Here is a 57671-nt window from a genome sequence, read left to right as displayed (position 1 = left end):
CATGCGCCGACAAAGCCATCCCCATTGTCCAAATATCCGCCATCGGAGCCGAACCCGACGCCGACACCGATTTCATGCGCACCAAGGCGGCAGGTGACGCTGCGCTGCGTGCCTGCGGTGCTCCGTTGTGGATCCTCAAGCCCGGGCTGGTGATCGGGCAGTCGGATTATGGTGGCACCGCGCTGTTGCGGATGCTGGCGGCAGTGCCTTTGGTTCAGCCCATCGCATTTCCCGATACTCCCGTTCAATGCGTCGGGATGCCGGATTTGTGCCGCGCCGTTGTGCAGGGTGTAGCGCAGGACTTGCCGCAGGGGGCCTATGATCTGGTCGAAGATTCACCCTCGACTTTGTCCGACGTGCTTGACGAAACCCGCAAATGGATGGGGTTCCCGGCTGCGGGGGTCACGGTGGCTGTGCCGGGTTTGGTGACCGGCCTGATCTCGGCCTTTGCGGATGGGTTGGGGCATTTGGGTTGGCGCTCGCCCTTGCGCAGCAATGCGATGACGGTGATGGCCGACGGCGTGGTGGGTGACCCTAAACCCTACCGTGCGGTCACCGGCCAATCGCTGGCCAGCTTGCCGCTGATCTACGCCGGTCTGACTTGTTCGCGCGAGCATCGGCTGGCCGCGCGTATGTCGCTGCTGATGCCTCTGGTCGTCACCGTGCTGAGCCTGTTCTGGCTGCTGTCTGGTCTGTTTGGCTTGATCAGCCTGCCAACGGCCGCGGCCACTCTGACCGATGCCGGCTGGAGCATGGCCATGGCTGTTGCAAGTGTCCTGTTCTGGTCCTTTGTCGATATCGCGCTGGGCCTTGCCGTTCTGTGGCGCCCTTGGGCGGCGCGCGCCTGTCTGGCGCAGGTCGCCGTTGCCATGGTTTATCTTTTGTCCGCCAGTTTCACCGTCCCCGGCCTGTGGCTCGACCCACTCGGCTCGCTGATCAAAATCCTGCCTGCGATGACGTTGTCGTTGATCGCCTGGCCCCTGTTGCAGAGCCGCTGATGGACCCGGACCTGATCCTGCGCTGGTTGCACGTCATCGGAGCCTGCGTTCTGCTGGGCACCGGCGCGGGGATCGCGTTTTTCATGCTGATCGCGCACCGATCGGGCGATGCCCGGTTTATCGCGCAGACCGCTGGGATTGTGGTTCTGGCCGACCTGTTGTTCACGACAACAGCCGTTATCGCCCAGCCCATAACCAGAGGTCTGCTGGCCTGGTGGCTGGGCTGGCCCCTGACCGAGGGGTGGATACTGGCCTCGCTGGTGTTATACGCAATGGCCGGGGTGTTCTGGCTGCCGGTCGTGTGGATACAGGTGCGGATGCGGGGGCTGGCACAGACGGCGGCTGATCGCGCAGTTCCCCTGCCACAAGCCTATTACCGCCTGTTCCGCATCTGGTTCGCCTGTGGGTTTCCGGCATTTGCGGCGGTGTTGATTATCCTCTGGCTGATGATCGCACGCCCATCGATTGGGTGGGGTTAGCCCACGGGCCAACGCGCAAATCACCGGGATTTCTGACTGTTGCCCGTCGCGTGCCTCGGATAACCTGCGGTTGAAACCACCCGGAGAGCGCCTTGGAATCCCTGCTTGTTCTTGTCGGATTGATCGTGCTGGCCATTCCGGTGGCCATCATTGTTCTACTTGTCGGCCACACGCGCCTGCGCCGTCGGGTCGAACAACTGGAACAGCAACTGCGCGCGTTGGGCGGAGACGTAACTAAGGCACGCCCGGTTTCCGCCCAGTCAGAGCCGCGTAAACCGACCGAAGAGCCGGATAAGACGCCAAAGCCCGCCCCGTGGTCCAAGCCTCAAACGTCCGAACCTGCCTCAGAGCAGTACCCACCGGCCGCTGTTGTGTTTCGCGAAGACCGCCTTTCGGCGCTTACAGTCTGGTTGCGGGAGAACTGGTTTTATGCGGTGTCTGCCTTGTCGCTGGCACTGGCTGGAATTTTTCTGGTGCAATACGGCGTCGAAAACGGGTTGTTACCTCCGTCCGCCCGCGTAATTGCAGCGTTGCTTTTCGGTGCGGCAATGATCGTTGCGGGGGAGGTGATCCGGCGCAGGTATGGCGATGAGGAAACCTCAGCCACCGCGTATTTGCCTTCGGTCTTCTCCGGCGCTGGTCTGGTCACCTTGTTCGGAGGCATTTTGGCCGCAAGGCAGCTTTATGACCTGATTGGCCCCGAGGCCGCGTTGGCCGCGATGGTTGTGATCGCGGTGCTGGGATTGGTCTTGGGCTGGTTCCATGGCCCCTTGCTGGCTGCCGTCGGTTTGATCGGAGCCTTTTCAGCCCCCTTCGTCGTTGGCGGAACCTCTGAGGACCCAAGCTGGCTGTATGCCTATTTCTTCGTGATCGCCGTGTTGGGTTTGGGGATCGATACGGTGCGGCGCTGGGCGTGGATATCGGTCCTCACGTTGTTCGGCGCGTACACCACTTGCCTGCTGTTGGTGTTGTCCTCACCGTTGACCGAGCCAGCCTATCTGATCTGCGTCACGGCGCTGGCGGTAATTGCCATTGCCATCCCGGTTCGGCGCCTGTGGCCCGATCATGGCGGCGCGATGATCAGCCAGATTATAGGGCGTAAAAAGGGGGATGCGTGGCCTGAATTTCCAACCCGGATTGGCTTTGCCGCAGTTGCCGTGAGTTCAGCGATTTTGTCGGTGCACTGGGCCGATAGCTCGGCAGAGTTTTGGCTGGGGGTTGCATTGCTGGCGGGGCTGACGCTTGGATTGATGCTGTGGGGCAGAAGGGCAGAGGCCTTGCAAGACGCGACTGCGTTGCCCGCGATTGGCCTTGTCTGGTTTGTTCTGGTGCATGGCTGGGACAATAGCGTTGTCCTGCGCCAATTTGCTGATACCTATGCAGAAACTGCCGAGGCGGATTACCCTTGGGTAATCACGATCCTGATCATTCTGGGCGCGGTGATTTCCGTCACCGCAACGTGGCGTTCGATACAGGCCCGCAGATTTGCCGCCGTTTGGGCCGGTGCGGCTGCCGTTTTCGCGCCTGCCTTGGCTATCGCGCTTGAGATCGGCTGGCACCCTGCAAATGTCATCGGAGCCTATCCGTGGGCGCTGCATGGCATCGCCTTGGGCGTTCTGATGGTAGTTTTTGCCGAGCGCTTTGCGCGCGTTGACGGCGACCAACGGATGCGCGCCTCTTTGGCGACGCTTTCGGCGCTGTCCTGTTTGACCTTTGCCTGTGTCATCGTCCTCAGTTCGGCAGCGCTGACCATAGCTCTGGTCGTAATGGTTGTCGTGGCCGCCGCGCTGGATCGCAAATTCACCCTGCCGCCGATGAGTTGGTTCATCTGGGTCGGCGTGTTCACGGTCACGGTGCGGCTGGTCTTGAACCCGGGGTTGGACTGGGCCAGCACAGCGCCAGTGACTGAGATGGCATTGGTCTACAGTGCGGCCACCGTTGGGTTCCTGATTGGGTGGCTGCTGATCCGTCCGTTGGACCGCCCCGTGGCAACGCTGCTGTTGGAGAGCGCGGCTTGGGCGACAGGGGGCATTCTGTTGTCGCTTCTTCTGGAGCGCTGGTTGCAGAGCTTTGGTGAAGGAAACGCCACCAACAGCCATTGGGGGCTGGGTCTGCTCGCGATCATCTGGCTACTGTTGGCCTTTGCACAGGTGCAGCGGTTCGAACTGGGCGGCAAGCTGAACTATGCCCGTTATTTGCTGGCTGCGTTCTTTGCCGGTCATGGCCTCTTTCGGATGGCTCAGGCGTTGGCTGATGCGAACCCGTTGCTCAGTACGGTTGCGCCACCGGTTCTGGGGCCGCCGGTGTTGAACACGCTGGCGGTCGCCTATTTGCTACCTGCTCTGGCCATCGGGTTCTCGGTTTGGCGCATCTACGCGACGCCGCTTTGGCTCAAGCGCGCCAGTTGGGGGCTCAGCGGCCTTTTGGCGGCGGTTTGGCTGGGCCTGATGATCCGTCACGTCTGGCAGGGGGCTGGTGGCATGTATGAAGGCAACGGCGTGACCCAGCCCGAGCTTTACACCTATACCATGGCCCTGCTGGTGATCGGGGCGGCGCTGTTCTACCAATCATTGGCGCGCCGATCCGACCTGATGCGCAAGGCTGGGCTGGCGGTGATCGGGCTGGCTGTGGCCAAGGTGTTCCTGATCGATATCGCCGGGCTTGGCGGGTTGATCCGGGTGTTCTCGCTGCTGGCACTGGGCCTTGCGCTGGCCGGTCTCGCGTGGCTCAACCGCTGGGCCAAGCTGCGCCATTCGCCGCAGGGGGCGGACCCTCTGGACCATTAGGCGTGGGCGTCTTATAAGCGCGGCCATGTATGACCGTTTGGCCATCATTATTCGAATTATATCCCCGGCGCTCTGACCCTCTGAGACGCCGGGCAAAGGTGTTTGAGACTTCGCACCGACCGCTTCGATCCTAGTACGACCAGATCATCCAAAGGACGCCCCCAATGTGCGCCGACACGATCCAGACACCTGATTACAAAGACACGCTGAACCTGCCCAAAACCGAATTCCCCATGCGCGCTGGTCTGCCCAAGCGCGAACCCGCATGGCTGGAACGGTGGGAAACCATCGGCGTCTATGACCGCCTGCGCGAAAAAGAGGGCCGCGCGCCCTTCACGCTGCACGATGGCCCACCCTACGCCAACGGCCACCTGCATATTGGTCACGCGTTAAACAAGACCATCAAGGACATGATCGTGCGCAGCCATCAGATGATGGGCTTCGATGCGCGCTATGTGCCCGGCTGGGACTGCCACGGTCTGCCAATCGAATGGAAGATCGAAGAGCAGTACCGCAAGAAGGGTAAGAATAAGGACGAAGTGAACGTCGTCGATTTCCGTCAGGAATGCCGGAAGTTCGCCGAGGGCTGGATCGACATTCAGCGTGAAGAGTTCAAGCGTCTTGGCATCACTGGTAACTGGGCCGATCCCTATATCACCATGGACTATCACGCCGAAGCCGTGATCGCCGACGAGTTCATGAAGTTCCTGATGAACGGCACGCTCTATCAGGGCTCGAAGCCCGTGATGTGGTCGCCCATCGAAAAGACCGCTTTGGCTGAGGCCGAAGTCGAGTATCACGACAAGGAAAGCTTCACCATCTGGGTGAAGTTCAAGGTCGTGAACGCGGGCGATTTGGATGACGCATTTGTTGTGATCTGGACGACCACCCCGTGGACCATGCCGTCCAACAAGGCGGTCGTTTTTGGCAAGGACATCTCCTACGGTCTGTACGAAGTCACCGGCGCTCCGGAAGAATGCTGGGCTGCGGTGGGCGACAAGTTCCTGCTGGCCGACAATCTGGCCGCCGATGTGCTTGGCCGTGCCCGTCTGAACGACGATCAGTGGACCCGCGTCCGTGACGTGACCACCGATGAACTGGCAGGTGTGCAACTGACCCACCCGCTGGCCGGGGCCGAGGGCGGCAATGGCGAATGGGACGATATCCGCGACTTCCGCGCTGCCGATTTCGTGACCGATACCGAAGGTACCGGTTTCGTCCACTGTGCGCCCTCGCACGGTATGGAAGAATTCGAGCTGTACCGCGATCTGGGTATGCTGGAACAGGTCATCACCTATAACGTGATGGATGATGGCAGCTTCCGCGCCGACCTGCCGTTCTTTGGCGGCGAGTACATCCTGTCCCGCAAGGGCGGCGAGGGTGATGCGAACAAGGCCGTGATCGACAAGCTGGTCGAGGTTGGCGGTCTGCTGGCGCGTGGCAAGATCAAACACAGCTATCCGCATTCGTGGCGCTCGAAAGCTCCGATCATCTATCGCAACACGCCGCAGTGGTTTGCATCCGTTGACCGCAAGCTGAACGATGGCATGGGCGAGATGGGGGATACCATCCGTGAACGCGCCCTGCGCTCGATCGACGAACTGGTGAAGTGGACACCGCAGACAGGCCGCAACCGCCTGTATTCGATGATCGAAGCGCGCCCGGACTGGGTTCTGTCGCGTCAGCGCGCCTGGGGCGTGCCGCTGACCTGCTTCACCAAGAAGGGGGCTCTGCCGACCGACGCCGATTACCTGCTGCACAACGAAGACCTGAACGCCCGCATCAAGGCGGCGTTTGAGAAGGACGGCGCGGATATCTGGTACACTGACGGGTTCAAGGAGCAGGTGTTGGACGGCATCGCCAACCCGGACGAATACGATCAGGTGTTCGACGTGCTGGATGTGTGGTTCGACTCGGGCTCGACCCACGCCTTTGTTCTGCGTGACCGTGAGGACGGCACCGAAGACGGCATCGCTGATGTCTACATGGAAGGCACCGACCAGCACCGCGGTTGGTTCCATTCGTCGATGCTACAAGCCTGTGGCACCAAGGGTCGTGCACCGTATCGCAACGTGGTGACTCACGGCTTTACGCTGGATGCCAAGGGCAACAAGATGTCCAAATCGTTGGGCAATACCATCGTGCCGGAAGAGGTCGTCAAGCAATACGGCGCCGACATTCTGCGCCTCTGGGTGGCTCAAACCGACTATACCGCTGACCAGCGGATCGGGCCGGAGATTCTGAAAGGCACAGCCGACAGCTATCGCCGCTTGCGCAACACCATGCGGTTCATGCTGGGCTCGCTGGCCGATTTCACCGAAGCCGACCGTGTCGCGCCCGAGGAGATGCCGCGCCTGGAACGATGGGTCCTGAGCCGTCTGGCCGATCTGGATAAGCAGGTGCGCAAAGGTTACGCCGCGTTCGATTTCCAGGGTGTGTTCAGTGCGGTCTTCACCTTTGCCACGGTCGATCTGTCGTCTTTCTACTTCGACGTCCGCAAGGATGCGCTGTATTGCGACGGAGACAGCCTGCGCCGCCGCGCGGCCCGCACCGTTCTGGACATCCTGTTCCACCGCCTGACCACATGGTTGGCCCCGGTGCTGGTGTTCACCATGGAAGAGGTCTGGTTGGAACGCTTCCCGGGCGATGACAGCTCGGTCCATCTGGTGGATTTCCCGGAGACGCCCGCCGATTGGCGCAACGAGGTGATGGAAACCTACATGGCTAAGGTGCGCCGCGTACGCCGCGCCGTGACCGCCGCGTTGGAGGTTCAGCGTCAGGACAAGGTGATCGGCTCCAGCCTTGAGGCCGCGCCGATCGTACATGTCGAGGATCAGGAAACACGCGATCTGCTGGCAACCTTCGACGTGGATGACATGTGCATCACGTCCGGTTTGACGGTTACCGGCGATCCAGCCCCGGCCGAGGCGTTCCGCGTGCCGGAAATCGAAGGCGTCGCAGTGGTGTTCGAAAAGGCCGAGGGCGAGAAATGCCAACGGTGTTGGAAAATCCTGCCCGATGTGGGCCGTCACGCCCACGTAGGTGTCTGCGGACGCTGCGACGAGGCGCTGAGCTAAGATCAAACCCCCGGCCCAACCGCCGGGGGTTTTTCGTTGCGCCGGGACGGGCGATCTGAAACGTTGCCCTCATGCCGATGATCGCCGTTGAAACTCAGTTTGGTTGCCTTGGTGTCGAAGAGACCGACGGAGCCATCACGCGCCTTGTGTGGAATGGCCGGAACCAAGGGCCTGAGACGCCGTTGTTGCAGGAAGCCGCCGCGCAGTTGGCGGCCTATGATCAGGGGCGGCTGGAGCGGTTTGATCTGCCCTACCGCGTGCAAGGATCGACGTTTCAACAGCAGGTCTGTGATCTGATGTACGCAATCCCTTTGGGCGAAACCCGCACCTATGGTGATATCGCCAAAGAGCTGGGGCAGCCGCCACAACCCGTGGGGCAAGCCTGCGGAGCAAACCCGATCCCGGTCATCATTCCCTGTCACCGGGTGCTTGCGGCCAACGGTCTTGGCGGTTTTTCCGGGGATGGAGGGGTTGAGACCAAGGTGGCCCTGTTGCGCCACGAACGAGCGGCAGGCCTGCTGATTTGACGGTCGGAATTCTGTTGCAATCCGGCGGTTTGAGGCCCAACTTGTATCAGACAGAGAATTCAAAGGACCGCATTGCATGACCGCCCAAACAGATACGGCCACCCGCAAAAAGGCTATTATTGACAGATTGATGTCACTGGAGGAGCAGGAGCTGGCCACCGCCCAGGCGCATTATGATGCCTTTCTGAAGGATTCCCAGCTGGATGACCGGGAAGGGCACGACAAGGACGACATCGCGGCCTCGCGCGAGAACGCGGATCTTGCAGCGGCCTTTGATGCCCCGGTCCACGCCCATCACGCCAAGATCGACGTGATCGAAAATACTGATTTCAGTGTGACGGATACGGTGCAGCCCGGCGCGGTGGTCAAATTCAACAACCGCCGCTTTGTGGTCTGCGTCTCGACCACGCGGTTTGATGTGGACGGCAAGACCTACATGGGGATCTCAACCCAAAGCCCGATCTACCTGTCGATGGTCGGCCTGCAAGAGGGTGACGTCTTTACCCATAACGGCACCGAGTTCGAGGTTCAGGAAGTCCTGTAATCCGCGCTTTTGCGCTGCGGTATGATCTGCTGCGCAATCCCCGCCGAAACCAGATAAAGGCTGGTGATCACCAGACCCCAATGCGCCCAGCTTTCGGGATGGAAATCGACCCAAGCGGCCCAGCCAGCAAAAAAGGTCCAGGCAAAGGCCATGGGCAATGATACGGTACGCCAGCGCTCGGTTCGGACCGGGTGGATGAACTTCAGCGGCAAGAACATCGCCAGTGACAGCAGCGACACCAGCAGCAGGATGACCCAAAAATTGGGCTCCAGCGCGAAGATCACGATGACGAACATGTTCCAGCAGCCGGGAAAGCCGGAAAAGGAGTTGTCCTTTGTTTTCATGCGCGTATCTGCGAAATACATGGCGCTTGCAAATGTGATGACGATGATCGCAAACCAGCCGGTCCACCCGTCCATCAACCCGGATTTGAACAACGCATAGGCTGGGATGAACACATAGGTCAGGTAGTCGATGATTAGATCCAGCAGCACGCCATCAAATTCAGGCGCGTTCTTCTTGACGTGGTAGTGGCGGGCCAGAGGGCCGTCGATACCGTCCACGATGAACGAGACCACCAGCCACAGATACATCAGGCTCCATTTCTCTTCGACAGCGGCCAGCATGGCCAGCATCGCGAAAACGGCGCCGGTGGCGGTGAACAGATGGACGAAAAGCGCTTTGAATCTAAGGGTCATGCAGGTGTCATGACTGATGCGTTCGCCAGATGCAAACCAAAAGCCGGGTTAAGATGAATGGCTGACGCCACGATGCCAAGACATCACGCTTTGGGGTGGGAGCGGTTGTAGACTTCCATCAACCTTGCCGTATCGACGGCTGTATAGGTTTGGGTGGTCGAGAGCGACGCGTGGCCCAGCAGTTCCTGAATGGCGCGCAGGTCGCCGCCGGCGGACAGAAGATGGGTCGCAAAGCTGTGCCGAAGGGCGTGCGGCGTGGCCGTCGCAGGCAGGCCAAGTTGCATCCGCGCCTTGGCCATCACCCCCTGAATGGCCCGCGGGTTCAGCGGCCCGCCACGTACGCCGCGGAACAGCGCCTTGTCCTTGTCTTGCGGGTGCGGGCATAGCTGAAGGTAGTGATCCACTGCTGCGCGGGCGGCAGGCAGGACCGGCACGATCCGTTCTTTGTTACCTTTGCCGACGATTCGCAGGGTCTCGGGCAGGGGGGCATCGGCGCCGGTCAGTGAGAGCGCCTCAGAGATCCGCAATCCGCAGCCGTAAAGCAGCGTGACCACGGCCACGTCACGGGCCGAGACCCAATCGTTGGTCGATTGCAGTTCGACCGTTTCGATCATGGCGCGGGCGGCGTCTTCGGCCAGTGGGCGGGGCAGCTTCTTGGTGAATTTGGGTGCGCGGGTGGACAGAACGGCGGTGGGTTCGAACCCCTCACGCTCGGCCAGCCAGCGGTAGAAGCTTTTGACCGCTGAGAGTTTGCGCGCAAGTGACCGCGCACCGACACCCGAGGCGCGTTGGTCCGCCATCCACGCACGCATGTCGGACACGGTGATCCGCGCCAGCGCCGCCAGCCCCTGACGTTCGCTGTGGTGCAGGGTCATAAACGACAGGAAATCGGTGACATCCCCGCGATAGGCGGTTTTCGTGTTCTCGGACCGTCCGGCCAGCGCCCCCAAACTGTCCAGCCAATGCTGTAGCGCATCGCGGCAGGCTGGGGAGATCAGGTTCACGACAGCCAGTGGCGCATCGAGCGTTCGAACACGCCAGCGAAGAAGGACAGAAGATCGGTGCCCAGTTGCGGGGTGAAGTGGTTTGCGTCCTTGGCGCCCATGACGATCATGCCGGGCAGGCGGCCTTCACCCAGGTTCAGCCTCAGGCAGGCCTCAGAGCGGAACTGGTTGGCCTTGGCGCCGAAAATCCGGGGATTGGCCTGTGCAATCGGGCGCAGGACAACTTGCCGGGCCGGACCACCACGATCCTGACTGAGATAGGCATCGATGGCCCCTGGCTCGACCACGGTGAGAACACCGCCCAGATTTTCGATGGCCGGGTCTTCCTGACGGACAGTGGTTTCCAGAACCAGTGTGATGTGGTCCACCCGCAGGATATCGGTAATTTCATTGCCGAGCGTGCGTAGGAAATCCTCGAATTCCACGGGTTCCAGCAAGCCAAGAATGGCACGGTGCACCTGATTGGTGCCAGCGAGATTTTCATAGGCCGCTGCGATGACCGAGCGGTGCGTATCCTCGAGCCGGTCCAGCCGGGCCTCAAGCCGTTGCATTGCGATGCCGCGCAGGTCGATGACATTGTCACCGCGCGCCTGTTCGTTGGCGGCCACCAGCGCCTGCATCAGATCCTTGTCATCCAGCACTGCGTCTGGTTCGGCCAGAATCGCGGCGCGGAGATTATCCTTGAGTTTGGTGTTGCTGCTCATGTCCCGTCCGGTCTTTTTTTGTTGGCGGGCTTATAACACGGAATGCGACAATTGCCTTGGGAAAAATGCAGGTAAAAGTGGATTTCATGTGGGGATGTGTCGGAAAGGCTCCAGCCTGCAACATCCTGATCCAAGATCAGGTTTTGCAGTTAGGCCGGGCGCGGCGCCTGACGGCGCCGCGCGGTCGGGTATAAGATCAGAGGATTTTCTGACCGGTCTTGGCCCAGTCGGCCAGGAAGGTCTCAAGGCCTTTGTCGGTCAGCGGGTGGTCGGCCAGTTTCTTGATCACTCCCGGAGGCGCGGTGATTACATCGGCACCGATGCGGGCGCTGTCGGTCACGTGGTTCACGGTGCGGATCGAAGCGGCGAGGATTTCGGTTTCGAACCCGTAGTTGTCGTAGATCTGACGGATATCCGCGATCAGGTCCATGCCGTCGAGGTTGATGTCGTCCAGACGGCCAATAAAGGGTGAGATGAAGGTTGCGCCCGCTTTGGCAGCCAAAAGCGCCTGATTGGCCGAGAAGCACAGGGTTACGTTTACCATTTGGCCTTCGTCACTGAGTGTTTTGCAGGTTTTGAGGCCGGCCCAAGTCAGTGGCACTTTAACCGCGATGTTCGGCGCGATCTTGGCCAGCTTGCGGCCTTCGGCGATCATGTCGTCAGCCTCGGTGGCGACGACCTCGGCTGACACGGGGCCGTCGACCAGATCACAGATCTCTTTGGTCACTTCCAGAATGTCGCGGCCCGATTTCAGGATCAGCGAGGGGTTGGTGGTCACGCCGTCCACCATGCCGAGATCGTTCAGTTCGGCGATGGCGTCGATCTCGGCGGTGTCTACGAAGAATTTCATGAGGGCAGTCCTTTGATGGGTTGGCCTTGGTCGCGGATGCCTTTACCTCAAAGAGACCCATGCTTAAACCCCCCGGCCCAAGGATATGCGGTGAGCACTCAGGAGTATTTCGACCACGGTGAGTTGGTGGCAGTGCTGACCACGCAGCCGCTGGACCGGACGCTGGATTACAAGGCGCCCGAGGGCGGGTGTTTTCTGGGTGCGTTTGTCGAGGTGCCTTTGGGGCCGCGCAAGGTTTTGGGTGTGGTGTGGGGGCCGGGGCAGGGCGGCTTTGACTTGGCCAAGGCACGGTCAGTGATCCGCGTGCTTGAGGTCGCGCCGATGCGTGAGGAGATGCGGGTGTTTTTGGGCCGTGTCGCTGATTACACGCTGACCCCGATGCCTGCGATGTTGCGGTTGGCGACGCGCGCGCCCGGGCTGGGTGATCCGCCGTCGATGCGCAAGATATACCGCCTTGGCGATGGTGAGCCGGATCGGATGACCGATGCGCGGACGCGCGTGCTGGAGGTGCTACGGGATTATGGTGGGCTGGCCTTTACGTTGAAAGAGTTGGCCGAGCAGGCAGGCGTGACCTCGTCGGTTGTGAAGGGGCTGGTGAAACAGGGCGCTGTGCGCGAAGAGGACAGCCCTCGCGATCTGCCCTATCCGCATCTGGACCCTGACCTGCCGGGAAAAGAACTGACCGAGGATCAGGCGGCTGCAGTTGCCAAGTTGCAGGCTGGTCAGCGCACCGGTGATTACGGCACCACATTGCTGAAAGGTGTGACCGGATCGGGCAAGACCGAGGTTTATCTGGAAGCGGTGGCCGAGGCGCTGCGGATGGGGCGGCAGGCGTTGGTGTTATTGCCCGAGATCGCGCTGACAGCCGAATTCCTGACGCGTGTCGAGGCGCGGTTTGGAGCGCGTCCCGCCGAGTGGCATTCCGGTGCAACCATGACGGAACGCCGCCGGGTTTGGCGGATGGTCGGGCAAGGGGATGCGCAGTTGGTCGTGGGCGCGCGGTCAGCGCTGTTCCTTCCGTTCCGCGATCTGGGGCTGGTCGTGGTCGATGAGGAACATGACACCTCCTACAAACAAGAGGACGGCGTGCATTACAGCGCCCGCGACATGGCGGTTCTGCGCTCGGCCATTTGTGGCGCGCGGGTGGTACTTGCCAGCGCGACACCCTCGCTGGAAAGCTGGGCAAATGCCGAGGCGGGCAAGTATGAACGCCTCGACCTGACGTCGCGGTTTGGGGCGGCCGTGCTGCCCGAGATGAAGCCGATCGATATGCGGGCCGAGCAGATGCAGCCGGGAACGTGGATTTCTCCGTCTCTGCGTCAGGCAGTGCGGCAGCGGATCGAACGGGGCGAACAGTCGCTCTTGTTCATCAACCGCCGCGGTTATGCGCCAGTGACTTTGTGCCGGGCCTGTGGTGAACAGATAGCGTGTGACCATTGCGATGCGCGGATGGTTGAACACCGGTTCCTGAAACGCCTGATGTGCCACCAATGCGGTGAGACCAAGCCAATGCCCGAGGCTTGCCCGTCTTGCGGGGTCGAGGGCAAGTTGGCGCCTGTCGGGCCGGGGATCGAACGTCTGGCGGAGGAGGCCGAGGCGACATTCCCCGAGGCGAAGATTGCGATGCTCAGTTCCGATCTGTTTGGTTCGGCGCGGGCACTGAAGGCCAAGATCGAAGAGATAGCCGAGGGTGACGCGGATATTGTCATCGGCACGCAACTGGTGGCCAAAGGGCATAACTTCCCCAAGCTGACTTTGGTGGGGGTGATCGACGCCGATCTCAGCCTGCACGGCGCCGACCTGCGGGCTGCTGAGCGGACGTTTCAATTGATGCGTCAGGTCGCGGGCCGAGCGGGTCGGGCGGACAAGCCGGGGCAAGCGCTGTTACAGACCTTTCAGCCGGAACACCCGGTGATCCTGGCCATTCTGTCGGGCGATGAAGAGGGGTTCTGGAAGGCCGAGGCTGCTGGGCGGCAGGCCGCCGGAGTGCCGCCCTATGGGCGCATGGCCGGGATCGTGCTGTCGGGGCCAGAGGTCGGGCCGGTTTTCGATATCGGCAATGCCATGGCCCGAAACGATGCGCCTTTGCGGGATATCGGTGCGCAGGTCTTCGGTCCCGCCCCGGCACCAATTGCGCGTATCCGGGGACGTCACCGCGTGCGTCTGCTGGTCAAGGCCCCCAAGGGCGCGCCCATTCAGGATGCTATCGCCCGCTGGATCGCTCCTCTGCGCCTGAAAGGGGATATCCGCCTGACCGTCGATATCGATCCGCAGAACTTTTACTGACCCTGCGTCAGCGCAGGGCTAATGTGCACCGCGTCCTTGCCTCTCGCCAAACCGCAAAAATGGGCGTAGAGGGAGTCCCATGCTGAAACCCATGCCGCTTTCCGAGGCGCAGAGCCTGCCTTTCTGGCGTCGTCCCATCACGCTCTTGTTCGTGATGGCGCTGACCATGCCTATCGCCTTCAACGCCTGGAGCGCGCTGCTCAATAACTTCGTCATCGAAGTGGCCAATTTCGACGGGGCGGATATCGGTCTGCTGCACACGGTGCGCGAGATTCCTGGTTTTCTGGCTGTCGGTGTGATCGCAGTGATCATCTTCGTGCGCGAACAGGTTCTGGCGATGATCTCGCTGATGATGCTGGGTGTGGCCACGGCGGTGACGGCGTGGTTCCCCAGTCTGGGCGGGTTGCTGTTCGTGACCTTGTTCAGTTCGATTGGATTTCACTACTACGAAACGGTAAACCAGTCGCTGCAACTTCAATGGCTGCCCAAGGACCGTGCGCCACAGGTGCTGGGCTGGCTGGTAGCAATAGGCTCGGCGTCCACTGCGGTGGTTTATGGGCTAATCGTGCTGACCTGGGATCGGCTGGATCTGTCCTACAATTTCGTGTTCATGGCCGCAGGCGGGGTGACGGCACTGCTGGCGCTGTTCTGTCTGTTTGCATATCCCCAATTCGATGCGCCCACGCCGCAGACCAAAAAGCTGGTCCTGCGCAAACGGTATTGGCTGTATTACGCGCTGCAATTCATGGCCGGTGCCCGGCGGCAGATTTTCGTCGTCTTTGCGGGTTTCATGATGGTCGAGAAGTTCGGCTTTGAAGTGCATGAGCTGACCAGCCTGTATCTGATCAACCTTGTGATCAACATGGCAGCAGCCCCGATGCTGGGCAAAGCCGTGTCGATGTTTGGTGAGCGGCGCACGCTGATCTTCGAATACGCTGGGCTGGCGATAGTCTTCGCAGCATATGGCGGCATCTACTGGTTCGGCTGGGGCGTATTACTGGCGGCGATACTCTACGTGATTGACCACGTGCTGTTTGCTTTGGCGCTGGCGCTGAAAACCTACTTCCAGAAAATCGCTGACCCGGCCGATATCGCGCCAACCGCAGCAGTGGCCTTTACCATCAACCACATCGCGGCCGTGTTTCTACCCGCGCTGTTGGGCTTGCTCTGGGTGGTATCACCCGGCGCGGTCTTTGGTCTGGCCGCCGCAATGGCACTGGTGTCGCTTGCCCTGTCGCTGCTGATCCCGCGCCACCCCGAGCCGGGCAATGAAACCATTCTGTCGAAATACGCCCCGGCCCCTGCGGAATAGGTGCCAACGCTTGACCTTGCCCACTTGTGGCCCTAGGCGCTGTCTCAACTGAGACAGGAGGCCCCCATGCCCACATTTACCGCGCTGACGACTTTGACCGGCAAGAAGGCCGCCGAAGGTCTGGGCGAAGCTATGGAGCGCCTTGACCCGGAACCCACCGGCGTCGGCGTGTTCGAGGTCGAGGACGGCTCGGGCCTGTGGGAGGTTGGCGGCTATTTCACCGAAGCGCCCGACGAAACCGCTCTGGCGGTTCTGTCGGTCGCGTTCGAGGCCAAGCCGTTTGTCGTCTCGGAATTGCCGGAAACCGATTGGGTGGCCCATGTGCGCCGTGAACTGGCCCCGGTCGAGGCCGGGCGGTTCTTTGTTTATGGCAGCCACGACGCAGACAAGCTGCCTGAGGGGCGTATCCCGCTGCTGATTGAGGCCGCGATGGCCTTTGGCACTGGTCACCACGGTACAACGCTGGGCTGCCTCAAGGCACTGGATCATCTGTTGGATGACGGGTTTGCAGCGACCAAAGTGGCCGATATCGGTTGCGGTACCGCCGTGCTTGCAATGGCCGCCGCGCGGATTTGGGATGGTGATATCATCGCCAGCGACATCGATCAGGTTGCGGTGGACGTAGCCGAGGCCAATTTGAAGGCTAACGGCATGTCCGGACAGGTGGTTTGCGTCGAGGCCGCCGGGTTCGACCACCCGGACTTGCAGTCGCACGCTCCTTATGACCTGGTTTTTGCCAATATCCTAAAAGGTCCGCTGGTGGCTTTGTCTCCTGAAATCGCCGCGAATCTGCGGGATGGTGGGTATGCGATCCTGTCGGGAATCCTCAATGAACAAGCCGACGATGTGGTCTCGGTTTATTCTCAGAATGAATTCAATTTGGTCAAAAGAGACGAAATTGGTGAGTGGACGACGCTAATCTTAAGCAAACAGGGCGCAAATTAGGCCATTTGCAGGAGTTTCGTGGATTCCCGCCTCTTTTTTGTCGCAATCTGTGGCTACCGTCATGACGTGGTTACGGGGGGCGGTTTTTTTGGAGGCTGCCATGACGGGAAAACAACTGGAATTCGATCAGCGCGTTCATCGCCTGAACAAAAAGCACGCCAAGCTGAGCCGGGGTTATCGCGCCACGATGCGCAAGGATGGCCTTGTGGTTATGAAACCGCAACGGGTCAAATCCGCAGTACCGTTAAAGGCGCTTATGGGGTGTTTCCTGGGCCTGTTCGCGTTCAAGGTCTTTCTGCTGACAAGCCTCGGTGCGTCGGCCTATCAGTACCGCGTCGATAGTTTGGCCGAAGGCACCTCTGTTGAAAAGGCGGGGGCATGGGTGATGCAGGTCGACCCTGTCTCTAAGTTTCTTGCGGCGCAAGTTAGCAGCTATCTCCGCTGAACCAGTCAATATGAACGAGAAACGCCGCACATTGTGAAATGCGCGGCGTTCTGTTGTGCCCAAAGGGCGCGTGAGTGGTGGGTGTCTCTTAGAGACGACCTTCTGCCACGAGGTCAATATCACCGCGGCACATACCGATATCGTCCAGTTCGCGATCCGTCAGACCGTTCAGCACGTTGCGTGTTACGCGAGCGTCGTTCCATTCAACAACGGCGTTAACAACCGATGCGAAAGTTACGCCGATACGGCCGACGAGGCCGAACGAGCCAGTGGTGGTGCGGGTGGTGTCCAGTGCAGCCATATCCTGTTTCCTTCTGGTTAGTGTTTAATTTTTAATCATCTGATGTACGCGCCATCTAGTCCTGTCGATCTGGCCGTGCAAGTGCGGAAATTGCATGTGTCCTATGCGTTTTTTGCAAGGGTTCTAAATCCTTAAAAACCGTTAATTTATAGACCATTAGGTGTTCATATAACGTGTCGAATTCAGACTTTCTGCAGTCGCAAACAGGCCGTTTTGTCGCCCTTGGGACAGGCGTGTCGTTTTCAGGCGCGGGGTCAATTCGCTTGGAAAATGTTCACGCTTCGTGCTAATCCGAAAGAAAGACCACAAAAACCCGAGCAGGCTGAGGCAAAAAATGCGAATTCTGGGCATTGATCCGGGGCTCAGGACCCTGGGATGGGGCGTCATCGAATCGCATGGCAGCCGCCTGAGCCATGTTGCGAATGGTTTGTGCAAATCCGATGGCGATGATTTGGGCGAACGGTTGTTGTCGCTGCACAACCAGATCGTTGAGGTCATTGCCGAACATCAGCCCGACCAAGCTGCCATCGAGCAGACCTTCGTCAACAAGGACGGGGCCGGGACGTTGAAGCTGGGTCAGGCCCGCGGCGTGGCGTTGCTGACCTTGGCGCAGGCCGGGTTGCCGGTGGGGGAATATGCGCCCAACCGGGTCAAGAAAACTGTCGTGGGTGTCGGTCATGCCGAGAAAGAGCAAGTTCTGCACATGGTGAAACTGCAATTGCCGGGCTGTCAGCCCAAGGGCGCGGACGCGGCGGATGCTCTGGCGATTGCCATCTGTCACTCGTATTACGGCGCAGCGCCACAGGCGCGGATGAAAGAGGTGCAGGCATGATCGGAAAACTGACAGGGCGGCTGGATTATCGCGCGGCGGATCACGTGCTGATCGACGTGCGCGGGGTTGGGTACATCGTTTATTGCTCGGAACGGACCATGGCGGTGTTGCCGGGTGTGGGTGAGGCGGTTTCGATCTACACCGATATGGTTGTGCGCGAAGACCTGATGCAGCTTTATGGTTTCCTGTCGCTGGTCGAGAAGGAATGGCACCGCCTTCTGTGCTCGGTTCAGGGGGTTGGTGCCAAGGTCTCGCTGGCCATTCTGTCTGCGCTGGGACCGGATGGGGTCAGCCGGGCAATTGCTCTGGGTGACTGGGGTGCGGTCAAGGCGGCCAAGGGCGTGGGGCCGAAAACGGCGCAACGGATCGTGCTGGACCTCAAGGACAAGGCGCCGGGTGTGATGGCGATGGGTGGAACCGTGACCGAGGCGATGGACGGACCCGCCTTGGAGGTCGTCGAGTCGTCCGAACCCGCACCGACGCCAAAGCGGGCGGCGCAACCGGCCTCGGGGTCGGCTGCGGCGTCGGCAGGCGCATTGTCGGCCCTGTCCAATCTGGGGTATGGACCATCCGACGCCGCCTCTGCCGTGGCCGAAGCAGCGGCGAGCCTGCCAGATGCGGGTGAGGCCGATCTGATCCGCGCGGCGCTGAAACTGCTTGCACCGAAAGGGTGACTGAATGGTAGATGCCGATCCCGCCCTGCGCCCGGACCCGCTGCCCGAGGACAATGACCGCGCCCTGCGTCCGCAGGGGTTGGACGAATTCATAGGTCAGGCCGAGGCACGCGCCAACCTGCGTATATTTATCCAATCCGCCCGACAGCGGGGCGAGGCGATGGACCATACGCTGTTCCATGGCCCTCCGGGGTTGGGTAAGACCACGCTGGCTCAGATCATGGCGCGCGAGTTGGGGGTGAATTTTCGCATGACCTCGGGGCCGGTGCTGGCCAAGGCAGGGGACCTGGCGGCGATCCTGACCAATCTGGAATCGCGGGATGTTCTGTTCATCGACGAAATTCACCGTCTGAATCCGGCGGTCGAAGAGGTTCTGTATCCGGCGATGGAGGATTTCGAGCTGGATCTGGTGATCGGCGAAGGCCCCGCCGCACGCACGGTTCGGATCGAGTTGCAGCCCTTTACGCTGGTTGGTGCGACCACGCGAATGGGCCTGCTGACCACGCCTCTGCGCGACCGGTTCGGTATTCCGACGCGCCTGCAGTTCTACACGGTCGATGAGTTGCACGAGATCGTCACCCGCAACGCCCGCAAGCTGGGAGCGCCCGCTGACGATGAGGGTGCACGTGAGATCGCCCGCCGGTCTCGTGGAACCCCACGGATTGCAGGGCGGCTGCTGCGGCGTGTGGTGGATTTTGCCATCGTCGAAGGCGATGGTCGGATCACTCGTGAACTGGCAGACGGGGCGTTGACTCGGTTGGGCGTCGACAATCTGGGTCTGGATGGTGCGGACCGGCGATATCTGAAGCTGATCGCCGAGAACTATGCAGGTGGTCCGGTGGGGATTGAGACCTTGTCCGCGGCCCTGTCGGAAAGCCGGGATTCGCTGGAAGAGGTGATTGAGCCCTATCTGTTGCAACAGGGTTTGATTCAGCGCACGCCGCGCGGTCGGATGCTGGCGCAAAAGGCATGGACGCATCTCGGAATGGCTGCCCCTAGGGGGCAAAGCGATCTGTTTGGTTGAAGCCGGGCGTCAGAGATTTTATGCCTTTGGCGAGAGTTTTTTCGAAAAGATGAAGGATTGGGCGTGACCCCCGAAGACATCCAGGCTTTGTTCACCCGCGAAAGTGGTGAATTTCTGTTTGCCCGCTGGGGGCGACCTATCGTGCCCATCGTCTTTGGCGTTGAGGATGAAACTCTGGCCACCGTCAAGGGCGCGTTCGAGGCGGTGGTGGCGCTGGCCGGGCACAAGATGGCCGAGACCGATCTCGAACTTGGCGCCAATAGCATGGTCTTTTTCTTCCGCGAATGGCAGGAGCTGCTGGAGGTTCCCGATTTGGACCGGTTGATCCCTGATCTTGCGCCTTTGGTGGAGCGGTTGGTTGCTGCGGATGCCAACCAGTACCGGGTCTTCCGGTTCGAGGAAGATGGCACGATTCGTGCGGCCTTTGTCTTTCTGCGGATGGACAAAGAGATGTCCAAGGTTCCTGCTGAGACACTGGCGCTGAGCCAGGTGGTGCAGACGGTTTTGCTGTGGTCGGATACTGCGTTTCGGTCTCAGTCCCCTCTGGCCGTGGCCGGAGGCACAACCGTCCTGCGCCCTGATATCGCCGAACTTATCCGGGCCTCCTATGATCCGGTCCTGCCGGGAGCGGCACAGGACGCATCTCATGCGTTGCGGCTGTTTGCGCGGATGAAACAGGTTCAGTAGGCCTTAGGCAGGTGGTTTGTTCGCCTGATGAAACGCCTCGACCAAGGCGTTCCCTGTTTCGAAGTAAGCGTCTACCCCGACCATATCGGTGATTCCGTAGCGATCGAGTTCCTTCCGGACATTGGGTTCGACGAGCAAAAAGACCAGTTTGATGTTTCTGGGCTTTAGCAGGTCGTGGATGCTGCGCAGCGTGTAACCTGCAGTAAAGTCGATATCATCAATGGCAGAGGCTTCGATACAAAACCAGCGCAGCGGTGGGTCGGATTGGTCCACGATCATTGCGACCTCATCCGACAGGCGTTGCGTGTTGGCGTAATACAGGCTGTGAGAGAACCGATAGATTACCAGTCCGGGTTCGAACTGGTTCGGCGTTTTAATGGGTTGAGTGTGCCAGCCACCATCAGTGCTTTTGACGATCACCGCGTTTTTAGGGCGATAGCCCCGACGCGTGTGGTCGATCAGCGACAAGACCATTGCAAAGAGAATCCCTTGTTCGACGCCAACCAGAACGACCACGGCGGCGGTGGCGATTGCGATCCAGAATTCGGATCGGGCCTGCCGGTATATGGCGGCGAGCCCTTTGAGGTCGATCAGCTTGACGCCAATCAGGAACACCACGGCCGACAGCGCGGCGTTCGGCAAAAACGCGAGAGGGCCGGTCAGAAACAGAATCACCACAAGGACAATCGCAACCGTGGTAAGTTGTGCGATCTGGCTGCGCCCCCCGGCGCTGGCCACCATCTCGGTCTTGGTGGGGCTGCCGTTGACCACGAAAGTTCCGGTGAAGGCCGCGCCCAGATTGGCCAGCCCCAGCCCGACAAGATCTGTATTCTCGCTGAACTTGTCTTCATATCGCGCAGCGTAAGCGCGCGAGGTAGCAGCACTTTGGGCAAGGATCACAACAAAGATGGACAACGCGGTGGGGAGCAGTTGTTTGAACAGAGACCAACTCCAATCCACATCCGGGATCGACAGGGCAGGCAGGCCGCTGGGAACCGTGCCAAGAACGCCAATTCCGGATCCGCTGAACTGAAAGGCCCAACTGCACAGAATGACACCCAATATTGCGAACAGGGGGCCGGGAAGTTTGGGTGACAGGCGTTTGCTCCCGATGACAACCGCCAGCACTGCTATGGATACGGCAACGGTTGGCCAGTGTGTTTGACCGAAATGCTGGGCGACGTCCCTAAGCTTGGCGATGGTGCCGTGGCCTGCGCCGTCGATGCCCAGCATTCCCGGTATTTCTCCGGTGGCCACTTGAATGCCCACGCCCGTCAAAAAGCCGACCAACACCGTGCGCGACAGGAAATCCGCTAGAAACCCAAGACCGACAAGCCGCGCGGCAATCAACAGAGCCGCCGCCATCAGCGCCAACAGTGAAGCCAGTGCCAGATACTCGGACGACCCGGAGACTGCCATGCCTGCTAGCGCCGATGCCGTGATTGCCGCTGTAGCCGAGTCCGCCCCCACCACAAGGTGCCTCGATGATCCGAACAAGGCGAACAAGGCCATCGGGATCAGTATCGTGTAAAGCCCCGTTACCACTGGGGTGCCGGCGATTTTAGTGTAGCCCATGACCTCGGGGATCGCGAGGCAGGCGAAGGTCAACCCGGCCAGAACTTCGGTTGGAAGCATAGCGCGATTGATTGGCAGGACGCCCTGCAGGATGGGAAGCGAAAGTTTGCCCTTTTTTCTCTGATTTCCGGCCATTCAATCACCTGTTACGTTCGCATCCCAATTTGGGCAGGTTAGTCGGCAATCTTTGGGATTTCGATACCGAGTACCGTGTGGCGTGAAAATTGTAGTCCCGCAGGGATTGCAGGACCGTTGACGCGCGTGCATCTGTTGAGGGTGCGGCTCGTCCCGAGCCAGACGATTAAAGATGATTGAATGATCGGATTCGTGACCATGGCCGAAAGCACCTCAGCTGAGCACACGCATATCTACCGGGTTCGGGTTTATTATGAAGATACCGACATGGGCGGCGTGGTCTATCACGCGAATTATCTGAAATATATCGAACGGGCCCGGTCGGATTACGTACGCCGTTTGGGTAATGACCAGAATGCCATGCGCGATGATGGGGTTGTCTGGGTCATTCGGCGGATCGAGGCGGATTATCTGGCAACCGCCAAGTTCGAGGACGAACTGACCATCGAAACCCGCTTTCTGTCCCGTTCGGGCGTGCGGCTGACCATGGGGCAGTTGATAAAGCGGGGCGAGACCGAGGTTTTTCGCGCCACAGTCACCGCTGTTTGCATGAATGCGCAGGGCAAACCGGTGCGGCTTCCGGCAGAGATTCGCGCATTATTGTAACAAATTGCGGCGTTGGGGTGGTTCTGTTGGCTTTTCAGGACCATCTGGGTTAGCGTTTGGCAAAACAAAGCCAAACCAACGGCTATCAGGCAAAAAAGAGCAGGTTCATGGAAGCTGAAACGCTGGCGCTGGCGCAGGAGATCGACTTCTCCCTGTGGGGGCTTTATGCCCGCGCAACCTTTATCGTCAAACTGGTGATGCTTATGCTGGTTGGCGCATCGATCTGGTCCTGGGCGATTATCATTCAAAAGCTCATTAACTACCGCGCTGCCCGTCGTGAGGCGCAGGTGTTTGACGAAAGCTTCTGGTCGGGAAATCCTCTTGATGAGTTGTTCGAACAGATCGGTACTCAGCCAGACGGTAGTTCCGAGAAAATATTTGCGTCAGGCATGATTGAATGGCGGCGGTCTCATCGCACCGATGGCGGGCTGATTGCAGGGGCCACGGCGCGGATCGACCGCTCGATGGACGTGGCCATCGCGAAAGAAGCTGAGGGGTTGCAAAAGGGTCTGTCCATTTTGGCAACTGTTGGCTCAACTGCGCCGTTTATCGGTCTGTTCGGTACCGTTTGGGGTATCATGAACGCCTTCATCGAGATCGCCGAGCAGCAGAACACCAATTTGGCCGTCGTCGCGCCGGGTATTGCCGAGGCGCTGCTGGCCACCGGGCTCGGCCTGCTGGCCGCGATTCCGGCGGTGATTTTCTACAACAAGCTCAGCGCGGACAGTGACCGGATCGTCGGCGGCTATGAGGCCTTCGCTGACGAATTCGCCACTATTCTGTCGCGGCAATTGGATAGCTGACATGGGCGCGGCGGTTCAGCAAAACAGCGGCGGGAACGGGCGTAGACGCGGGCGACGTCGCGGTCGCGCTCAGCCGATGGCCGAGATCAACGTGACGCCGTTTGTCGACGTCATGCTGGTGTTGCTGATCATCTTCATGGTGGCGGCCCCACTGCTGACCGTCGGAGTGCCGGTTGATCTGCCGAAAACAGCGGCCAGTGCCTTGCCCGGCGACAACGAAGAACCCTTGACCGTGACGCTGACCGCAGATGGCCGGGTGCAGATTCAGACCACGGATGTTGTGCGTGAAGAACTTATTGGCAAGCTGCGCGCCATCGCGTCCGAACGCAGCAGTGACCGCGTGTTCCTACGGGCCGACGGGGCGATCCCGTATGCACAGGTGATGCAGATCATGGGTGCGCTAAACGCGGGCGGGTTTTCCAATGTGGGCCTGGTGACGGACACCGGCGGGCCAGCGCTGGACGAAGGTGGAGAGTGAGGCCGCGCGGTGGATACCGGCACCAAGATCTCGGCATTTGCCCACGTCGCTTTGATTGGATGGGCCTTTTTCGGCGGTACGTTCCGGTCCGAACCTTTGCCTATGGCGGTGCAGGAGGTGTCGGTGATCACGGGTGAACAATTCGCGGCGATGACAGCACAACGTGACGCGCCCGACGTGCCAACCCCTACTGCTTTGCAGCAACCCGAAACGCCCGAGGACGAGGTGGTCCCACCTGAGACGGTGGAAGAGGAACTGACCCCGCCCGAAGTCGTGACGCCCCCTGAACCGGAACCCGATCCGGTACCCGATCCAGTGGAAGTACCGCCTGAACCAGAAGTGGTCGAAGAACCCCCGACGCTTGAGCAGCCCGAGCCTGTGACCGAAGTGCTGCCGGTGCCGCCGGGGCCCGAGGCGCAGCCGCGCCCTGCCGACAAGGTCGCACCGGAACCCATCGCCCCGCCACCGCCCGAGGCGCAGCCGGATGAGGTTGAGACGCCCGCCGTGTCGCTGGACGAAGGGGCCGAAACCCAAGAGGAACAGCAGGATCAGACCGCCCCGGAAGAGGCGACCGATGAGATCGTGACCGAGGCTGAAGAAACAAAAGAGAACGCTCCGCGCACCTCTCCGCGGCCTCGGGTGCGGCCGAACCGGCCTGCACCTCCGGCGCAACCCGAAGTGGCTGAGGAACAGGAGCAGACGCCGCCCGAGCCTGCGCAGAGCGACACCGCAATTGACGATGCCTTAGCCGAAGCGTTGGGGCAGGGCGGTGAACCCTCAGGCCCGCCGCTGACCAGCGGTGAGAAAGACGCCATGCGTCTGGCTGTTTCGAAGTGCTGGAATGTGGGGTCCTTGTCCACGGATGCACTTCAAACCGTTGTGGTTGTAGGGTTTTCGCTGACTCAGGACGGCAAGATCGTCGGCGGTAGCCTGCGCATGATCGATAGCTCTGGCGAGTCTGCCGGAGCGGCGAAACAAGCCTATGAGGCTGCCAGACGAGCAATTTTGCGCTGCGGCGCCAAAGGATACACCCTGCCCGCTGACAAATATGATCAATGGCGGGATATTGAGATTACATTCAATCCCGAGAGGATGCGGATAAAATGATGAGATTTCTGACCAGCCTGTTGCTTGGCCTGACGATTTTGGCGGCACCGGTATACGCCCAGAGCGGACCGCTGCGTCTGGAACTGGATCAGGGGATCATCGAACCCTTGCCCTTTGCCGTGCCGAACTTTGTGCCCGATGGGCCAGCGGCGACGCAATACGCCAATGACATCTCTCGGGTCGTTGCGGCCGATCTGACCGGTACTGGGCTGTTCCGAGAAATCTCGCCCGAGGCTTTCATCAGCCGGGTCAGCAGTTTCGAGGCCCCGGTTCAGTTTGCCGACTGGAAAGCCATCAATGCCGAGGCACTGGTGACAGGCGCCGTGAGCGTCTCGGGCAACCGCCTGACGGTACGGTTCCGGGTGTGGGATGTGTTCTCGGGTCAGGAACTGGGCAATGGTCTGCAATTTGCAGGCACCACCGACGGCTGGCGGCGCATGGCGCACAAGGTGGCTGATCAGGTCTACAGCCGGATCACCGGTGAGGGTGCCTATTTCGATAGCCGTGTGGCATTTGTGTCGGAAAGCGGACCCAAGGATCAGCGTCAGAAACGTTTGGCGATCATGGATTACGACGGCGCAAACGTGCAGTACCTGACCGATAGTGCCGCCATTGTTCTCGCCCCGCGCTTTTCGCCGACGGGCGACCGGCTGCTTTATACAAGCTATGAAACCGGCCAGCCGCGCATTTATGTTCTGGACGTGGACCGCGTCCGCCGGACTGAGTTGGCAACGCAAGACGGCACGATGAGCTTTTCTCCGCGTTTCTCACCTGACGGACGCTCGATCGTTTATTCGCTGATTCAGGGCGGCAATACCGATCTGTGGAAGATGGATATCGCCTCGGGCCAGAGCGTTCGCCTGACCAACACGCCAGCGATTGAAACCGCGCCCAGCTATTCGCCGGACGGCTCTCAGATCGTGTTCGAAAGCGACCGGTCCGGTACGCCGCAGCTGTATATCATGCCCGCAAATGGTGGCGAGGCGACCCGGATCAGTTTCGGACAAGGCCGCTATGGCACGCCGGTCTGGTCGCCGCGCGGGGACCTGATTGCGTTCACCAAGCAGAACAAGGGCCGGTTCCATATCGGCGTTATGCGCACCGATGGCAGTGAAGAGCGTCTTCTGACCTCGTCGTTCCTTGACGAAGGGCCCACGTGGTCGCCCAACGGCCGGGTCATCATGTTCACCCGCGAAACGCAGGGGGCCAGCGGCCGTGCGACGCTGTATTCGGTGGATATCTCGGGCCGGAACCTGCGCCCGGTGCGCACCCCGGATGGTGGCAGCGATCCGTCATGGGGGCCATTGCAGAATTGATCGGGGCAGGGGCTTGGAAAAGTTCACAAAAAACCTGCACTATGCTACAGAGACGGCAATAAACCGATAAAACAACGAGGCACTTGAAATGAACGTATTGGGCAAACTCCTGGCCTTGGGCACGCTGAGCGTGATGGCCGCTTGTACAAACAACGATCCATCCGCACTGGGCGGTGGCGCTGGCGGTGGCGCGAATGGTGCGATTGCACCGGGTTCGCCCAGCGATCCGCGCTCACCAGCCTATTTCCAGCAAACCATCGGCGACCGGGTGTTGTTCGCGGTGGATCAGTCGACTCTGACGCCACAGGCGCAGCAAGTCCTGCAGGGGCAAGCAGATTGGCTGATGGCGAATCCGGACTATGTGGCTACCATCGAAGGTCATGCGGATGAGCAGGGCACGCGGGAATATAACCTCGGGCTTGGTGCCAAGCGTGCAAATGCGGCGCGTGAGTTTCTGATTTCGCGCGGGGTGGCAGGCAACCGTCTGACAACGGTCAGCTATGGTAAAGAACGCCCGATCGAGATTTGCAGCACCGAGGATTGCTATTCCAAGAACCGCCGCGCGGTGACGGTGCTGACCGGTTCAACCTTGGGGTAAGACGATGAAAGTTGCAGGATGGGTTCTGGCCGCGGTTGTTGCGACCGCCGGTATGGCACAAGCACAGGATCAGCAGACCCTGGCGGATATCCGTCAGGAATTGACGGTTTTGCATGTGGAGATTCAGCGCCTGAAGCGTGAGTTTTCGACCACCGGTTCACCGGCCCCGAACCTGTCCGGTAGTTCCGTTTTGGAGCGTGTGGACGCCATCGAGGCCGAACTGCAGCGACTGACAAGCCAGACCGAACAGCTGAACCAGCGGGTGCAGAACATCGTGACCGATGGCACCAACAGGATAGGTGACCTGGAATTCCGTCTGGTCGAACTGGAAGGCGGTGATCTGAGCACATTGGGTGAAACTTCGACCCTTGGTGGTGAAACCGAGATCACCGCAGCTGCACCTGCTGCCCCAATCGCTCCAGCTATCGCCGAGCAGGGAGAGCTGGCCGTAGGTGAACAGGCAGATTTCGACGCAGCCGCGCAGGCCTTGGCCGAGGGGAACTTTCAGGCTGCTGCTGATCAGTTCGCGCAGTTCGAAACCTCATACCCCGGCAGCCCCCTTGCACCCGAAGCCAACCTGAAACGCGGGCAGGCGTTGGAAGGTCTGGGTGACACGCGCGAAGCCGCGCGGGCGTTCCTTGCCAGCTTTACAGGTGACTCCGAGGGGGCATTGGCACCCCAAGCGTTGTTTGAGCTGGGTGCTGCGCTGGGACGTTTGGGTCAGACCGATCAGGCCTGCATTACCCTGTCCGAGGTTGGTGTGCGCTTTCCGGCGTCGGAAACTGTACCCGCCGCCACGCAGGAAATGGCGTCGCTGGGCTGTTCTTGACCGATCAGAGCGATACTCTTCGATCCGAACTCCGCGCGCGGCTGCCTGACCGGTTGCCGCCGCGTTTGGGAGTCGCCGTCTCAGGCGGTGGAGATTCGGTCGCTTTGCTGCACCTGCTGCACGAAATTACTCAGGATGAACAAACCAAATTGTTTGCCGCGACGGTGAATCACGGTTTGCGCCCGGAAGCTGCCGCCGAGGCCGATCAGGTGGCTGAACTGGCCGCGCGTCTGGGCATCCCCCACGAAACGCTGCTGTGGCAGGGTTGGGATGGTTCGGGAAACCTGCAAGATCAGGCACGGCAGGCGCGATACCGTTTACTAACCGATTGGGCGCGGCGCAGTGACATTCCGGCGGTCGCTCTGGGCCATACAGCAGATGATCAGGCCGAAACGGTCCTGATGCGTCTGGGCCGGGCATCCGGGGTTAATGGCCTTTCGGGTATGCCGTACGCGCGGGATCAAAACGGCATCACGCTTTTGCGCCCGATGTTGGGGATTACGCGCAAAAGCCTGCGGGACTACCTGTCACAGCTTGGCGAGAGCTGGATCGAAGACCCGTCGAATCACGACCAGAAATTTGACCGGATCAAGGCGCGCGAGGCGTTGACGGAACTTGGTCCGCTTGGGATTTCTGCTCAATCTTTGGCCCGGGTCGCTGAAAATCTTGCACAAGCGCGTGAGGCACTGGCGCTTTATACGCAGGAAACCGCGCGCAAGATTGCGAAAGTGGACGGCGGGGATGTCTGTATCGACCGTAACGGTTTTGGACTGCTTCCAGTGGAAATCCAAAGGCGGTTGGTTGTCGGAGCCATCGCCTGGATTGCGGGGCAGGGCTATCCGCCGCGCGGGGCAACCGTTGATCAGGCCGTGACTGCCGTTGGTGAGGGGCGGACGCTGACCCTAGCGGGCTGCTTGCTGATCTCGCATCAGGATAAAACGTGGTTTTGCAGGGAGCTAAACGCAGTGGCGACGGAAACCGCCGCGCCGTTAGAGGTGTGGGACAAACGCTTTGTTTTGTCCGGCCCGCAGACCGCAGGCGCTGAGGTCCGTGCGTTGGGAGAGGCCGGTTTGCCGCAGGTGCCCGATTGGCGCGCCTTGGGCAAACCGCGTCAGGCGTTGTTGTCTTCGCCCGCGGTTTGGAGTGGGGAAAACCTGCTGGCTGCACCTCTGGCAGACTATTCAAACGGTTGGACCGCTGAATTCGCCCCGCAAAAGCCAGAGTTTTACTCTTCGCTTTTATCGCATTGAACATGCTTGAATCATCTCTATTTTATAGAGCAACCCGGCAGGTCCCCATCTGCCGAAATCTTTTGGGAGATTTTCCTTGGGCAACGCTCGTAACATCGCCTTCTGGGTCGTTCTGTTTCTGCTGATCCTTGCACTGTTCAATTTTTTCAGCGGTCAGGGCGGAACACTTCAGAGCAATGAAAAAACCTATTCCGATTTCGTTACCGCAGTCGAAAGCGGCGAAGTCAAGAATGTGACGCTGGATGGTGAGCAGATTCGCTATACCACGCAAAGCGGCGCAACCTATGTCACCATCAAGCCTGATGATGCCGAGATCACCCAACTGCTGATCAAGGAAGACATTCCTGTTCAGGCGGTGAAACAGCAACAATCCGGGTTCCAGTCCTTCCTGATCACACTGCTGCCCTTCCTGCTGCTGATCGGTGTGTGGATTTACTTCATGAACCGGATGCAGGGTGGCGGCAAAGGTGGCGCGATGGGCTTTGGCAAATCCAAAGCCAAGATGCTGACCGAAAAGCATGGCCGCGTGACCTTTGATGACGTTGCAGGCATCGACGAGGCCAAGGAAGAGCTGGAAGAGATCGTCGAATTTCTGCGCAACCCGCAGAAATTCTCGCGCCTCGGCGGTAAGATCCCGAAGGGCGCTCTGCTGGTCGGCCCTCCGGGTACCGGTAAAACGCTGCTGGCCCGTGCCATCGCAGGCGAGGCGGGTGTACCGTTCTTCACCATTTCGGGTTCGGATTTCGTTGAGATGTTCGTCGGTGTCGGTGCATCGCGTGTGCGCGATATGTTCGAACAGGCCAAGAAGAACGCGCCTTGTATCGTCTTTATCGACGAGATCGATGCTGTGGGTCGCCACCGCGGCGCAGGTTACGGCGGCGGAAACGACGAACGTGAACAAACGCTTAACCAGCTGCTGGTCGAGATGGACGGGTTCGAAGCCAACGAAGGCGTGATCATTCTGGCCGCGACCAACCGTAAAGATGTTTTGGACCCTGCGCTACTGCGTCCGGGTCGCTTTGACCGTAACGTGACCGTCGGCAACCCCGATATCAAAGGCCGTGAGAAGATTCTGGGCGTGCACGCACGCAAGACACCTCTGGGTCCTGATGTTGATCTGCGTATCATTGCGCGTGGTACACCGGGTTTCTCGGGTGCTGATCTGGCAAACCTCGTGAACGAGGCCGCGCTGATGGCGGCGCGTGTGGGCCGTCGCTTTGTCACCATGGAAGATTTCGAGAACGCCAAGGACAAGGTGATGATGGGGGCCGAGCGCCGCTCGATGGTGCTGACCCAGGACCAGAAGGAAAAGACCGCCTATCACGAGGCCGGCCACGCCGTGGTTGGTCTGGAACTGCCGCTGTGCGATCCGGTCTACAAGGCAACGATCATTCCGCGCGGTGGTGCGCTGGGTATGGTTGTGTCGCTGCCGGAAATGGATCGCCTGAACTATCACCGCGATGAGTGTGAGCAGAAGCTGGCCATGACCATGGCTGGTAAAGCGGCTGAGGTGATCAAATACGGTGAAGACCACGTCTCGAACGGCCCGGCGGGCGACATTATGCAGGCCAGCCAGTTGGCACGCGCCATGGTGATGCGCTGGGGTATGTCGGACAAGGTCGGTAACATCGACTATGCTGAAGCCCATGAAGGCTATCAGGGCAACACCGCCGGCTTCTCGGTTTCGGCTCATACCAAAGAGCTGATTGAAGAAGAGGTGAAGCGCCTGATCCAGCAAGGTTACGAACGTGCCCACCAGATTCTGACGGACAAGAACGAGGAATGGGAGCGTCTGGCTCAAGGTCTGCTGGAATACGAGACCCTGACCGGGGACGAGATCAAGCGCGTCATGAATGGGGAATCGCCCAGCGAAGGTGATGACGAGGGCGACAAGCCGGATGAAGGCAGCGCGCCCAGCGTGACGGCGATCCCGAAGACAAAGGTCAAGAAGTCTCCGCCCGATGGCGGGATGGAGCCGGAACCTTCGGCGTAACGACATCAGACCCGGGCAAAGTCCCGGGTCTTTTTTCTTTCCAATCCGGATCGACTGCCCTCTATTGCCAGGCGAAGGAACGCCAGGGAAAGGGGCAATAATGCCGGTGATGCGCGAGACTGAATATCAGGGCGAAGTGGTCTGGCTGGGCCATGTGCCTGCAGGCGGCTCGATCCGCGCCAGTGCGGTCAAGGCGCTGGACCTTGGCTTTGCCGGGGATCGCGGAGCCCGGCATGAAGGGGTGAACCGGGCCTCATGCGTGAGGATGAAGAACCTTTACCCGCAAGGCACGGAAATCCGCAATGTGCGGCAACTGTCGGTGCTGTCGGCGGAAGAGATCGAGGTAACCGCGCAAGAAATGGCGCTGGATCAACTGGACCCGTCCTTTCTGGGTGCCAGCATCGTGTTGCGCGGTATCCCGGACTTTACCCACATCCCACCCTCTTCGCGGCTGCAGGTCGCGGGCGGCGTCACCATCACGGTTGATATGGAAAATCGTCCCTGCGTGATCCCCGGGCGCGAGATTGAGGCGGATCTGCCCGGACATGGAGTTGCATTCAAACCGGCTGCAAAGGGGCGGCGCGGGGTCACCGCATGGGTCGAGCGGCCGGGTGAATTGAGGCTGGGCGACCGGATGACCTTGTTTGTGCCGGACCAAAGGGCGTGGGCACCATAAGGGGCACTCGTTTCCGATCTGAAACCGCTGAAATGTCACTACGCCGTTTCGCGGCACAATTATGTCGGAATCCACGGCCATCTGTTTGGTGCACGACGGTATGGATTGCGCAGCGCCGACGCTCCGCGCCGGTTTTGCACGGCATTCAATCAGGGACCCTGCCCAATGAGCTATAAATCCGACATCGAAATCGCCCGCGAAGCGAACAAGAAGCCGATTCAGGAAATCGGTGCCAAGATCGGCATCGATTCCGCCGATCTGCTGCCCTATGGCCACGACAAGGCCAAAGTCAGCCAGGACTTCATCAACTCGGTTCAGGACCGTGAAGACGGCAAGCTGATCCTGGTCACTGCGATCAACCCGACCCCGGCGGGTGAAGGTAAGACCACCACCACCGTTGGTTTGGGTGACGGTCTGAACCGCATCGGTAAAAACGCGATGATCTGCATCCGCGAAGCCTCGCTTGGCCCGAACTTCGGCATGAAGGGCGGCGCTGCAGGTGGCGGTTATGCGCAGGTTGTTCCGATGGAAGAGATGAACCTGCACTTCACAGGTGACTTCCACGCGATCACCTCGGCCCACTCGCTGCTGTCGGCCATGATCGACAACCACATCTACTGGGGCAACGAAGCTGAAATCGACGTACGCCGTGTCGCATGGCGCCGTGTGGTCGACATGAACGACCGCGCTCTGCGTCAGATCACTGCGTCGCTGGGTGGTGTGTCGAACGGCTTCCCGCGTGAAACCGGCTTTGACATTACGGTGGCGTCCGAAGTCATGGCGATCCTGTGTCTGGCGACCGACCTGAAAGACCTGGAAAAGCGCCTGGGCGACATCATCGTGGCCTACCGCCGCGACAAGACTGCGGTTTACTGCCGCGACATCAAAGCCGAAGGCGCAATGACCGTTCTGCTGAAAGACGCCATGCAGCCGAACCTGGTTCAGACGCTGGAAAACAACCCGGCCTTCGTCCACGGCGGCCCCTTCGCGAACATCGCGCACGGTTGTAACTCGGTCATCGCGACCAAGACCGCTCTGAAAGTCGCTGATTACGTTGTGACCGAAGCTGGTTTCGGTGCCGATCTGGGTGCCGAGAAGTTCATGAACATCAAGTGCCGCAAAGCAGGCATCGCACCGTCGGCCGTTGTTCTGGTTGCCACCGTGCGCGCGATGAAAATGAACGGCGGCGTTGCCAAGGCCGATCTGGGTGCCGAGAACGTCGACGCCGTGGTCAACGGTTGCGCCAACCTGGGCCGCCACATCGAGAACGTGAAGTCCTTTGGTGTTCCGGTGGTTGTCGCCATCAACCACTTTGTCACCGACACTGATGACGAAGTTGAAGCGGTCAAGAGCTACTGCGCCGAACACGGTGTAGAAGCGGTTCTGTCGCGTCACTGGGAGCTGGGTTCGGACGGCTCGGCGCCGCTGGCTGAGAAAGTTGTCGAAATTGTCGAAGGTGGCACCGCGAACTTCGCACCGATCTACCCCGACGAAATGCCGCTGTTCGAGAAGATCGAAACCATCGCCAAGCGCATCTACCGTGCTGACGAGGTTCTGGCAGACAACAAGATCCGCAACCAACTGCGCGAGTGGGAAGAAGCAGGCTATGGCAACCTGCCGGTCTGCATGGCGAAGACCCAGTACTCGTTCTCGACCGATCCGACCCTGCGCGGTGCGCCCACCGGCCACTCGGTTCCGGTGCGTGAGGTTCGCCTGTCCGCGGGTGCTGGCTTTATCGTGGTTGTCTGCGGTGAGATCATGACCATGCCCGGTCTGCCCCGCAAACCGGCCGCTGAGACAATCCGTCTCAACGAAGAAGGCCAGATCGAGGGCTTGTTCTAAGCCGCCGAATAGGACATCTCGTGGTCCGGGGATATCCCCGGGCCATGAGGAGATCGCAATGCCCACTCTGACACCGCCGCAAGACTGCCAATCGATGCAGGAATTGCGGGCTCAGATCGACAAGCTGGATCGCCAACTGATCGAGATGTTGGTGACGCGCGCTGGTTACATTGACCGCGCTTCGCTGTTGAAACCCGGCGAGGGCCTGCCGGCCCGCATTCCGGAGCGCGTCGAAGAAGTGGTGCAGCGCGTGCGCGCAAGTTCAGGTGAGCTAGGGATGGACCCCGATCTTGCCGAGCGGCTTTGGCGCATTCTGATTGACTGGTCGATTGCCCGCGAAGAACGCGTGCTCGGCCCTGACTGAATGACCGGGCGCCCCATGCGCCCGTTCCGTTTTTGATAGAAGGGATCAAAGGATGGTAGCGCAGGTTATCGATGGGAAGGCCTTTGCCGCCAAAGTGCGGGGGCAGGTTGCCGATCAGGTTGCAAGGCTGAAAGAAGAAAACGGCATCACCCCCGGTCTGGCGGTGGTTCTGGTGGGCGAGGATCCGGCGAGCCAGGTCTATGTCCGCTCCAAGGGCAAGATGACCGTCGAGGTCGGTATGAACTCGTACGAGCACAAACTGGACGCCGAGACCTCGGAAGAGGACCTGCTGGCGCTGATCGATAAGCTGAACAACGATCCCGCTGTCCACGGCATTCTGGTGCAGCTGCCGCTTCCCAAGCACCTGAACGAAGATCTAGTGATCAACTCGATCGATCCCGCTAAGGACGTCGATGGCTTCCATATCTCAAACGTGGGCCTGCTGGGCACCGGTCAGAAGTCGATGGTGCCTTGCACCCCGCTGGGCTGCCTGATGATGCTGCGCGACTATCACGGCTCGCTGTCGGGCATGGACGCCGTTGTCATTGGCCGTTCAAACATCGTGGGCAAACCGATGGCGCAACTGCTGTTAGGCGACAGCTGCACCGTGACCATCGCGCATTCGCGCACCAAGGACCTGCCGGACGTCGTCCGTCGCGCCGACATCGTTGTTGCCGCTGTTGGCCGCCCCGAGATGGTGCCGGGCGACTGGATCAAGGAAGGCGCTACCGTGATTGACGTGGGCATCAACCGTATCGAGCGTGACGGTAAGAACAAGCTGGTCGGCGACGTCGACTATGCCAGCGCTGCCGAGCGCGCGGGCGCAATCACCCCGGTTCCGGGTGGTGTTGGGCCGATGACCATCGCCTGCCTGCTCGCCAACACGCTGACCGCCTGCTGCCGCGCAAACGGCCTGCCAGAGCCCGAAGGCCTGACCGCCTGATCTTTAGCGTACCTTTACCGTTTTAAGGGCCGAGGGGTGGAAAACTCCTCGGCCCACTTGTTTCATTAAGCTCGCATTAAGTTTTAAATCTCGGGCTTTGAATGTAACAGGTTCAGTGATAAACACGTAAATCCAACCGGTTATATAGTGAAGGTGTAAGCCGTCGGGGATTAGCTGGCCCCGCAGGTATTTTTAAGTAGGTATGAGAGTAACACTAAGCCCAATTCACGCCGAGATCACATTGCGCAGAGTGATTGCGGCTTTAGCTTTCCCTCCTTTGCTTGCGTCTGCTTTTCAGCCGTTTCCAGCCATCGACCTGAGTTTTGCCCAACGCCTTGTGTTCTGGATCGGGGTACTGTCGCTAGCCCTGTGTGTCGCACGGATTGCCAGAAAGGTGACGCATACCTACTTTGCAGACGCCCATTTTTCCTGGCGTGATACTGCGCTGGTTCTGGTCATACTGGGGCTCTTCGTTCCGTCTCTGTGGTTGCTGTCATACTTGTTAATCACCGTCACTGGGCAGCAAGCACCGGGTTTCTTGTCAGTTGCTCCGTATGGGGCGCTGTTTGCGACCGGGCTGGTTTTAGTGCGGGAGCATAGCCAGACTGAGCCGTCGGAGGAAGAGGTCGCATCTGTGGCGCCGAGGCTTGCGAAACGGTTGCCGGATACGTTTAAGGGCCAGATTTACCGCCTGACTGTCCGGGATCATGCCGTGGAAGTCGTGACGTCCGAGGGGATATTCACCATCCGGTCACGCTTTACCGATGCGATTGCCGAGATGGAGCCGGTCCCGGGTCATTGTACGCATCGCTCGCACTGGGTAGTGGATGCGGCCATCGCGGGGACCGAACGGCAGTCTGGGAAGACCTTTGTGCGGTTGAAGAACGGCGATCTGGTTCCCGTCAGCCGAAAATACAAACCGATGCTGGAACAGGATGGGATCCTCTGAGCCAGTTCACCTTGGCATGGGAATGATCTGCGGCTTGGGACCGGTCAGGATGGCCAAAGCCTTATCATCCATCAATGAGTTCAACACCTGATCCGAACTGCACAACCCGCCTGTATAGGTGCCGTAGGCGGGCAGAATCAGCCGTGTCTGATCGACCAGAAAAGCCGGGCGGGTGATCGCGCGCCCGCGTGTGCGCAGCCGGGCTTTGGGGTGGTAATGGCCGGACACCTCGGCCCGAGCCTCTGCCTGCGCGATATGTCGAAAGGTCAGCGGACCAACACTGCATTCAGACAGATGCGCTCCGCCCAGATCAATCGGGCCGGGATCGTGGTTGCCTTCGATCCAGATCCAGCGGCGACCGGCCTGCAAGGCGGTGATATCCCGTTTCTCATCCGGACCCATCGCCATGGACGCATCCAGATCGTCAAAGCTGTCGCCCAGGCAGATCACAGTGCCCGGATTGGTTTGCGTGACGTCGGCAGTTAGACGGGTCAGCGTTTCCTGACTGTCATAAGGCGGCAGGGTGGGGCCGCCGCGTCGGGCGATACGCTCGGATTTTCCCAGATGCAGGTCCGAGACACAGAGCAGGTTTTGCTCGGGCCACCACAATGCCCCGGACCTCAGCGCGCAGAGTCCCTGCCCGGCAAAAGAAAACGCAATGCTGTTCATGGTCCGTTCTTTGCGCGTTTCGGTCCGGGGCGCAAGCGGTATCAGCCGGGATCCAGCCCTGCGGCCTGCAACAGACGGGCGCTTTCCTCGGCCAACAGGCGTTCCTCGGCCGCGCCCTTGACCGGAACCTTGCCGACCTCAAGGAACAGCGGTGCCGCGAGGGGCGAGACGCGATCCAGTCGCAGCAAATCAATCCGGTCGCCGATACGTTCAACCATCGCCTCGATCCGCCCGAAATCCACCAGTCCGCGCATGGCCTCTTCGCGGGTGATCTGCATCAACAGGTGGTCGGGATCATATTTCAGCAAGGTGTCATACAGGATATCCGATGAGAACGTTGCCTGACGTCCGCTTTTGCGCTGCCCGCCGGTGTTGCGTTCGATCAGACCGGCAATCGTGGCCGAAGCGCGAAAGGTGCGCTTCATCACCGCGTTCCCGGCCAACCAAGTTTCTAGCCCCTCGCGTAGAGCGTCCAATTGGAATAGGGGGCGGGGGTCCGTGACGGCATCCAGCCCCCAGATCAGTGTGGCATAGTCGGTGGCCACGAAACCCAGCGGGGCAAGGCCTGTTTCCTCCATGCGTTTGGTCAGCAACAAGCCCAGCGTCTGTTGTGCGTTGCGTCCGGCGAAACCGTAGACACACAGGTTCTCGCGCCCGTCATTGGGAAAGCTCTCGATCAGCAGACGGTCGCGTTGGGGCAGGCGAGACATATCGCGCTGTAGGGCAAGCCAGTCGGCCGTGTGCTTAGGCAGTTGCGGCCAGTCGGGCTGCGCGAACATCTGCAGGATGCGGTCGCTCAGCTGCGTTGAGGTGGCGAATTTTGTGCCGGAGAAGACTGCCACCTTGGGCTTGCGATCCGCACGGCGGCTGACCTCGACAACCATTTCGCGCAGGCCCTCATAACGCACGATCTGACCGCCGATTAGAAATGTGTCACCTTGAGTGAGCGAGGCAGCAAAGGCTTCTTCAACCTCACCCAGTGGCTTACCGCCACGATTGCGTTTCAGGCGCACCTTGAGCGTGTCTGTGTCCTGAATGGTGCCGAGGTTCATGCGGATGCGCTGCGCCGCGCGTGGGTCTCGCAACTGCCATAGGCCATCTGCAAGTTGTTGTAGTCGCTGCCAGCGGTCGTAGGCGCGCAGGGCGTAGCCTCCGGTGGCACAGAACTCCAGACAGGCGTCGAACTCTGCGCGATTCAGTTCCGCATAAGGCCCGGCAGCAGTCATTTCGGCGAACAGCGTATCCGCGTCGAAGGGCCCGGCTGCTGCTGCGATCAGGATATGCTGGCACAGGACGTCGCGGGGACCCGTGCCGCGAGGTTCTCCGTCCAGATCATGTGCTTTCGCGGCCTCAAGCGCAGCGACACATTCCACCACCTCGAACCGGTTTGCAGGCACCAGAAGGGCCTTGGAGGGCGCGTTATAGCGGTGGTTCGCCCGCCCAATCCGCTGCACCAGACGTTTTACGTTCTTGGGGGCACCGATCTGGATCACCAGATCCACATCGCCCCAGTCGATACCTAAATCCAAACTGCCGGTGCAAACGATGGCGCGTAGGTCTCCGCGGACCATCGCGGCCTCAACCCGCTCGCGTTGTTGTCGGTCCAGACTGCCGTGGTGGATGCCGATGGGCAGGCTGTCTTCATTGGCGAGCCAGAGGTTGTGAAAAAAAATCTCGGCCTGTGCGCGGGTGTTGTGAAAGATCAGTGTCGTCTTGTGTTGCTTGATTTGATCCAGCACCGCAGGGATCGCATAGGCCGCACCTCCGCCTGACCACGGGGGCATTTCCTGCGTTTCCAGCATTCGGATGTCAGGGTCCGGACCGGGATCGGCCTGAATGATCTGGCAGGGGTCGGGGTGCCGGGCCAGAAACCGCGCGATCGCATCGGAGTCTTCGACCGTGGCCGACAGACCGACCCGGCGCAGGTCGGGGCACAGCGATTGCAGCCGCGCCAAAGCCAGCATCAGTTGATCGCCGCGTTTGCTTTCGGCCAAGGCGTGGATTTCGTCTACGATCACCCGTTGCACGCCTGCAAACATCCGTGGCGCGTCTTCGTATGACGTTAAAAGAGCCAGGCTTTCTGGTGTGGTCAGCAGGATATGCGGTGGGTCCACACGCTGGCGTTTCTTCTGCGTGGCCGAGGTGTCTCCGGTACGGTCTTCAATCCGGATGGGCAAGCCGATCTCATCTGCAGGTCCGCGCAGATTGCGACGGATATCGGCGGCCAATGCCTTGAGGGGCGAAACATATATCGTGTGCAACCCAACATGTTCTCGCTCGGCCAACTCGGCCAGGGTGGGCAGGAACCCCGCCATGGTCTTTCCGCCACCGGTCGGCGCAATCAGCAAAGTGGCCGGGTCCGATGCCCGGTTGAACATATCCTGCTGATGGGGGTGGATGGACCAGCCTTTGGCGGTGAACCAATCGGTGATCCGGGCGGGAATCTGCGTCATGCGGGCAGACTACCCGGCTCATCACCGAATTGGCACGGCGTTATTTGACGATTTTCTCGTCTTTGACGAACATGTTGGACCACGCGCGGTCGATCAGGTCAGGGCTCATCTGGTAAGGGATGCCCTCGAATTCACAAATCGAGATCATCTGGTCGATCAGGAAGATTGGCTGATAGTTCGCGTAGACATTGTTGATGGTTGGGTATTTGACCTTCAACAGGTGCACCAGTGCAGCCTCATCCAGCGGCATACCGCGTTTGCGGGCGACCATAGCGAAGATCTTCAGGAAGTTCTCCTGGTTCGGGCCGTCAATCTTGATCTTGAAGAAGATCCGGCGCAGGGCCGCTTGGTCGAAGATCTCGTTCGGGTGGAAGTTGGTCGAGAAGATGACCAACGTGTCGAAAGGCACTTCGAACTTTTCACCCGACTGCAGGCCGAGGATGTCCTTGTTCTCTTCCAGTGGAACAATCCAGCGGTTGATCAGCGCCTGCGGCGGTTCCTGCTGACGGCCAAGGTCGTCCACGATGAAGATGCCGCCGGTTGATTTTAGCTGCAATGGCGCCTGATAGGTCCGGGCCGTTGGGTTGTAGACCAAGTCCAACATGCTCAGTGACAATTCACCACCGGTCACAACAGTTGGGCGTTCGCACTGGACATAACGCGAGTCGAACCGTTTGCGGCGGCGGAGGCTGTTTGGGTCATCGGGTTCCTGCTCGATCGCGGTGTGCACGATCGGGTCGTAAACAGTGATCACCTGACCGGCGTATTCAATGGCATAGGGCACGTAGACATTGTCACCCAGTGCATCCCTGATCCCGTTCGAGATCGAGGATTTACCATTGCCCGGAGGGCCGTACATCAGAACCGAACGTCCAGCGCTGACCGCCGGGCCAAGCTGGTCCAGCAGGGTGTCGGGCAGAACCAGATGGCCCATGGCGCCAACCAGTTGATCGCGGGTTACCTGAATGTTGCGGATCGACTGACGCTTGACCTGCTCGCGGTAGACATCCAGCGGCACGGGCATGGCACCGAAGTATTCCGACTGGCTCAGCGCGTCCAGCGCGCGGGCCTTGCCGGCATCGGTTAACTGATAGCCCATCTCGTTTCCGCTATTGGCGTTCAGGGTACCGGTGGCCTCGACCAGCTTCTGCTCTCGAGCCATGTCGATCAGTTCCTGTGTGACGGAACCCGGTAGACAAATCGCTTCGGCGATCTCGGAAACGGTGTTAACGTTCTTGCGGAAGATCGTCTTCAACAAGATGTCTCGCATCATGACGATGGGCAGTTGCATTTCGCCCAGACCCTTGGGGGCAGGGGGAGCCATTACCGAGGTGGTCTGCATATTCATGAGCGTCGCCCGTCTATCCAGTTTTCACGCCAAAGGCCCCGAAAAGGGCCACTTGGGAAAATCTGTCCCGGCTTTGTGTCAGCACCAAGGCAGGGAAAAGGCGGCTTGGTGATAGTTCACGAGCCGTAAACAATTCCGAGGATCAGGTAGACAACGAGGCTGCCGCTCAGAGAGAGCCCCATCGGTATGTGTCTGGTCTTTTCCCAGCTTTCCCAATCGGGCGCGAAGTTACGCAGTGCCGTTGCGCGGGCCAATCTGTGAGCGACCAAGGCGGCTACGTTCATCGTTGTCAGAATGAGTAGGACCAAAAGATAGTCACCGGGCCAGACAAAGGGCGAGGCTGCGGCCAGAAACTTGGCGTCTCCGCCCCCCAATGCGCCGATTGCGTTGAACAATATCCCAATAATCAGAACTGGCACGGCATGCAGCAAATGCCAGAGGTAGGGTGGCAGCGAGATCGTCCACGACCCCACCGTGGCGGTTGTCCATTCCGTTGACCACGGTGGCAGTGCGAAAAGGCCGCCGACAACGAACACTGCAAACAGTGTTATCACAGCGTGGTTCTTGATCAACATATGACGCAGATCCACCAATACCACATACAGGCAAATCGGCAGAACGAAGGGCAAAAACCACAACGCTACATGCGCGGGAATGTTCATCAATCAGGCATCCTCGAGCGCGCGGAGCGAACGGACAGCCTCATCATAGTGCTGAGGATGGGTGGCGATGGCTTCACGGAAAAGGTTCTTGGCGGTTGCCACATCACCTTGCTTGACCGCAGAAATCCCCATTGTGTTCAACAGCACGGCGCGCTCGACCTGAGTCATTGGAACAACCGGCATATTGTAGTTGCCCTGAGCGGCGCGGGCCAGAACCAGATTGTTCTTGGCGGTGAACAGGGACTTGTCCTGCCGGATCGCCTCGGTGAACAAACGCTCGGCTTCCTCGTACTGGCCACGTGAGAGCTTGGAATAACCCCAATTGTTCATCACCCCGCCTGGCCGTGTGGTTAGACCGATCGCGGTTTCGTAAAAGTGATCCGCACGTTTCCAGTCTTTTTTGGAGTCGGCCACAACCGCCTCTAGGCGATAGCGTTTAAAGGTCTCGTAAGTGGGCGGCACAGAATCCAGAACGGTTTTGGCTTGTCCCCAGTTGCCGGCACGAACAAGGGCGTCGGCATACTCGACTTTGTCGACATTACCAGATCCCTTCATGGTCGTTACTTTTTTCCAAGCGGCGACGGCCTCGGTCGAGCGCTTCGCGCGGGAAAGAGAGATTGCCAGACCTCGTTGCAGGTCGATCCTGTCCGGGTTCTTAGCTGCAGCACCTTGGAAGTAAGTGACCGCCTCATTCGGGTCAGCAGCAGTCAGAAGTACCTCGCTCAGGTTCGTCTCTTCGATGACGTTGACCTCTTGGTAGGTACGCTCGACTTTTTCTTCCTCGGTTTCTTTTTCGCAGGCAGACAATATCAACCCGCACATCATCATCGGCGCAATCAAGAATTGTTGGCGCATTTTTGCGTCCTTTACTGCCCTTGCCTGTTTTATGGGAGCTTGCGCAGCGTATATTGCCCGTCGCCTTGCCGCTCCAGCGTGTATTCTTGTTCTTCCGCCGTAGTATTAACAGGATTTTCCATTTTTGCGAGTGCTAAGCGCAGATTGTCCCGGATTGCGTCACTTTCGCCATTGTTCAACGCGTAGGCGCGTTTAAAGACTTGAGTAGCCTCTGGGTATTCGCCAGTCTCGATCAGCAACACGCCAAGGTTGTTCCATGCAACCGACCATTCGGGGGCATTTTTTACAGCACGACGCAACAGCGGTTCGGCCTGTCCCAGACGACCAAGGCCCAGATTGGCTGTGCCCATCGACGTCAAAATCTCTGCTGTCATTCCTTGGTCCAGTGCAGCACGAGAAAAGGAATTCAGCGCCAGTTCGTATTCACCGGCGGCCATCAAACGGTTGCCGACTGCTATTTCGTCCGCATTTTGGCCTTTTGGGTCTATCCCGGGGGCATCCAGATCATCTGACAGGCCCGTATCCGTACAAGAGGCCACCATGGCGATCACCAAGGCGGCCTGCATAGCGTGGCGTATCGTGGATAGGATACGCACGAAGTTGGATGTCATGGAGGTATCAGCCACCACCTGCAAAATCTGCAATCCCTTTTGCCGAAGGCCCAACCAGAATTACCAGCAAAGGCGGCACCGTCAGCGTCATTGTGGCAAGTGTCATCTTGGTTGGCAACTTGTTCGCGGCTTCTTCGGCCCGCATCACGCGTTTGTCACGCATCTCGCCGGCATAAACGCGCAGTGCGTCTGCGATCGATGTACCGAAAGTAGCCGATTGGATCATCACGGTCACGAAGGCGTTGACATCCTGAACGCCACAGCGAGTTCCGAAGTCACGCAGCACCGAGTCCTTGTCCTTACCGGCCTTCAACTCGTAAGCAACAATCTGGAATTCCTGAGCGATGTCGGGGTAGGAGGATTTCATCTCGTTAGCAACCCGAACAATGGCCTGATCCAGAGACTGTCCTGCTTCGACACAGACAAGCATAAGATCTAGCGTATCGGGAAATCCGGCGGTAATCGATTCCTTCCGTTCTTCGACGCGCCGGGTGATCCAATATCGCGGCAGAAAATACCCTGCAGCGGCTGGGATCAGAACGCGGATCGCTATTTGGTTGCCGGTGAATTCCTGCCCGCCGGACAGTACTGTAATCAGCATTACGCCTACAAAAATACCGACAATGCCCAGCGCAAACTGTGCAAAGTGAAAGAACCGTACCGCATCTTTGGAGTGATATCCGGCCTGCCGCAGCTTGAGTTGCATAGCCGAAAGTTCGTCTTCGTTCTTCGGCTCAAGGAAGGTGGCAAACTTTTCAAGTTGCTCGTTGCGGCTGGCAGTGCGGAGCTTGTCTTTCTTGGACTTTTTGTTTGGCTTAGGCGCCGAATTTGATTTCTGCAGCTTTTTAAGCGGGTCTTCTGGCTGGCTTAGTATCAGAGATACGGCAATCAGGATCATGAATAACCCCAGAACGCCGATTATGATCAGAGGCCCGAATTCACCTAGGTGCTGTTTGGTCAGGTCGTTGATTTGGCTCAGAAATTCCATTGAGATATCCTCAGACCTTAATGTTAGTAAGAATGCGCATCACGATCAGGTTCAGTGTCAGCATGATACCGACAAAGAAACAGAGCGGGATAAACAAGGAGTGATCTACCACTTCGTCATAGTACGTGGGGTCGTTTACCAAAATGAAAACCAGGCAAAAAAGAGGAAAACCGGAAAGGAATTTGCCGGACCATTGCGCCTCGGCAGTGATCGCTTTTACGCGCCGGAACAGACGGAAACGGGCACGGATCACCTTTGCCAGACCAGCCAGGATTTCGGCCAGGTTGCCACCTGACTGCTGCTGGATACCGACGGCAACAGCCAAGAATCGAAGGTCTTGCATATCCAGACGCTCCGCCATCTCTTTGAGCGCCTCGCCCACGTCGCGGCCGTAAGCGCATTCGTCCGCGATGATGCCAAATTCCGTGCCCAGTGGATCCTGCACTTCGTTCGCGACGATCTGGACAGAGGATACAAACGGGTTGCCCACGTGCAGCGAGCGTACCATCAACTCAACCGCATCCGGCAGTTGCTCTTCCATCAGGGCCATGCGTTTTTTTGCCTTGTTGTTTACCCAGGCATAGACACCCCCCACACCGATAAATACCGACAAGGCCACTCGTAGAACCATATCTGTCGCGGTGCCGATGCTTAGGCCAACAAAGGCAAAGCAAGACAGCAAAGCCATGACAACGATCAATTGTCGCGGAGTGAAGGCAATGGCAGCCTTTTGTGCTTTGTCCGCCAGCAACGAATAGAGCGGAATGCTCTGCGTCTTCATATGCTGCCGCATTTCCTTGCGCAGCTGTTCCAATACCTGTTCACGACCGACACCTTTGTCGAGCATATCCAACCGGCGGTTAACGCGGCTGTTCAGGCTGATGGATTTTCCGAACGCGACAAGGTAGATACCTTCCACCAAGGCGAATACCGCGGCGAAGATCACGACATATATGAGCGCCTCAATAGGCAGTTGCATATTCAGATCTCCTACATTTTCGTTGGTTCGTAGATCGAAGAGGGCAGGTCAAAGCCCCACAGGCGGAAACGCTCGGAAAAGTGGCTGCGCACGCCGGTGGCGGTGAAGTGACCGATGATCTTATTGTCCGGCGTCAGGCCAACACGCTGAAATTTAAAGATTTCCTGCATCGAAATCACGTCACCTTCCATGCCGGTGATCTCGGTGATCGAGGTCATCCTGCGCGACCCGTCCTGTAGTCGGCTGGCCTGCACGATCAGGTTAACAGCTGATGAGATCTGACTGCGGACCGCTTTGATCGGCATCTCGATCCCGGCCATCGCGATCATGTTTTCCAGACGCGAGATACCATCGCGGGCAGAGTTGGCGTGGATCGTGGTCATCGAGCCGTCGTGGCCGGTGTTCATGGCCTGCAGCATGTCGATCACCTCGGCACCACGCGTTTCGCCCACGATGATGCGGTCTGGGCGCATCCGCAGGGCGTTTTTCAAACAGTCGCGTGGGCTGACCTCACCTTTGCCTTCGACGTTGGGTGGGCGGCTTTCCATCCGGCCCACATGGGTCTGCTGCAGCTGAAGTTCCGCGGTATCCTCGATTGTCAGGATGCGTTCGGCGTCGTCAATGAAGCTGGAGAGTGCGTTCAGCGTTGTTGTTTTACCAGAACCCGTACCGCCCGACACGATGATGTTCAGCCGAGTCGACACGGCGGCCTGCAGATAGGCGGCCATCTCTTCAGTAAAAGCTCCGAAGTTGACCAGGTCGTCGATGCCCAGTTTGTCTTTCTTGAACTTACGAATCGAGACCAGCGAACCGTCCACCGCAATCGGCGGCACCATCGCATTGAAACGTGAACCATCGGCCAGACGGGCGTCAACATAGGGGTTGGATTCGTCAACACGGCGACCCACGGCGGACACGATCTTGTCGATGATCCGCATCAGGTGCTTTTCGTCCTTAAAGGTGATGTCGCTGATTTCCAGCTTGCCGTGTCGTTCCACAAAGATCTGTTGCGGGCCGTTGACCAGAATATCGTTGACTGTGTCGTCCTGTAGCAAGGTTTCAAGCGGGCCAAGGCCAGTTACCTCGTCATACAACTCCTTGGTCAGTTGAGTGCGGTCTTCGCGATTCAATACGATGTTGCGGGATTCAAGAATTTCACCGGAAATAGCGCTGATTTCCGCTCGCAGTTCTGCCTCACCGGCGTTCTCGAGCGCCGCGAGGTTCAGGTTCTCCAACAGTTCCCGATGCAGTTCGATCTTGATTTCGCCAAGACGCTCTTTGCGCTTGCGGTCACGATCAGCGCTGGCTGGTTCGGCAGCTTTTTTCTGGATAGGGCGTCGGGCGACTGCGGTAGCCTTCGGCGCTGTCTCGACAGTAGGTTTGGGCTCTGCAGCTGGGGATTGAACCGGCTGCCCTTCGGGCTGTTTCTTGTATCTTGAAAACACGGCGGTTCTTCCCCTTCAAATTAGTTTTACGCGGCTTCAGCGTCGCTGCTGCCCAGGCTGTGAAGCGATTTTGCAAGTTTCGCGATTTCCCGACGCAAAGGGTTCTTGGCCGCTGCACTGGCCAGCGGCTGTCCATGATCGCCGCTTTGCATGACGGGCTTGCCGCCATCAGGCAGTTGAAGATCGATGGAGATACCCAGGCTTTCCCCCATCCGCTTCACGCGGCTCTTGCCGTTCAGGTCGGTAAACTTCGGGGCGCGATTCAGGGCGAAACGTAACTTGTTGAACGGCAGTTCCTCAGCCTGCAAGGCGCGTTTCAAACGCAGAGCGTTCTGGGCCGAACGCATGTCCAGTTCGATCAGTGCGAAATACACGTGTGCAGCCTGAAGGACGTTTTCCGACCAGTGAACAAGTGTCGAAGGCATATCCACGACAACATAATCAAAGTGGCGGCGGGCCGTGTCGATCACACGTTCGATGTCTTCCGGTGTAATCAGGTCCAACGGCACCATGTCTGACGGTGCTGTTAGAACTTGAAGTTTTTCTTCATAGTTTTGAAGCGCTTGCGAGAACACTTCTTCATCCATCGAGGCTGTGTCCGACAGCATCTCAAAAACGGTCTCGCGGCGCGGCAAATCTAGATAGGTGGATACCGTTCCAAACTGCAGGTCCAGATCCAGCAAGCAGACAGAAGGCGCTTCTTTGTCAGATACCGTGGCCAGTTCCCAGGCCAGATTGACTGCCAGCGTGGTCGAACCTACGCCACCAGCCAAACCATGTACGACGAACAGGGCACCTTCCTTTGATTCGCCTTGTGCCAGAGGTGCGGCCGCCTGCTGAACTGCAACCGGGTCGGGTTGTTTCATCCGGGCAATCGCTTCCTGCAACTCGCCCTCGGGCAGCGGGTAGGGCACGAATTCATCCGCTCCTTTGCGCAGCAGTTGATGCAGAGAGGCCGGAGAGACGTCTTCGGCGATCAGAACGATCTTGATTTTCTTTTCTTTCGCGCGGGCGATGATTTCACCCATCAAGGACAGGTTGTCTTCGTCCTCGCCATCAATCGCCAACGCGACAAATTCTAGATGGTCTGCATCGGGTTGGCTAAAAAATGCCAGAGCTTCGGCAAAGCCCAGATCCCCCCACCGCTCTCCAAGTGCGGCCTCCATGTCTTCGATCAATAGATCGAAGTTTTGGACATCACGGCTGATGGTACAGGCCAGAATGGCATTCTTATCGTCTTGTGGCGATGCGCTCGTCATTAACCAATCCTCGTCGCGGAAACAGGCAAACTCAGTCAGCCTGAAGGCTTTGTCTGGTTCGTCCTTGCCCCATTGCGGCCTAGATTGGCCGCAGGTCACCTAATTGTTGAAAATTTGGCTTGGAACTTAGGCAAGATTTGGGCGCAAAAGAACCAATTGTAGGGAAACGGGCGACGATGCCGCCCATTTCCAGTGATTATTTACTCATTACTGCCGGTGCTGGCAGTATCTTCGGTCTGAATGTAGCTTTCGCGCGTCGCGCTTTCGACATACTCGCGATAGACGATTTCGGCGTACTTGCCATCCAGAACAAGCGGGTTTCGACCCAAGAATCCAGACACTTCGGTCACGGTACGCCGGTTGCGACGATCCCGTTCCGAAGTCGCGATAAGCGGCTGCGTTTTACCTAGCGAAACGACGGCTTCAAGGCGAGAGCGGGAGATTCCCTGTCTCGTCAGGAAAGCGACGGCCGCATTGGCACGTCTTTGACCCAGCGCTTTGTTGTAGGACGCGGAACCGACAGCATCGGTATGTCCATAAACGCGGAAGCGTGCCTCGGGGAACTGTTTGATCCAGTCCGCTTGTCGCAGCAGTATTCGTTGGGCCGATGCATCCAACTGAGCACTGTCAAAGGCAAAGTTAATCTGCGTCGGTACTTCGGCCGCGAATCGCTGACCCAGAATTTGAGCGTAGGTCAATTCTCCATTCATGACCTGGATGTTGTTCAGGGTTGCATTCCCGAACGCGCCTGCGTCGACTTCGTATCCGGCCTCACGCGTACACGCAGTGACAGCGACCGAAAGACCCAGTGCGATGATCCACTTTTGCATTGGTCCTATCCTCCGTATCATTCCAGGACGTAGCCGTACGAGCCACCAAAGTCCTGCTTAGCGACTTCAGATGCCCCACCAGAGCCCACAGGGATGGTGCGTGCGGTCTTACCATTGATAAACAGATCGAATTCGCTGGGCGGCTTGACGCGGTCGGTTGGCAATGCCAGCGCTTCGCCACGGGTCGGCGAAACCAGATGCGCGGTTACAATAACGACAAGTTCGGTTTGTTGGCGCTGATATTGCGCGCTCCGGAACAGGGCGCCAAGTACCGGAACATCGCCAAGCCAAGGCACCTGATTACTCAGGTCTGCAAAGTCGTCCTGAATAAGCCCTGCAATTGCAAAGCTCTCACCGTCCCGCAGCTCAACCGTTGTTTTGGTACGGCGCGTAATGAAGGAAGGAACGGTGGTACCTGCAATCGAGAAATCCGAGTTCGGATCGATGCTGGAAACGGATGTGCCCATTTCGAGGTTGATCACGTCACCATCCACGACGCGTGGAGTAAACAGAACCTCTACACCAAACGCCCTGTATTCGATAGCGATGTTGCCGTCATCCGATGGAACAGGAATCGGGACCTCGCCGCCAGCAAGGAATTCGGCTTCCTGCCCCGAAAGTGCGGACAGGTTGGGTTCCGCGAGGCTGCGCGCAAGACCTTTGTTCTCCAGTGCTTCCAAGAGTAGACGCACCTGCGTTGATCCGGCACCAAACCCAAACAGGATTGCACCTGTATTTGTTTGAACAGCGGGGATGTTGTTGTTCAATGCGTTATTCAGCGCAGGCAGGTTGTTCAGAGTGTTGAAACCACCGGTTACGTCACTCCCACCGAAACCAAGCGAGGCCGTCAGGCTTTTCGCTATCGAGCGGTTCATTTCAGCAAAGCGTACTTTCAACATCACCTGCTGTACGCCACCGACGGACATCAGATTCGAGACACGCTCGGGCGCATAACGCTCCGCAAGCTCCAGTGCTCGTGCCAGTTTTGCGCTGCTTGATACCGTACCCGAAAGCACAATGCCGTCATTGGCGGTACGCACCTCGATTGGTTCAGCTGGCAGAATCTGCCGCAACCGTTCTTTGAATTCGGAAACATCCGGCGATACACGAACCCGAACGTTCGCCAGCAGATTACCGGCGCCGTCAAACAGAGTCAGCGTTGTCAGGCCGGGAGCCTTGCCCAACACATAAATCGTGCGATCCGAAAGCGATGAGATATCTGCGATGCCCGCATTCGCGATGCTAAGCTCGGCGAAGGGTTCTTCGCTTTCTACGACTATTGCGCGGTTCATCGGAACGTCCAGCGTTTCCGCTGTCCCATTCTTCACTACGCGTAAAGTTTCAGCCCAGGCCGTCTGCCCGACCGGACCAACTGTAAGCGCTAACCCAAGCAGGGTTGCGCTGATCCAAGAACGTATTGTCATGTGACCTGCCTCTCCGATCACGCTTCGTTTTTTCGGGTCTATTGCCCTATGCCGGTTAACACTGCGCGAATTGATAATTTATTGCAATAATCAAGGGTTTCCGGAATTTTCCTTATGTGGACAATGCGCAACATCCAAAACGGAACAAGCCGCGCACAGGGCGCGGCTTGCGGTTGTAAACATATGATTTAACGTCAGTTTGTGCAGGGAATCGGGGTTTGGACAATTTCCCCACCACGCCGAATGTTAGTGAAGCATTCTCTTTTCTCGACTTTGACCGGAGCGACAGCCTTTTCGATTGAAAGAAGTTTCTGCTGATCCACTTCAACCGCCGCAGCGACGGTGTCGTCCTGAGCGCCAACCAGGGCCAACGACATGCGTCCGGTATTCTGCGCCTGAGCCAGAGCTGCGATATGTTCCGGTGTTGCAGCTACTGTCACTGTGCGCGCGATGGTTGTATCTGACACGTCCGACGTTGCAAGCTGATCGACCGCAATCAACTGGACATTTGTTAGAATCAAGCGCGTAATTTGGCGATTACCACCTTCGAGATCGGCGCTGACGGAACCAGTCCAGTAGACGTCGACATTATCGCCGGGACGCAGAAAACCCGACACGCCGGACGCGACATCGACCCGGATAGCAAAAGCGCGCATGCCTTTTTCGATGCGCGATATCAAGCCAGCCGGCTCACCGGGGTTGGTGACTTTGACTTCCATCAATGCCTCGTCCTTCTCCATCACTCTTCTGATGAAGCGATCCCCGTCGGCATCTTCCGGGAACAAGGCAGCCAAATCCAAAAAGGTGCCCTCCGGGACTGCATCTTCAGGCCAGTTTACAATTCGGACATCATCTTCAGACAGCCGCTCACCATATTTCATAGTGCGGTTCGCGACAATAACACCAACTAAAGGCACGATTTTGGCGCTTGCCAGCGCGTCCTGTGTTGCCTGGCGTTCTCGGTCAAGCTGGGCCTGATATTCCGAGATGTAATCGCGCGCCAAGTATACTGCGCCTCCGGCCAATGCGACGCCGACAATAAGGACAAGTCCAAAAACCAAACGCATGCGTGTCCCCTCTTATTACTTTGTTCTGGTTGGTTCGGCGTACAATCTACGACGACAATCGTTTTTGAATAAAAGTAGATTGTGTCGAAAAGGGGGATAAACTTGGTTTGATTTTTGGTTTTTGCGCTATTTGTGGCGAATGTTCAACAAAGCCGAGATTGCTCTTATTCAGCTACTTGGTAGCTGAGATGACACGATCGCTGGCCGTTGTTGCGACATTCCCAGTCCCGCCATGAATTGCAGTAATTGCGACTCCAGCAAGGGCAACGACGGCAGCGGTCAGAACAACCCAGTCAACGGTGACAGCACCGTCTTCGTCGCGGATGAAACTTTTGCGGGTTTCACTCATCATTTCTCTCCGGTACGGCATGCTTCAACAGAAAAAGGCCGCGCCCCACTTGTCAGGCGCGGCCTTTATCAGATTCCTCGGCTCCCGCGTAGGCCCTACAACTGATTCAACCTTGCGGGTTATTTGTAGCCGGCGCGTTATTACTTGGTGGCGGTGGCCATTTTGCTCGAAACGTTCCCTGCAGCAGTTGAGGTGCCGGTCGAGATCTGGCCGTAGGCGACAGCGGCCAGGGCAACGACGGCTGCGGTCAGAACAACCCAGTCAACAGTTACGGCGCCGTCTTCATCTTTGCGGAAGTTCTTGAAGAACTTGATCATGTTACGTCCCTCCTAAAGGATCAAAAAAGTTACTTTAACCTCGGCGTCTAACAGAGCTTTCTCTCTCAGTCCGCTCCCGTCCGTCTCGGTATGGCATTATGTTTGCCTGTCCGGCATGGCAGGAATTGGGCCAAACACCGTTTTTTTCCTTCAGGGCTTAACTTTTTCTCAGGGATTTTGATAACTAATTGAAAAATAACATTTAAAAAACGTATATTGAGGGCGGCGACTAATGTGGGCGATGCAAAATTACGGCAAATGAGGCAAAACCGCCCCAATTCATCGTGTTTTTCTGGCTTTTCAAAGGGATTCGCGGTTCAAACTACGAAAAAGAAAAAGCACGAGGCAGGCAAAATGAAACTCCGGGACGCAATAACCTGCGCCGGTATCTTGGCGTTGATGGGTGCAGCGCCAATGCCAATTGGCGCAGCTGAGACTGAACCCAGAGGCGTATACAAGAGAGTAAAAGCGCCAAAACCAGGGGTGCGTCCAAAGGTGACTGTTCAGATATCGCCCGAAGAACATGCAGCGGCGCCGTTCGCGCCGAGCACCGGGGCAGAAATCGAAGTTCCCGAGATTATCTCGCGCACGAAGGTAGTACCCCCTAGCGTTCCTGGTGCCGGACCTAAGGGCAAGCCGGTTGGGTCCTATAAGGCCTTTTGGGACAAAGTATCCCCCGCACTCTCCGCGTCGGGCGCGGGGCGTTTGACGAACGCCATAAATGCTTTGGCTGCGACTAATGTTGCATCACCACGGCTGAAGACACTTCAGAGTATTGCGCAACAACAGGGGATCGAAATCCTTCGGTCTACGGTAGGGACGGAAGTTTCGCCCGCTCTGGTGCTGGCTGTGATCTCTGTCGAGTCGGCGGGTCGCGCGGATGCAGTCAGTTCAGCAGGTGCACAGGGATTGATGCAGCTGATGCCGGCCACTGCCAAGCGGTTTGGTGTAAAAGACAGCTTTCAGCCTTCTCAAAACATCTCGGGCGGTGTGAAGTACCTAAGCTGGTTGATGGAAGAATTCGGCAATGACCCGATTATGGTGCTGGCTGGATACAACGCAGGAGAAGGGGCTGTACGCAAACACGGTGGCGTGCCGCCTTATGCCGAGACGCGGGACTATGTGCCCAAGGTGTTGGCAGCCTTCCAGATTGCCAAGGCTTTGTGTTCAACTCCACCCGAGTTGATTTCAGACGGGTGTGTGTTCCAAACACTGAACTGAAAAAGGCCCGCCAGTTCCGGCGGGCCATTCCGTTGGTTTGCGAAGATCAGTTGACGATCTTGGCTTCGGTCGCAGCGCGGATTTCGTCCTCGGTCACGCCTTCGGCGATTTCGACGATCTTCAATCCGCCTTCGACTACGTCTAGAACGCCCAGATTGGTGATGATCCGGTCCACCACCTTTTTACCGGTCAGCGGCAGGGTGCATTTCTTCAGCAGTTTGGATTTGCCGTGTTTGTTGGTGTGATCCATCACAACGATCACACGGCCAACACCGGCCACAAGGTCCATCGCACCGCCCATGCCTTTGACCAGCACGCCGGGAATCATCCAGTTGGCCAGGTCGCCTTCCTCATCCACTTCCATCGCACCCAGAACCGCCGCAGCAATCTTACCGCCCCGAATCATGGCAAAGGATGTGGCACTGTCGAAATACGAAGTGCGCGACAGTTCAGTGATCGTCTGCTTGCCAGCGTTGATCAGGTCGGCGTCCTCTTCTCCCTCGAACGGGAAGGGGCCCATGCCCAGCATGCCGTTCTCGGATTGCAGGGTGATGTCCTTGTCACCCACATAGTTCGCCACCAGCGTCGGTATGCCGATGCCGAGGTTCACATACATGCCGTCTTCCAGCTCTTGAGCTGCGCGAGCGGCCATTTGATTGCGGTCCCAGGGCATTATGCTTCCTCCTTCTTACGGGTGGTACGCTGTTCGATGCGTTTTTCGTGATCGCCCTGAATCAGACGGTGCACATAAATGCCGGGCAGGTGGATGCAGTCCGGATCCAGCGAGCCGCGCGGGACGATCTCTTCGACCTCAGCGATGCAGATCTTGCCGCAGGTCGCGGCGGGGACGTTGAAGTTCCGCGCTGTCTTGCGGAAGATCAGGTTGCCGGTGTCATCGGCTTTCCAGGCTTTGACAATCGAAAGATCGGCAAAGATACCTTCTTCCATGATGTAGGTTTCGCCGTTGAAGTCCTTGTGCTCTTTGCCTTCGGCGATCACGGTGCCCACACCGGTCTTGGTGTAGAAACCGGGGATACCGGCGCCACCGGCGCGCATACGCTCGGCCAGAGTACCTTGCGGATTGAATTCCAGCTCAAGCTCTCCGGCCAGGTACTGGCGCATGAATTCCGCGTTTTCGCCGACATACGAGCTGATCATTTTCTTGACCTGCTTGGTCTGCAGCAGGATGCCGATGCCGAAATCATCGACGCCGGCGTTGTTCGAGGCAAAGGTCAGGTCCTGCGCGCCCGAGTCCTTGATTGCCTCCAGCAGCAGTTCAGGAATGCCGCACAGGCCAAAACCGCCGGCAGCAATCAGCATGCCATCCGTCAGCACTCCATCAAGCGCTTCGGTGGCATTGGCATAGATTTTCTTCATGGAAAACTCCCCCAATGACATGGTGATGGGCAGGTTTTGCCGCCACGTCACGGGGAAGTCAACGAATCCAAGGGGCTGGTGGTATTTCTACCTATCCCTTAGCTAGCCGCCTTTTTGGTGGTTTTCTTGGCGGCCGCTTTTTTCTTCGGTGCGGCCTTTTTCTTGGTGCCTTTTTTGGCCGCGCGCTCATTGACCAATTCGATAGCCATTTCCTGCGTGACGTCCTCGGGCTTGATGTCCTTGGGAATCGTCGCGTTGACCTTTTCCCATTTTACATATGGTCCATACCGTCCGTCCAGAACCTGCATCGCCCCGCCATCGGGATGTTCGCCAAGTTCTTTCAACGGCTTCGCGGCTGCCCGCCGCCCGCGCCCCGGATTGGCGCGTTTTTCGGCCAGCATCTCAACCGCGCGGTTCATGCCGATCTCAAACACGTCATTGGGGTCTTTGACATTGACGTAGACGGGTTTGGCCTCTTCCGGCAACTGATGCATGATGTAAGGCCCAAAACGCCCGAAATTCGAACTGATCATGCCACCTTCGGGGTGCTCACCGATCTGACGGGGCAGGGACAGCAGGGTCAGCGCCTTGTCCATATCCATGTCATCCTTGCTCCACCCGCGGGGCAGGGAGGCACGTGGGGGTTTCTTGTTTTCCGGTGTGGGCTCGCCGCGCTGAACGTATGGTCCGAACCGGCCGGATTTCAACCAGATCTCATCACCCGCGTCTTCGCCCAGCAAACGTTCGTCGCCCTCGGCGCCTTCACCGGCAATGGGGCGGGTATAGGTGCATTCAGGATAGTTACCACAGCCTACGAACCCACCGGTACGTGAGGTTTTCAGATGCAGCTGGCCCGTTCCGCATTTCGGGCAGATACGCGGGTCGGAGCCATCTTCACGCGGGGGATAGAGCTGTGGCGCCAGTACTTCGTCCAGCTTGTCCAACACCTCGGAAATACGCAACTCAGACGTTTCGCCGATGGCCGCCGAGAAATCGCGCCAGAACTTGCCCAGCAAGTCCTTGTAGTCGCGGTCTCCGGCGCTGACGTCGTCCAACTGTTCTTCCAGATTTGCGGTAAACTCATAACCCACATATTGCCGGAAGAAATTTAGCAGGAAGATAGTGACGATCCGGCCCTTTTCTTCGGGGATCAGCCGGTTCTTGTCCTTGCGCACATATTCCCGGTCCTGAATCGTGGTCACGACCGAGGCATATGTCGAAGGGCGCCCGATCCCCAGTTCTTCCATCCGCTTGACCAGAGTTGCCTCGGTATAGCGAGGTGGCGGCTGGGTGTGGTGTTGCAGCGCCAGCACGGCTTCGTTGTCGGACAGAATGGCGGCTTTGTCCTCCGCCTTTTCGAATTGATCCTTCAGCGATGTTTTGGCAAACGGCGCGGGATCGCCTTGCATGATCTGCGGCAGACGCTTTTCGTCGTCATCAGAGACGTCGTCGCGGCCCTCTTCATAGACGCGCATGAATCCGTCGAACAGAACCACCTGACCGGTGGCACGCAAACCGACCTGACCATCCGCGCTGCCGATTTCAACCGTTGTCCGCTCCAGCCGGGCTGCCGCCATCTGACAGGCGATGGTGCGTTTCCAGATCAGGTCATACAGCTTGCGCTGATCCTCGTCCGTGACTTTCAGCGCCTTGGCGTCGCGCGCCATATCTGTGGGGCGGATACACTCGTGCGCTTCCTGCGCGTTCTTGGCCTTGTTCTTGTACATCCGGGGGCTGTCCGGCACGTATTCGTCGCCATAACGATCCGCGATCGCATCGCGAGTGGCGGCCACGGCCTCGGGCGCCATGTCGATACCGTCGGTCCGCATATAGGTAATGTAACCCGCCTCATAGAGACGCTGCGCCACCTGCATCGCGTGACGCGCGCCCATACCGAATTTGCGGCTGGCCTCTTGCTGCAGGGTAGAGGTCATGAACGGCGCGCTGGGGTTGCGGGCGGCGGGCTTGGCCTCGACCGAGGTGACGTTCAGCGCGCGGCTGGTGATGGCCTGCACGGCCAGCTCGGCCTGTGTGGCGTTGGCCAGATCGTGTTTGTCCAGTTTCTTACCGGCCAGCGTGACTAGACGCGCCTCATACGTCTGGCCGCGCGGCGTTTCGAACAGCGCACGTACCGACCAGTATTCGACCGGATTGAATGCCTCAATCTCCATCTCGCGTTCGACGATAAGACGCAGACAGACCGACTGCACCCGACCTGCCGATTTCGCACCGGGCAGTTTGCGCCACAGAACCGGAGACAGGTTGAACCCCACCAGATAGTCCAGCGCACGCCGCGCCAGGTAGGCCTCGACCAAGGGCATATCGACCTCACGCGGGTTCTGCATCGCCTCGGTCACGGCGTCCTTGGTTATCGCGTTAAAGGTCACGCGGCTGACCGGTGTGTCCTTTTTGATCGAGCGGCGCTTGGTCAGCGCCTCCTGCAGGTGCCAGCTGATCGCCTCACCTTCGCGATCGGGGTCGGTGGCGAGGATCAGGGCGTTGTCTTCTTTCAGCGCGTCGGCGATGGCTTTGACATGTTTGCGGCTGTCATTGCCAACCTCCCATTTCATCGCAAATTCATGCTCGGGGTCGACGGATCCGTCCTTGGGGGGCAGGTCTCTTACATGGCCATAAGACGCCAAAACCGTGTAGTCGGGGCCAAGATACTTATTGATTGTCTTGGCTTTTGCCGGGGATTCTACAACAACTACAGGCATTTAAGGGAAAACCTCGCTCGACGAATTGGACGCCTTCTATGATCGTGCAAAATGTGTAGGGCAAGAGCGAATTGTCAATGCGTTCCTTCAAAAACCGGAATTTAACGGTGATTTCAGCGTTGTAGACGTGGAAATTTCAGCGTGCCCCCGCCGTATCAGGCGGTCAGGGACAACAACCCGCCGGGTTGGCGCTGAATGCGCCCGTCTAACTCCAGATCGACCAGAGCCGGGCCGATCTCGCCCGCAGTAGCAGCGATGTCGCGGATCAACTGGTCTTCGGCAATTGGCGACGGTCCTAGCCGAGCCAGAATCTCACTGTGAAGCGCTGCACCCGTTGGGGCTGGTTCTGCTTGCGCTACGGGCGTTGGAGCTTCGAACAAGTCTGCCTGCTGCTGCGGCAGTGCTTCGACCACGTCTTCTGCAGACCGCACCAGGGTGGCCCCGTCACGGATCAGCAGGTTGCACCCGGCGGCGCGGGCATCAAAGGGATGGCCGGGCACGGCCAGAACCTCGCGCCCTTGATCCAAGGCATCGCGTGCGGTGATCAGGCTGCCGGATTTGGCAGCCGCCTCGACAACCACAACAGCCCGCGCCAGACCCGAAATGATCCGGTTGCGGCGCGGAAAGTGCCGGGCCTGCGGGGTCACGCCCATCGGTTGCTCGGACACGCGCAGTCCTGATTGGGTGATGTCTCTGGCCAGATCGGTATTCTCAGCCGGATAGATCACGTCTACACCGCCAGCCATGACCGCCACGGTGCCCGTATCCAGTGCCGCCATATGTGCCGAAGTGTCGATGCCACGCGCCAACCCGGACACAACGACATATCCCTGTTTTCCCAGATCGGTAGCTAGTCCACGGGCCATCCGCGCACCCAGCGACGAACAGTTTCGTGCGCCGACCATCGCAATGCAGGGTTTGTGCAGCAAGGACACGTCGCCAATCGCCCACAGCATCGGAGGGGCGTCGGACAGATCATTCAAAGCATCAGGAAAATCAGCGGACCCAAGGCACAAAAGTCGCGCGTTGGCGGCTTTTGCGGCCTTGAGTTCCGCCTCAATCACGCCGGGCGGGCAAACTTCATACCCTTCAATTCCGGCAGCGCGTGCCATTTCAGGCAGCGCGGCCAGCGCATTCTGCGCCGAGCCATGCTCCCGCAACAGCCGACGAAATGTCGCCGGGCCGACCTTGCGCGAGCGCAACAGACGAAGCCAGGAAAACCGATCCTCTTCCGTGGTGGGTGGGAGTGTGGGGTGATAGGAAGAAAGCTGCTCTTCGGTCATCCGTTGCTCCGCCTGATTGCAAAACTGGTTTACGGCTGCAGGGGTTAACAGCTTGTGAATCCCTTCAAATTATTCGGATAATTTTCGTGACTTGAGTTGTGAAATAATTCAAGTATTTGATTTCAAATCATAAAATAAATGCGCCCGCTTGGGGTGATTGCCAAACGGACGCAGGAAAAC

At 58.7% G+C, this 57671-nt stretch carries 55 protein-coding genes (1 of these 55 cut by a window edge); 30 read left to right on the top strand and 25 right to left on the bottom strand.

What is annotated here, in order from left to right:
- The 6 genes from GOW98_RS13470 to GOW98_RS13445 all read left to right on the top strand — a co-directional run.
- Positions 1–998, top strand: partial view of an SDR family oxidoreductase gene (locus tag GOW98_RS13470; RefSeq protein ID WP_367646843.1) — the 3' portion only. The gene continues 310 nt to the left of window position 1, outside the view; the window shows 998 of its 1308 coding nt (coding positions 311–1308); the start codon falls outside the window, past its left edge; its stop codon occupies positions 996–998.
- A complete protein-coding gene (locus GOW98_RS13465) occupies positions 998–1477 on the top strand; it encodes a DUF2269 family protein (protein ID WP_170332832.1) in 480 nt (159 codons plus the stop codon). The genes GOW98_RS13470 and GOW98_RS13465 overlap by 1 nt, the downstream gene beginning before the upstream one ends.
- Before the next feature lie 92 nt (positions 1478–1569).
- Entirely contained in the window at positions 1570–4263 is a 2694-nt protein-coding gene (locus GOW98_RS13460) for a DUF2339 domain-containing protein (protein WP_170332830.1), read from the top strand.
- A gap of 164 nt (positions 4264–4427) precedes the next feature.
- A complete protein-coding gene (gene ileS / locus GOW98_RS13455; RefSeq protein WP_170332828.1) occupies positions 4428–7340 on the top strand; it encodes an isoleucine--tRNA ligase in 2913 nt (970 codons plus the stop codon).
- A gap of 71 nt (positions 7341–7411) precedes the next feature.
- Complete coding sequence (locus GOW98_RS13450; protein WP_170332827.1) at positions 7412–7867, top strand: methylated-DNA--[protein]-cysteine S-methyltransferase; 456 nt, start codon at positions 7412–7414, stop codon at positions 7865–7867.
- 76 nt (positions 7868–7943) lie between these two features.
- On the top strand, positions 7944–8411 hold the full coding sequence (locus GOW98_RS13445) for a hypothetical protein (RefSeq protein ID WP_170332825.1): 468 nt from the start codon (positions 7944–7946) through the stop codon (positions 8409–8411).
- On the opposite strand, the gene GOW98_RS13440 is transcribed toward GOW98_RS13445, so the two are convergent.
- The 4 genes from GOW98_RS13440 to fsa all read right to left on the bottom strand — a co-directional run bounded on the left by GOW98_RS13440 (position 8396) and on the right by fsa (position 11667).
- A complete protein-coding gene (locus tag GOW98_RS13440) occupies positions 8396–9109 on the bottom strand; it encodes a CDP-alcohol phosphatidyltransferase family protein (protein ID WP_170332822.1) in 714 nt (237 codons plus the stop codon). The two genes, GOW98_RS13445 and GOW98_RS13440, sit on opposite strands and share 16 nt — an antisense overlap.
- An 83-nt stretch (positions 9110–9192) precedes the next feature.
- The gene (locus GOW98_RS13435; RefSeq protein ID WP_170332820.1) at positions 9193–10113 is read right to left on the bottom strand and encodes a tyrosine recombinase XerC; all 921 of its coding nucleotides are present in this window, start codon (positions 10111–10113) and stop codon (positions 9193–9195) included.
- Positions 10110–10817, bottom strand: coding sequence for a DUF484 family protein (locus tag GOW98_RS13430; protein ID WP_170332818.1), 708 nt, complete (start codon positions 10815–10817; stop codon positions 10110–10112). The genes GOW98_RS13435 and GOW98_RS13430 overlap by 4 nt, the downstream gene beginning before the upstream one ends.
- A 196-nt stretch (positions 10818–11013) precedes the next feature.
- A complete protein-coding gene (gene fsa / locus GOW98_RS13425) occupies positions 11014–11667 on the bottom strand; it encodes a fructose-6-phosphate aldolase (RefSeq protein ID WP_170332816.1) in 654 nt (217 codons plus the stop codon).
- A gap of 90 nt (positions 11668–11757) precedes the next feature.
- On the opposite strand from fsa, the gene GOW98_RS13420 reads away from it, so the two are divergent.
- From GOW98_RS13420 to GOW98_RS13405, 4 genes are all read left to right on the top strand, one after another.
- Positions 11758–13953, top strand: a complete 2196-nt coding sequence (locus tag GOW98_RS13420; RefSeq protein ID WP_170332814.1) for a primosomal protein N' — start codon at positions 11758–11760, stop codon at positions 13951–13953.
- 79 nt (positions 13954–14032) lie between these two features.
- Positions 14033–15265, top strand: a complete 1233-nt coding sequence (locus tag GOW98_RS13415; RefSeq protein WP_170332811.1) for an MFS transporter — start codon at positions 14033–14035, stop codon at positions 15263–15265.
- Positions 15266–15331: 66 nt separating this feature from the next.
- The gene (locus GOW98_RS13410; RefSeq protein ID WP_170332809.1) at positions 15332–16210 is read left to right on the top strand and encodes a 50S ribosomal protein L11 methyltransferase; all 879 of its coding nucleotides are present in this window, start codon (positions 15332–15334) and stop codon (positions 16208–16210) included.
- Positions 16211–16310: 100 nt separating this feature from the next.
- Positions 16311–16655: a hypothetical protein gene (locus GOW98_RS13405; protein WP_170332807.1), complete on the top strand. Its 345-nt coding sequence runs from the start codon at positions 16311–16313 to the stop codon at positions 16653–16655.
- Positions 16656–16743: 88 nt separating this feature from the next.
- On the opposite strand, the gene GOW98_RS13400 is transcribed toward GOW98_RS13405, so the two are convergent.
- Positions 16744–16956, bottom strand: a complete 213-nt coding sequence (locus tag GOW98_RS13400; RefSeq protein WP_170332806.1) for a DUF1127 domain-containing protein — start codon at positions 16954–16956, stop codon at positions 16744–16746.
- A gap of 334 nt (positions 16957–17290) precedes the next feature.
- Between GOW98_RS13400 and ruvC the strand changes: the two genes are divergently transcribed.
- The 4 genes from ruvC to GOW98_RS13380 all read left to right on the top strand — a co-directional run bounded on the left by ruvC (position 17291) and on the right by GOW98_RS13380 (position 20173).
- Positions 17291–17788: a crossover junction endodeoxyribonuclease RuvC gene (gene ruvC / locus GOW98_RS13395; protein WP_170332804.1), complete on the top strand. Its 498-nt coding sequence runs from the start codon at positions 17291–17293 to the stop codon at positions 17786–17788.
- On the top strand, positions 17785–18462 hold the full coding sequence (ruvA, locus tag GOW98_RS13390; protein ID WP_170332802.1) for a Holliday junction branch migration protein RuvA: 678 nt from the start codon (positions 17785–17787) through the stop codon (positions 18460–18462). The genes ruvC and ruvA overlap by 4 nt, the downstream gene beginning before the upstream one ends.
- A 4-nt stretch (positions 18463–18466) precedes the next feature.
- A complete protein-coding gene (gene ruvB, locus GOW98_RS13385; protein ID WP_170332799.1) occupies positions 18467–19486 on the top strand; it encodes a Holliday junction branch migration DNA helicase RuvB in 1020 nt (339 codons plus the stop codon).
- Positions 19487–19549: 63 nt separating this feature from the next.
- Complete coding sequence (locus GOW98_RS13380) at positions 19550–20173, top strand: hypothetical protein (protein ID WP_170332798.1); 624 nt, start codon at positions 19550–19552, stop codon at positions 20171–20173.
- Positions 20174–20176: 3 nt separating this feature from the next.
- On the opposite strand, the gene GOW98_RS13375 is transcribed toward GOW98_RS13380, so the two are convergent.
- On the bottom strand, positions 20177–21883 hold the full coding sequence (locus GOW98_RS13375) for a SulP family inorganic anion transporter (RefSeq protein WP_170332796.1): 1707 nt from the start codon (positions 21881–21883) through the stop codon (positions 20177–20179).
- 180 nt (positions 21884–22063) lie between these two features.
- Here GOW98_RS13375 and ybgC point away from each other — a divergent pair, with 180 nt between their 5' ends.
- From ybgC to GOW98_RS13305, 14 genes are all read left to right on the top strand, one after another.
- On the top strand, positions 22064–22489 hold the full coding sequence (gene ybgC, locus GOW98_RS13370) for a tol-pal system-associated acyl-CoA thioesterase (RefSeq protein ID WP_254438000.1): 426 nt from the start codon (positions 22064–22066) through the stop codon (positions 22487–22489).
- Between the two features lie 107 nt (positions 22490–22596).
- Positions 22597–23292, top strand: coding sequence for a protein TolQ (gene tolQ / locus GOW98_RS13365; protein WP_170332794.1), 696 nt, complete (start codon positions 22597–22599; stop codon positions 23290–23292).
- A gap of 1 nt (position 23293) precedes the next feature.
- The gene (gene tolR / locus GOW98_RS13360; protein ID WP_170332792.1) at positions 23294–23770 is read left to right on the top strand and encodes a protein TolR; all 477 of its coding nucleotides are present in this window, start codon (positions 23294–23296) and stop codon (positions 23768–23770) included.
- Positions 23771–23779: 9 nt separating this feature from the next.
- A complete protein-coding gene (locus tag GOW98_RS13355; protein ID WP_170332790.1) occupies positions 23780–24877 on the top strand; it encodes an energy transducer TonB in 1098 nt (365 codons plus the stop codon).
- Complete coding sequence (gene tolB / locus GOW98_RS13350; RefSeq protein WP_170332788.1) at positions 24874–26193, top strand: Tol-Pal system beta propeller repeat protein TolB; 1320 nt, start codon at positions 24874–24876, stop codon at positions 26191–26193. Before GOW98_RS13355 ends, tolB begins: the two co-directional genes overlap by 4 nt.
- Positions 26194–26281: 88 nt before the next feature.
- Positions 26282–26791 carry a peptidoglycan-associated lipoprotein Pal gene (gene pal, locus GOW98_RS13345; RefSeq protein WP_170332786.1) on the top strand — a complete coding sequence of 170 codons (510 nt, stop codon included), beginning with the start codon at positions 26282–26284 and terminating at the stop codon, positions 26789–26791.
- Between the two features lie 4 nt (positions 26792–26795).
- The gene (gene ybgF, locus GOW98_RS13340; protein ID WP_170332784.1) at positions 26796–27620 is read left to right on the top strand and encodes a tol-pal system protein YbgF; all 825 of its coding nucleotides are present in this window, start codon (positions 26796–26798) and stop codon (positions 27618–27620) included.
- On the top strand, positions 27617–28870 hold the full coding sequence (tilS, locus tag GOW98_RS13335) for a tRNA lysidine(34) synthetase TilS (RefSeq protein WP_170332782.1): 1254 nt from the start codon (positions 27617–27619) through the stop codon (positions 28868–28870). The genes ybgF and tilS overlap by 4 nt, the downstream gene beginning before the upstream one ends.
- A 76-nt stretch (positions 28871–28946) precedes the next feature.
- On the top strand, positions 28947–30863 hold the full coding sequence (ftsH, locus tag GOW98_RS13330; protein ID WP_170332780.1) for an ATP-dependent zinc metalloprotease FtsH: 1917 nt from the start codon (positions 28947–28949) through the stop codon (positions 30861–30863).
- A gap of 100 nt (positions 30864–30963) precedes the next feature.
- On the top strand, positions 30964–31539 hold the full coding sequence (locus GOW98_RS13325; protein ID WP_170332778.1) for an MOSC domain-containing protein: 576 nt from the start codon (positions 30964–30966) through the stop codon (positions 31537–31539).
- 165 nt (positions 31540–31704) lie between these two features.
- Positions 31705–33381, top strand: a complete 1677-nt coding sequence (locus tag GOW98_RS13320; protein WP_170332776.1) for a formate--tetrahydrofolate ligase — start codon at positions 31705–31707, stop codon at positions 33379–33381.
- A gap of 58 nt (positions 33382–33439) precedes the next feature.
- Complete coding sequence (locus GOW98_RS13315; RefSeq protein ID WP_170332774.1) at positions 33440–33745, top strand: chorismate mutase; 306 nt, start codon at positions 33440–33442, stop codon at positions 33743–33745.
- Positions 33746–33797: 52 nt separating this feature from the next.
- The gene (gene folD, locus GOW98_RS13310; RefSeq protein WP_170332772.1) at positions 33798–34688 is read left to right on the top strand and encodes a bifunctional methylenetetrahydrofolate dehydrogenase/methenyltetrahydrofolate cyclohydrolase FolD; all 891 of its coding nucleotides are present in this window, start codon (positions 33798–33800) and stop codon (positions 34686–34688) included.
- 277 nt (positions 34689–34965) lie between these two features.
- Complete coding sequence (locus tag GOW98_RS13305; RefSeq protein WP_254437999.1) at positions 34966–35637, top strand: LytTR family DNA-binding domain-containing protein; 672 nt, start codon at positions 34966–34968, stop codon at positions 35635–35637.
- A gap of 6 nt (positions 35638–35643) precedes the next feature.
- Here the strand turns inward: GOW98_RS13305 and pdeM are convergent, their stop codons facing one another.
- The 15 genes from pdeM to GOW98_RS13230 all read right to left on the bottom strand — a co-directional run bounded on the left by pdeM (position 35644) and on the right by GOW98_RS13230 (position 50893).
- Positions 35644–36306, bottom strand: coding sequence for a ligase-associated DNA damage response endonuclease PdeM (gene pdeM / locus GOW98_RS13300; protein WP_170332768.1), 663 nt, complete (start codon positions 36304–36306; stop codon positions 35644–35646).
- Positions 36307–36347: 41 nt separating this feature from the next.
- Positions 36348–38759, bottom strand: a complete 2412-nt coding sequence (locus GOW98_RS13295) for a ligase-associated DNA damage response DEXH box helicase (protein WP_170332766.1) — start codon at positions 38757–38759, stop codon at positions 36348–36350.
- Between the two features lie 40 nt (positions 38760–38799).
- Positions 38800–40107: an ATPase gene (locus tag GOW98_RS13290; RefSeq protein WP_170332764.1), complete on the bottom strand. Its 1308-nt coding sequence runs from the start codon at positions 40105–40107 to the stop codon at positions 38800–38802.
- A gap of 116 nt (positions 40108–40223) precedes the next feature.
- The gene (locus GOW98_RS13285; RefSeq protein ID WP_170332762.1) at positions 40224–40769 is read right to left on the bottom strand and encodes a prepilin peptidase; all 546 of its coding nucleotides are present in this window, start codon (positions 40767–40769) and stop codon (positions 40224–40226) included.
- A gap of 3 nt (positions 40770–40772) precedes the next feature.
- Positions 40773–41624 (bottom strand): tetratricopeptide repeat protein, encoded by an 852-nt coding sequence (locus GOW98_RS13280; RefSeq protein WP_170332760.1) that lies wholly within the window; start codon positions 41622–41624, stop codon positions 40773–40775.
- Positions 41625–41653: 29 nt separating this feature from the next.
- Positions 41654–42190, bottom strand: coding sequence for a tetratricopeptide repeat protein (locus tag GOW98_RS13275; protein WP_170333063.1), 537 nt, complete (start codon positions 42188–42190; stop codon positions 41654–41656).
- A 52-nt stretch (positions 42191–42242) separates the two neighbouring features.
- A complete protein-coding gene (locus GOW98_RS13270; RefSeq protein WP_170332759.1) occupies positions 42243–43223 on the bottom strand; it encodes a type II secretion system F family protein in 981 nt (326 codons plus the stop codon).
- A 10-nt stretch (positions 43224–43233) separates the two neighbouring features.
- Positions 43234–44202 (bottom strand): type II secretion system F family protein, encoded by a 969-nt coding sequence (locus GOW98_RS13265; protein WP_170332757.1) that lies wholly within the window; start codon positions 44200–44202, stop codon positions 43234–43236.
- A gap of 11 nt (positions 44203–44213) precedes the next feature.
- Positions 44214–45647: an ATPase, T2SS/T4P/T4SS family gene (locus tag GOW98_RS13260; RefSeq protein ID WP_170332755.1), complete on the bottom strand. Its 1434-nt coding sequence runs from the start codon at positions 45645–45647 to the stop codon at positions 44214–44216.
- 26 nt (positions 45648–45673) lie between these two features.
- On the bottom strand, positions 45674–46906 hold the full coding sequence (locus GOW98_RS13255; RefSeq protein ID WP_170332753.1) for an AAA family ATPase: 1233 nt from the start codon (positions 46904–46906) through the stop codon (positions 45674–45676).
- Between the two features lie 200 nt (positions 46907–47106).
- The gene (locus GOW98_RS13250) at positions 47107–47736 is read right to left on the bottom strand and encodes an OmpA family protein (RefSeq protein ID WP_170332751.1); all 630 of its coding nucleotides are present in this window, start codon (positions 47734–47736) and stop codon (positions 47107–47109) included.
- 17 nt (positions 47737–47753) lie between these two features.
- Entirely contained in the window at positions 47754–49160 is a 1407-nt protein-coding gene (locus tag GOW98_RS13245) for a type II and III secretion system protein family protein (RefSeq protein WP_170332750.1), read from the bottom strand.
- Positions 49161–49354: 194 nt separating this feature from the next.
- The gene (gene cpaB, locus GOW98_RS13240; protein ID WP_170332748.1) at positions 49355–50227 is read right to left on the bottom strand and encodes a Flp pilus assembly protein CpaB; all 873 of its coding nucleotides are present in this window, start codon (positions 50225–50227) and stop codon (positions 49355–49357) included.
- A gap of 172 nt (positions 50228–50399) precedes the next feature.
- Positions 50400–50576, bottom strand: coding sequence for a hypothetical protein (locus GOW98_RS13235; RefSeq protein ID WP_170332746.1), 177 nt, complete (start codon positions 50574–50576; stop codon positions 50400–50402).
- A gap of 140 nt (positions 50577–50716) precedes the next feature.
- Complete coding sequence (locus tag GOW98_RS13230; protein ID WP_170332744.1) at positions 50717–50893, bottom strand: hypothetical protein; 177 nt, start codon at positions 50891–50893, stop codon at positions 50717–50719.
- A 284-nt stretch (positions 50894–51177) separates the two neighbouring features.
- Between GOW98_RS13230 and GOW98_RS25780 the strand changes: the two genes are divergently transcribed.
- Together GOW98_RS25780 and GOW98_RS13225 are read left to right on the top strand one after the other, a co-directional pair.
- A complete protein-coding gene (locus GOW98_RS25780) occupies positions 51178–51327 on the top strand; it encodes a hypothetical protein (RefSeq protein ID WP_254438014.1) in 150 nt (49 codons plus the stop codon).
- The gene (locus tag GOW98_RS13225) at positions 51293–52114 is read left to right on the top strand and encodes a lytic transglycosylase domain-containing protein (RefSeq protein WP_254438006.1); all 822 of its coding nucleotides are present in this window, start codon (positions 51293–51295) and stop codon (positions 52112–52114) included. Before GOW98_RS25780 ends, GOW98_RS13225 begins: the two co-directional genes overlap by 35 nt.
- Positions 52115–52160: 46 nt before the next feature.
- Here the strand turns inward: GOW98_RS13225 and GOW98_RS13220 are convergent, their stop codons facing one another.
- The 4 genes from GOW98_RS13220 to dprA all read right to left on the bottom strand — a co-directional run bounded on the left by GOW98_RS13220 (position 52161) and on the right by dprA (position 57491).
- Positions 52161–52787, bottom strand: coding sequence for a CoA transferase subunit B (locus tag GOW98_RS13220; RefSeq protein WP_170332740.1), 627 nt, complete (start codon positions 52785–52787; stop codon positions 52161–52163).
- Entirely contained in the window at positions 52787–53491 is a 705-nt protein-coding gene (locus GOW98_RS13215; protein WP_170332738.1) for a CoA transferase subunit A, read from the bottom strand. The genes GOW98_RS13220 and GOW98_RS13215 overlap by 1 nt, the downstream gene beginning before the upstream one ends.
- 98 nt (positions 53492–53589) lie before the next feature.
- Positions 53590–56208, bottom strand: coding sequence for a type I DNA topoisomerase (topA, locus tag GOW98_RS13210; protein WP_170332737.1), 2619 nt, complete (start codon positions 56206–56208; stop codon positions 53590–53592).
- Positions 56209–56363: 155 nt separating this feature from the next.
- The gene (gene dprA, locus GOW98_RS13205; protein ID WP_170332735.1) at positions 56364–57491 is read right to left on the bottom strand and encodes a DNA-processing protein DprA; all 1128 of its coding nucleotides are present in this window, start codon (positions 57489–57491) and stop codon (positions 56364–56366) included.
- Between the last annotated feature and the right edge of the window lie 180 nt (positions 57492–57671).

The organism is Ruegeria arenilitoris (assembly GCF_013032445.1).
Classification (GTDB): Bacteria; Pseudomonadota; Alphaproteobacteria; order Rhodobacterales; family Rhodobacteraceae; genus Ruegeria; species Ruegeria arenilitoris_F.
This window is presented reverse-complemented; position numbering and strand designations above follow the sequence as displayed.

Coding starts and splice junctions, on each gene's coding strand:
- GOW98_RS13315 (WP_170332774.1), top strand. CDS start 33,440: ATGCCCACTCTGACACCGCCGCAAGACTGCCAATCGATGCAGGAATTG.
- GOW98_RS13290 (WP_170332764.1), bottom strand. CDS start 40,107: ATGAATATGCAGACCACCTCGGTAATGGCTCCCCCTGCCCCCAAGGGT.
- ruvC (WP_170332804.1), top strand. CDS start 17,291: ATGCGAATTCTGGGCATTGATCCGGGGCTCAGGACCCTGGGATGGGGC.
- tolR (WP_170332792.1), top strand. CDS start 23,294: ATGGGCGCGGCGGTTCAGCAAAACAGCGGCGGGAACGGGCGTAGACGC.
- ileS (WP_170332828.1), top strand. CDS start 4,428: ATGTGCGCCGACACGATCCAGACACCTGATTACAAAGACACGCTGAAC.
- GOW98_RS13285 (WP_170332762.1), bottom strand. CDS start 40,769: ATGAACATTCCCGCGCATGTAGCGTTGTGGTTTTTGCCCTTCGTTCTG.
- GOW98_RS13245 (WP_170332750.1), bottom strand. CDS start 49,160: ATGACAATACGTTCTTGGATCAGCGCAACCCTGCTTGGGTTAGCGCTT.
- GOW98_RS13465 (WP_170332832.1), top strand. CDS start 998: ATGGACCCGGACCTGATCCTGCGCTGGTTGCACGTCATCGGAGCCTGC.
- GOW98_RS13250 (WP_170332751.1), bottom strand. CDS start 47,736: ATGCAAAAGTGGATCATCGCACTGGGTCTTTCGGTCGCTGTCACTGCG.
- ruvB (WP_170332799.1), top strand. CDS start 18,467: ATGGTAGATGCCGATCCCGCCCTGCGCCCGGACCCGCTGCCCGAGGAC.
- GOW98_RS13220 (WP_170332740.1), bottom strand. CDS start 52,787: ATGCCCTGGGACCGCAATCAAATGGCCGCTCGCGCAGCTCAAGAGCTG.
- pdeM (WP_170332768.1), bottom strand. CDS start 36,306: ATGAACAGCATTGCGTTTTCTTTTGCCGGGCAGGGACTCTGCGCGCTG.
- fsa (WP_170332816.1), bottom strand. CDS start 11,667: ATGAAATTCTTCGTAGACACCGCCGAGATCGACGCCATCGCCGAACTG.
- GOW98_RS13230 (WP_170332744.1), bottom strand. CDS start 50,893: ATGATCAAGTTCTTCAAGAACTTCCGCAAAGATGAAGACGGCGCCGTA.
- GOW98_RS13270 (WP_170332759.1), bottom strand. CDS start 43,223: ATGGAATTTCTGAGCCAAATCAACGACCTGACCAAACAGCACCTAGGT.
- dprA (WP_170332735.1), bottom strand. CDS start 57,491: ATGACCGAAGAGCAGCTTTCTTCCTATCACCCCACACTCCCACCCACC.
- GOW98_RS13320 (WP_170332776.1), top strand. CDS start 31,705: ATGAGCTATAAATCCGACATCGAAATCGCCCGCGAAGCGAACAAGAAG.
- GOW98_RS13410 (WP_170332809.1), top strand. CDS start 15,332: ATGCCCACATTTACCGCGCTGACGACTTTGACCGGCAAGAAGGCCGCC.
- GOW98_RS13295 (WP_170332766.1), bottom strand. CDS start 38,759: ATGACGCAGATTCCCGCCCGGATCACCGATTGGTTCACCGCCAAAGGC.
- GOW98_RS13280 (WP_170332760.1), bottom strand. CDS start 41,624: ATGCGCCAACAATTCTTGATTGCGCCGATGATGATGTGCGGGTTGATA.
- GOW98_RS13405 (WP_170332807.1), top strand. CDS start 16,311: ATGACGGGAAAACAACTGGAATTCGATCAGCGCGTTCATCGCCTGAAC.
- folD (WP_170332772.1), top strand. CDS start 33,798: ATGGTAGCGCAGGTTATCGATGGGAAGGCCTTTGCCGCCAAAGTGCGG.
- GOW98_RS13225 (WP_254438006.1), top strand. CDS start 51,293: ATGGGTGCAGCGCCAATGCCAATTGGCGCAGCTGAGACTGAACCCAGA.
- ybgF (WP_170332784.1), top strand. CDS start 26,796: ATGAAAGTTGCAGGATGGGTTCTGGCCGCGGTTGTTGCGACCGCCGGT.
- GOW98_RS13430 (WP_170332818.1), bottom strand. CDS start 10,817: ATGAGCAGCAACACCAAACTCAAGGATAATCTCCGCGCCGCGATTCTG.
- GOW98_RS13275 (WP_170333063.1), bottom strand. CDS start 42,190: ATGCAGGCCGCCTTGGTGATCGCCATGGTGGCCTCTTGTACGGATACG.
- topA (WP_170332737.1), bottom strand. CDS start 56,208: ATGCCTGTAGTTGTTGTAGAATCCCCGGCAAAAGCCAAGACAATCAAT.
- GOW98_RS13235 (WP_170332746.1), bottom strand. CDS start 50,576: ATGAGTGAAACCCGCAAAAGTTTCATCCGCGACGAAGACGGTGCTGTC.
- tolQ (WP_170332794.1), top strand. CDS start 22,597: ATGGAAGCTGAAACGCTGGCGCTGGCGCAGGAGATCGACTTCTCCCTG.
- tolB (WP_170332788.1), top strand. CDS start 24,874: ATGATGAGATTTCTGACCAGCCTGTTGCTTGGCCTGACGATTTTGGCG.
- ybgC (WP_254438000.1), top strand. CDS start 22,064: ATGATCGGATTCGTGACCATGGCCGAAAGCACCTCAGCTGAGCACACG.
- GOW98_RS13265 (WP_170332757.1), bottom strand. CDS start 44,202: ATGCAACTGCCTATTGAGGCGCTCATATATGTCGTGATCTTCGCCGCG.
- cpaB (WP_170332748.1), bottom strand. CDS start 50,227: ATGCGTTTGGTTTTTGGACTTGTCCTTATTGTCGGCGTCGCATTGGCC.
- ruvA (WP_170332802.1), top strand. CDS start 17,785: ATGATCGGAAAACTGACAGGGCGGCTGGATTATCGCGCGGCGGATCAC.
- GOW98_RS13375 (WP_170332796.1), bottom strand. CDS start 21,883: ATGGCCGGAAATCAGAGAAAAAAGGGCAAACTTTCGCTTCCCATCCTG.
- GOW98_RS13415 (WP_170332811.1), top strand. CDS start 14,033: ATGCTGAAACCCATGCCGCTTTCCGAGGCGCAGAGCCTGCCTTTCTGG.
- GOW98_RS13445 (WP_170332825.1), top strand. CDS start 7,944: ATGACCGCCCAAACAGATACGGCCACCCGCAAAAAGGCTATTATTGAC.
- GOW98_RS13325 (WP_170332778.1), top strand. CDS start 30,964: ATGCCGGTGATGCGCGAGACTGAATATCAGGGCGAAGTGGTCTGGCTG.
- GOW98_RS13215 (WP_170332738.1), bottom strand. CDS start 53,491: ATGAAGAAAATCTATGCCAATGCCACCGAAGCGCTTGATGGAGTGCTG.
- GOW98_RS13440 (WP_170332822.1), bottom strand. CDS start 9,109: ATGACCCTTAGATTCAAAGCGCTTTTCGTCCATCTGTTCACCGCCACC.
- GOW98_RS13255 (WP_170332753.1), bottom strand. CDS start 46,906: ATGACGAGCGCATCGCCACAAGACGATAAGAATGCCATTCTGGCCTGT.
- pal (WP_170332786.1), top strand. CDS start 26,282: ATGAACGTATTGGGCAAACTCCTGGCCTTGGGCACGCTGAGCGTGATG.
- GOW98_RS13450 (WP_170332827.1), top strand. CDS start 7,412: ATGCCGATGATCGCCGTTGAAACTCAGTTTGGTTGCCTTGGTGTCGAA.
- GOW98_RS13400 (WP_170332806.1), bottom strand. CDS start 16,956: ATGGCTGCACTGGACACCACCCGCACCACCACTGGCTCGTTCGGCCTC.